This window comes from Chromobacterium sp. LK1, from assembly GCF_001043555.1.
In the GTDB taxonomy this organism is placed as follows: Bacteria; Pseudomonadota; Gammaproteobacteria; order Burkholderiales; family Chromobacteriaceae; genus Chromobacterium; species Chromobacterium aquaticum.
The window spans coordinates 1-40558 of record NZ_LDUI01000058.1; the positions used below are offsets into that span (position 1 = coordinate 1).

Genomic DNA, 40558 nt, shown 5'->3' on the forward strand with positions numbered 1-40558 from the left:
AGTCCCGTCCACTCCGCCAACGCATTAAAGCAGTAGCCTAATCGGTAACACGGTTTTTGGGCGGTTAGTCTCAGTTGGTAGAGCACTGCCTTCACACGGCAGGGGTCGCTGGTTCGAGTCCAGTACCGCCCACCAATTGCTGGAGTGGTAGTTCAGTTGGTTAGAATACCGGCCTGTCACGCCGGGGGTCGCGGGTTCGAGTCCCGTCCACTCCGCCAAGCATTGCAAAAAAGCAGCCTTTCGGCTGCTTTTTTGCATTATCGACTCAAGATTTTAATTCAACATACATACAACACTGCGTTTAGGACAAATAACTACTGTTTGAGACGATATCAGCTTGCAAAGCGCAAAGCCTAAAGTGATACTGCGGTTGACTTTCTGATATCTTTATAAAGAGATTCAACTATGCGCAACTTAATCCTGGTGGCTGGCTGTTGCGCCAGCACGCTGGCCCTGGCAGGCGCGCCTGCCGACAAGGCCATCTGGGAGTACACGGTCAAGGACGGCGACAATCTGTGGGCGCTGGCGGCCGAGCACCTATCGTCCCCCGCTTACGTGCCCAAGCTGCAAGTCCGCAACCGCATCGCCAATCCCTACCGACTGGTGCCAGGCAGCATTCTGCGCGTGCCCTATCCCTGGATCAAACAAACGCCGTCCGACGCCACGCTGGAGGAAGTGTCCGGCGACGCCCGCGCCGTCAATGGCGCCGGCAAGCCGCTAAATCTGGCCGTGGGTCAGAAGTACCCCAAGGGCACCCATTTCAAGACCGGCAATGACGCCATGATCAAGCTGCGCTTCGTCGACGGTTCCTCACTGCTGATCAACGCCAACTCCGATCTGACGCTGCAAACCCAGGTCTATTATCCCAGCACCGGCGCGATCAAGTCGCAGATCAAACTGGACAACGGCAGCACCGGCAACTCGGTGATACCCAATATCCTGATGCCCAGCCGCTACGAAATCCGCACCCCATCGGCGGTCACCACCGTGCGCGGCACCGAGTTCCGCGTCAACGCATCCGAACAGGAAGACACCTCGGCCGAAGTGCTCAAGGGCGTGGTGGAAGTCAAAGGCAAGCACAGCAAGGTCGATGTGCCCGCCGGCTTCGGCACCCTGTCCAGCCTCAAGGACGGGCCGAGCGCGCCGGAGGAATTGCCGCCGCCACCGGATCTGTCCTCCCTGGCGGACCTAAACCAATTCAACCCGCCGCCGCTGGAATGGGCCAGCAATGAACACGCCGCCTCCTATCGCGTCACCCTCAACGGCAAGAAGCGCCTGGCCGAGCGCCAGCTGCAAGCGCCTCGCTACTATCCCAGCCTGCCGGGCAACGGCGATTATGTGCTGCAAGTTCGCGCCAAGAGCCGTTCCGGACTGGAAGGCTATGACAGCAGCCGCAGCTTCAAGCTGCAAGCCTATCCGCTGCCGCCGCTTCTGTTCACCCAGGCCGGCGGCGCGCAATTGCGCGGCCAGACCTTGCCGTTGCGGGTCAACGCCACGCCGGAGCAACCGCTGCGCCTGCAGCTCGCGCGCCAGCCGGACTTCGCCCAGCCGCTGCTGGAACAGACCCTGACCGGAGCCGAGTTCAAGGCCAATCTGCCGGAGCCCGGCACTTGGTATTGGCGACTGGCGCGGCTGGATGCGCAAGGCCGCCCCGGTCCCTACTCCACCCCTCAGAAAGTCGAAACCAAGGGCTGGCTCAGCCGCTTGCAGCAGTCCACCCCGGTACTGGCTGGCCGCCCTTATCCCATCACCCGCGCGCGCTACACGCTGACCCTGACCCCGATGCCGACGCAGGGCGCAAAACGCCAGCCCTTCAGCCTCAGCAGCGAGCAGCCGCAATGGGAACTGAAAGCGCTGCAAGCCTTGCCGGCCGGTCAATACCGGGCCGAGGTCAAGGTCGAGGGAGAGCACGGCTACCTGGCGAAGGAAGAGCAAGAAATGCTCACTCTTCCCTAAAAACTTCCCTAGAATGGCAGCATGCTAACTTTTTATCGCGACAAGATTCTGCGCTTGTTGCCGTTTCTGCTGGCCCTGCTGGCAGCCCTGCTAACCCTGTCCGGCCTGCTGCTGCGGCTGGATTTCTGGCTGTATGACGGGCTGATCCGGCTCAAGACCAACCATGAGCAAAACAGCGACATCGTCGTCGTCGCGGTCGACGAGCGCAGCCTGTCCGAACTCGGCCGCTGGCCCTGGCCGCGCGAATACCATGCCCAACTGGTGGACAAGCTGTCCCAGGCCCGCGCGGTGGGCCTGGACATCGTGCTGGCCGAAGCCTCGCACAACACGCCGGAATCGGACCAGGCGCTGGCCGACGCCATCCGCCGCAATGGCAAGGTGATCAGCCCGGTATTTCCCGAGATGCAAGGCAACCGGCTGACCGAAACCCGGCCGCTGCCCAATATCGCCGCCGCCAGCGCCGGCCTCGGCCACACCGATTACGAACTGGACAATGACGGCGTGATCCGCCGCGTTTACCTGAAGGCCGGCCTGGGCTCGCCCCACCACCCCAACTTCGCCCAGGCGGTGCTGGATCTGGCCAATGGCCAGCGCCAGTCCGAGCAGCAGAAAATGGCGATGCCGCCCGGCGAACCGGACAGCTGGCTGCGCGAAGACCCGGTGATGGTGCCCTATCTGTCCGGCCCGCCGCCGTTCCAGCAAGTGTCCTATATAGACGCGCTCAATGAGCTGCCGGCCTCTTTCTTCGCCGGCAAGATCGTGCTGGTGGGCGCCACCGCCACCGGCCTGGGCGACATCCACTCCACCCCGCTGTCGGCCAATAACCGCGGCATGCCCGGCGTGGAAATCAACGCCTTCCTGCTGCACGGACTGCAGACCGACAACACCCCGATGCCGCTGCCGCTGGGCTGGAAAGCCGCCATCAACGCGCTGGCCATCCTGCTGCTGGATCTGCTGCTCAGCCGTTACAAGCACCGCCAGGGCATTCTGCCGGCCTATCTCTTGGCCTCCTGTGGCGTGCTGGTGCTCAGCGTGCTGCTGCTGACACTGGCCTCGGTGTTCTGGAGCGGCGTCACCACCGCCATCCTGCTGTGGCTGGCCGGCAGCATCCGCTTCGTGTCGCGGCAATCCAAGCTGCTGCTGCAGGCCAATACCGATGGGTTGACCAGTTTGTACAATCGCCGCCACTTCGACGAGGTGCTGGCGCCGGTGCTGGACAAGCACCGCGCCGCCGGCAAGGCGCTGGCACTGCTGATTCTCGACGTCGACAACTTCAAAGGCTACAACGACCACTACGGCCATTATGCCGGCGACCTGATCCTGCAACGGCTGGCGCAGGAGCTGCAAGCCAGCTTCTCCACCCGGCGCCATGTGGTGGCGCGGCTGGGCGGCGAGGAATTCGGCGTGCTGCTGGAAGAATGCGGGCTGGATCAGGCGGTGGCCGCGGCGGAAGACTTCCGCCTGCGGCTGGCCGCGCTGGAACTGCCCCACCTGAAGAGTCCGCTGCGCAAGGTCACTTGCAGCATAGGTGTCGCCGCGCGCGTGCCGGACCCGGACGACAGCGGCCGCACCTTCTACGAAGACGCCGACAGCGCGCTCTACATCGCCAAGCGCTCCGGGCGCAATACGGTCAGCCCCACGCCCGCGGGACGCGCGCTGCAGCATCAGCGCTGAAGCGCAGCATCACCAACAGGTTCTCAGAAGGCGTAGCTGGCGGACAGATACAGCATCCTCCCCCATAAATCGGTGGCCGCGCCGGAATAGCCGGCGACGCCGCTGCCGAACCCCTCCCCGGTGGCATAGGACGGACGCCGGTCGCCCAGATTGCGGATGCCGCCATTGACCTTGAAGCCCTTGAACGGCGCCAGGCCGAAATTCAGGTCCAGCGCGGTGTAGGACGCCACCCTCTGCTTCAACTTGCCGCCATGGCCGTACAGCTGTGAATACTGGTTCTTGTAGGAGGCGTAGCTGCGCGCCGCCAAACCCAGCGAATACGCCGCCTTGCTGTACGTCACTTCGAACACATTCTTCCAGCGCGGCTGCGCGCCATAATCGGCGTACTCCAGCAGCGGATCGGTTTCGGTCTGCGACTCCTGATAGCTGAAAATGCGGTTCTGCGCATTGCGGAATTTCAGCTTGCCGTAAACCCCCAGCGACCAATCGTATTGCACATCGATGTCGACGCCGCGGGTGCGGGTCTTGCCGATATTCATATACGGCGCCGAAATATATTCGATGTCCCCGCGCACGCCGGGCATATCGGACGGCTTGCGCACCACGAAACCGGGAAAGCGGCCCGGGTTGTCCAGCACATATTGCGGGTCCAGCGACTGCACGGTATTGGTCACCTCGATCTGATACCAGTCCACGGTGGCGGACAGCGCCTTGCTGGGCTGCAGCACCAGGCCCAATGCATAGTTCCTGGAATCCTCCGGCTTCAGTTGGGCATTGCCGCCGCTGCGCAGCTGATTGCTGCCCAGGCCGCAGCGCTCGCGGGGAATGCCGCGATCGGCGCATTGCGCGTAGTCGTACACCGAGGCATAAGCCTGGCGCGACGCGTACAACTGCGGCAGCGTCGGCGCCTTGAAGCCGGTGGTGGCCGAACCGCGCAGCATCGCCGGTTCCCAGGGCCGGAAGGCGAAGGCCAGCTTGGGATTGAAGGTGTCGCCGAAGTCGTTGTAGCGATCGGCGCGCAGCGCCAGCTGCAGCTCCAGGTTTTTCGACACCGGCAGATTGACTTCGCCGAAGGCGGACAACACCGAACGGCTGGCGCGCAGGCTTTGCTGGACGGCGAAGTTCATGATCTTGCCGCTTTGCAACAGCGGGTCCGGCCGCGCATCCACCGATTCATGCGACCACTGCAATCCCGCGGCGACACCGACGGCGCCCGCCGGCAGCTTGAACCACTCGTCCTGGCTGGCCTTGAACTCGAACCCAGACAAGCGCGACGACGAAGTATTGGCAATGGTGGCCAGATAAGGCCGCAACGCGGCGGCGGCATTGTTCTGCGAAAACGGATCGTACAGCGGCTGGCCATTGGCGCCGTTCTTCAGCATCGCGAGGAAGGCGTCGTTCAGCACCACATTGCTCTGGCGCGCATCCACCTTGTTCAAGCCCAGGTTCAGCGAGCCTTCCATGTCCCAGCCGCGCCGCAAGGCGCGACCGCCCAGCACCGCGCGATAGGTGTCGCTGCGGATCTCATTGAGCCGCCGGCCGTTCTCCGACAGATTACGGGTGATCTGCAGATTGTCGGTGGGCTTGAAGTCCGGATAAATCGCCCCCAGCCCGCCATCCCGCGGATAAATCGCCCAGCTGGGCGTGACAATGGTCTGCACGAAGGAATAGCCGCCATCCAGCGGCGTCTCGCTGCGGTTCACCCCCAGCTCGGCGAAGAATTCGGCATCGCCGTCCACGCGCCGGATGTAATTGGCCAACAAGCCATAGCGGCTGGTGCGCGGCGCTAGCTGGGTGCCCAGTTCGTCGACATCGGACACGCACAGCACCGAGCCGCTGGGACGGGTGGTCAGCCGCGACGGCGGACAGCCAGGCAAGGGCTTGGCCAGCGCATTGGTCTTGCCCGGATTTGGCGTGCGGTCGTTCCAATAGCCCCACTGCGCGCCGCTGCGCACATCCAGCCCGCCCAGGAAGCGGTAATCATTGCTGCGGGTGGCGGCGTGATTGCGGCTGAACACCGGTTCGCGATGATAGACGTCGAAGGACAGCAAGAGATTCTGGCCGTCCTGGTCCAGGTCGCCGAAACCGCCGCTGAGGTTCAGCGACTGCTCATTGCCGTCGCCATCCAGGTTCTGTCCCAGCCGCGTGCTGGCGCTCGCCCCCCGATAGTTGCGCTTGGTCTTGAAGTTGATCACCCCGGCCACCGCGTCCGAGCCGTAGATCGCCGACGCGCCATCGCGCAGGATCTCCACCGACTCGATCACCGACAGCGGCAAGGTGTTCAGATCGACGAAGGCATCGCTGCCGCTGATGAACATCGCGTAATTCGGCAGCCGCCGGCCATTCAACAATACCAGCACGTATTTGGAGCTCATGCCGCGCAGCCCGGCGGTGGCCGCGCCGGCGGCGAAACTGCCGGAGTTGGTTCCGGCCAGCAAGCTGCCCACCGCCGGCAACCGGTCCAGCAACTGGATCACGGTGGACGCGCCGGTCTTGTCGATGTCCTCCTTCTTGATCACCTCCACCGCCAGCGCCTTTTCCTTGCCGATGCGCTTGATATTGGACCCGGTCACCGTGACCCGCTCCAGCACCTCCGCCTCCTCGGCGCGCGCCTGCGCGCCCAGCGCCATGCCCATTGCCGCGGCAGCGCAAGCCAGATTGTTCAGTTTCATATGCCGACACCCTTGTAGTCTCCAACACGGTCGTCAGAACCGCGCCGCAGCCGGCTGGCCGCGGCCCTACCCTGCGCCAAGCCACGCCACAAGAAAGCCGCCATCATCCCGCCAAGCCCATCGTCGGCGGCAACAGCAAACAATCATTCAAAATCAATGCATTAACATCAAATCAATATGTTGCGCCAAAATGACAAACGCTAAGCGGCAAGCGGGTTGACGCATGAGCGGCCATGGTTTTTCATCGATTCATTTATGCACAAAGCTCATGCGTGAACGCCTCGCGTCGCCACCATGAAAAAAGCCGCCCATCCAGGGCGGCTATTGTGATCCTCGCAATGACATCAGGCCGGCTTGCGCACCATCAGCCAGCCGGCGAAGGCGATCACGCCGGCAAAGAACACCGCCACCCAGAACGGCATGGCCATGCCCAGGAAGGTCCAATCGACAGTCGCGCACTCGCCGCTGCCCTTGAGCACCTTGGAGATCACTTCCATCAACGGCGAGGACTCCATCAGGAATTCCAGACCAGGGCCGCAGGCCGGCACTTGATCCGCCGGCAACTGCTGCAGCCACAGCTGGCGCAGCGACACCGAAATGCCGGCCAGCGCCGCCAACAGGGTCAGCCCGCCCCAGACCTTGGCGCCGCCGCGTCCTGGATTGAGCAGCGCCGCCAGCAAGGCGATCACGCCGGCGGCGATCACGCCGATGCGTTGAAAAATGCACAGCGGGCACGGCTCCAGGCCCAGCTGATACTGCGCGAACAATGCGAAGCCCATCGCGCCGGCGCAGGCGGCGGCGATCAGCAGAAAACCTTGTCGGTTGCTCAGAGCCATATCATCCTCAATGTTTGGCGGTAAAACGTCATGGCGCATGATTGTGCCATACAACATGGAGAATTCAGAACCGCGCCGCCGGCTAAAGTTCCAGAAAACGGCGGATGGCGTCCTTTTGCTGCAGCGCGTCCTTATAGCCCAGCGCGATCAGCTCGCGGGTATAACCCGGCTCGAACAGCAGATACGTGGCCAAGGCGGTGCCGCGGTGACGGGTGGCGCCGGTGCCCTTCATCAGGAAGCGCAGCAGCGGCGGAAACAGCCGGGTGTGCTTGTAGGCGATGCCCTCCAGCGATTTGCTGGGATTGAGCATGAAGATGTCCACCTTGCGCAGCTGGGTCTGATTCGCCAGGTCCTCATGGCGTTGCAACAGCGACACCGTATGATTGACCCGGGTCAGCCGCTCCATGTCCACCGACATGCTGTCGATGAACACGCTGTTGAGCAGATGCCCGAAAATCTGCGCCGGCGACGGATAGAAACCGCTGTGGCGGCGTTCTATGGTATCCGGCCGCTTGCTGGCCAGGCCGACGACGAACAGCTTCTCCGCGCCCAGATGCAGCGCCGGCGACAGCGGCGACAACTGCCGCACCGCGCCGTCGCAATAGAATTTCTCGCCCAGGCACACCGAGGGGAAAATCAGCGGAATCGCCGAGGTGGCCATCATGTGATCGATGCCGATGCGCTCGCGCAGCCCCAGCCGCTGATAGCGCTCCCACTCCTCCAGGCTGTCCGCGCCCTGGAAAAAGGTGACCGACATCCCGGTGGTGTAGCAGGAGGCGGTCAACGCCAAGGCCTTGAGCGCGCCGTGGCGCACCGAGTGATCTATGCCCTCGAACGCCATCACCTTGGTCAGCAGTTCGCGCAGCGGAGCGTTGTCGAGAAAGCTCTTGGGATTGCGCCACAGCCGGCCGCCGGACAGGATGGACAGGCCGAAATGCAAGAAGGTCTTCAGAAAGTAGCCGGAACTGGCATCGTAGACATCCTGGATATGCAGCTGTTTCCACATCTGCGCCAGCGTGGCCACCGCCAGATTGAAATTGCTGGCGCCGGAGGCCAGCGCCACCGCGTTGATCGCGCCGGCCGAGGTGCCGCAGATGATGGGAAAGGGATTGGCGCGCGCATCCGGCAGCAGCCGGGAAATGCCCAGCAGCACGCCCACCTGGTAAGCCGCGCGCGCGCCGCCGCCCGACAACACCAGCCCGATATCGGCTTGCCTCCCCATCCCGCACCTCGCGTGGCTATATTGACGGCCCGGCCCGCCGGACGCCGCACGGCTTCTTGTTCTATTTAGGCATAGTCAAACACGCGGCCAGCGCCAAGCTCGCGCGGCGGAAATCGCTTGGGCGGGCTCAATAAGCGGCCGCGGTCTGCATCGCCCACAGATGCGCGCCCACCAACGCGCGCCATGGCGCGAAGCCTTGCAGCCATTGCTCGGTCTCGCGCGGCGACACCGCCTCCTCCCGCTCCAGCAAGCGCTGCAGGCCACGCCGCACCGCCACGTCGCCGTGCAGCGAGCCATCCAGCCAGCCATAGCCGCGCAGCAGCGCGTAGCTGACCGTCCACGGGCCAATGCCGGGCAAGGCCAGCAAGCGCGCGGCGATCTCCTCCGGCGCGCCACCGTCCAGCCAGCCCTGCAACGGCAGATCGCCGTCCGCGGTCCGACGGCTCAATTCCAGCAAGGTCCGGGTCTTGGCGCGGGAGAAGCCGGCCTGGCCCAGTTGCTCCGGCTCCAGCGCCGCCAATTGCTCCGGCGACGGATGGCACAGCAGGCCGCCGCCATGGCGCTTGCCGACCAACTGCATCAGCCGACGCCGCAGCGAAATGGCGGCATGCACGCTGATCTGCTGGCCGGTAACCGCCCAGACCAGCGCCTCGAACGGCGTCGAAGTCTGCGGCACGCGCAAGCCGGGACGCGCGGCGATCAGGCCGCCCAGCTGCGGATGACCGTGATGCGCGCGCTCGAACTCCGCCACCGGCTGGGTCAAGCCCAGCATGCGACGCGCCATGGCGGCCAAGGCCGCCGCATCGCCGGCCTGAGGCGGGACATCCGCGTCCAGCCCCACCCGCACCGCGTCCGCGACGAAGTCCATGCTCAGGCAGGCCGGCGCGCCGCGCCACAGCAGGCCCTTGCTCAGGCTCAGTTCCGTCACCCGCTCGGACAACTCCTGAGCGTCGCGACGGTGTAAGGCCATGAAGTCGTCGCGGCGGAAATCCGCGGGCAAGCTCAGAGACAAAGACAAGGAAGAAGTGGAATCGGCCGGTTCAGCCATGGATCAGCGCGCCTTGCGAAAAGTCAGATTGATGCGGCGCCGCCCCAGCAAAGGGTGCTCGCCCTCCGCCACCGGCAACACCCCGTGGAAACGCATGCGGTCCGGCCCGCCCCACACCAGCACATCGCCATGGCGCAACTCGATGCGGCCGGGGCGTTCGGCGCGGCTGAAGCCGCCAAACAGGAATACCGCGGGCAGGCCCAGCGACACCGACACGATGGGCGCGCTGAAATCGCGCTCGTCCTTGTCCTGGTGCAAGGACATCTTGGCGCCGGGCGCATAGCAATTGATCAGGCAGGCATCCGGCGCGAAGCCGGGGAAGCCGGCCTCGGCGGCGGCGGCCTCGGCCAAGGCGCGGAACGACGCCGGCATCGCCGGCCAAGGCAGGCCGCTGAGCGGGTCGCGCTCGGCATAGCGGTAGCCGCGCGCATCGGACACCCAGCCGTAGCCGCCGCAACTGGAAGTGATCACCGACATCGCCCGTCCGCCCGGCGTCTGCATGCCGCGCGGCGGCGCCTGCCGCAGCAGCGCCTCCACTTCCGCCAGCAGAAGCGCATCGATGTCGCTGGCGCGACGATGCAATAAGACAGCGCCGGGCGACAGGCGCTCCAGCCAGCCGCCCTCTTCCGGCGCGAACAGATCCGCCATCGCCGGCCTCAGAGCCTGTTCAAAGTCTCGCGAGCAAGAGCGAGACAAGGCGAAAACCGCCGAGAAAGCGGAATGTACATACGGTACATGAGCATTTCGAAACGGCACTCACCGTGCCAAGTTTCACGAAGCGCAGCAGACATTGAACAGGTTCTCAGGCCTCGCCGGCCACCATCATGCTGCGCAACAGCACCGAGCCCATCTGCCGGCCACCGCGCTCCAGCACGTCGTTGCCCACCGCGTCTATCTGCATGAACATCTCGCGCAGATTGCCGGCGATGGTGATTTCCTCCACCGGATGCACGATCACGCCGCGCTCCACCCAGAAACCGGCCGCGCCGCGCGAGTAATCGCCGGTGACGGTGTTGACGCCCTGGCCCAGCAGCTCGGTCACCAGCAAGCCGGTGCCCATCGCCTTCAGCAATTCTTCCAGGCTCTCGCCGGTGGAATGCACGATCAGATTATGCGCGCCGCCGGCGTTGCCGGTGGTCTGCATGCCCAGCTTGCGCGCCGAATAGCTGCCCAGCATATAGCCCTGCAGCACGCCCTTGTCCAATAGCCGGCGCGCCACCGTGGCCACGCCCTCGTTGTCGAAAGCGCCGCTGGCCATGCCGCGCAGCAGGAAGGGGTCTTCGTCTATGGTGACATTGGCCGACATCACCGGCTTGCCCAGCGAATCCAGCAAGAAGGACGATTTGCGGTACAGACTGCCGCCGCTGATGGCAGCCACCAAATGGCCGAGCAAGGACGACGCCACCGGCGCCTCGAACACCACCGGGTACTGCCCGGTCTTCACCTTGCGCGCGCCCAGGCGCCGCGCCGCGCGCTGGCCGGCCTTGGCGCCTATGGCCTCCGGCGCGTCCAGGTCCTCGCGCCGCCGCGCCGACGAATACCAGTAATCGCGCTGCATCGCGCCCTCGTCCTCGGCCACCACCGCCGCGGAAATGCTGTGACGGCTGCTGGCGTAGCCGGCGATGAAGCCATGGCTATTGGCGTAGGCGAAGTGGCTGGATTGCGAGGACGCGGTGCCGCCCTCGGAATTGCGGATGCGCGGATCGGCCGCCAGCGCCGCTGCCTCGCAGGACTTGGCCAGCTCGATGGCTTCTTCCACCGGCAGCGCCCACGGGTGGTACAGGCTGAGGTCGGGAAACTCGCTGGCCATCAATTGGGAATCGGCCAGACCGGCGCACGGGTCCTCGGCGGTGTAGCGCGCGATGTCCAGCGCCGCGCGCACGGTGTCGGCCAAGGCCTCTTCGGAAAAATCGGAAGTGCTGGCATGGCCCTTCTTCTGCCCCAGGTAGACGGTCACCCCCACGCCCTTGTCCTGGTTATACTCAATGGTTTCCACCTCGGACAGGCGCACGCTCACGGTCTGGCCCAGGCCCTCGGAAACATCGGCCTCGGCGGCGCTGGCGCCCTCGGCCTTGGCAAGCTCGATCACGCGGGAGGCGATGCCTTCCAGCTCGGCTTGGCTGAAACTGAATGTCTTGTCTGCCATAGTGTCTTTCGCAATGGTCGAAACGGCCGGAGGCCTTTTCCGGTATCATACCAGCCTTGAGAAAACCGATTGAGAATTGCCAACGATGACCCATTACCAGAACGACAGCCCGGACGACGGCTACGTCAGCAAATCCCAGCGCAAGCGCGACATGGATGCGCTGCAGGACCTGGGCCGCGAACTGGTGGAGCTGTCCAAGGACACGCTGAAGAAAATGCAGCTGCCGGAAGACTTGCTCACCGCTATTCTGGACTATAAACGCTTTACCGCGCACGGCGCGCTGCGCCGCCAGCTGCAATACATCGGCAAGCTGATGCGCGACGTGGACCCGGAACCGATCCAGCAATACCTGCTGATTCTCAAGGGCGAATCGTCCGAGCACATCGCCTGGCAGCATCTGCTGGAACGCTGGCGCGAACGGCTGATGGAGGACGACAAGATGCTGGCCAGCTTCGTCAGCGACTTCCCCGCCGCCGATCCGCAGCAACTGCGCACGCTGATCCGCAACGCGCGCAAGGAAAAGCAGGACAACAAGCCTCCCAAGTCCTTCCGCCTGCTCTACCAGGCCATCAAGGACGTAATCCCGGAACCGGGCAAGCCGCGCCTGCAACAGCAGGACCAAGAGGACGACGAGTGATGTTGAAGGTAGGCCTGGTTTCCATCTCCGACCGCGCCAGCAGCGGCGTTTACGAAGACAAGGGCATCCCGGCGCTGCAAGACTGGCTGGCCGCCGCGCTGGCCAGCCCCTTCGCCGTCGTCGCCCGCCTGATCCCGGACGAACAGCCTCAGATCGAAGCCACGCTCAAGGCGCTGGTGGACGAGGAAGGCTGCCAACTGGTGCTGACCACCGGCGGCACCGGCCCGGCGGCGCGCGACGTGACCCCGGAAGCCACGCTGGCAGTGGCGGACCGCGAAATGCCCGGCTTTGGCGAGCAGATGCGCCAGATCAGCCTGCGCTTCGTGCCCACCGCCATCCTGTCGCGCCAAGTGGGCGTGATCCGCAAGCAGGCGCTGATCCTCAACCTGCCCGGCCAGCCCAAGGCGATCAAGGAAACGCTGGAGGGCCTGCGCGGCGCCGACGGCCAAGTGGAGGTGCCCGGCATCTTCGCCGCCGTGCCTTATTGCATCGACCTGCTGGACGGCCCCTATATCGAAACCCATGAGGCGATGGTCAAGGCCTTCCGCCCCAAGTCGGCGCAGAAAAAACCGGCCTGAGCCATGGCTTACCAATCTCCCGCCTGGCTGCGCGGCGGCCACGCCCAAACCATCTGGCCGGCGCTGGCGATCAAGACGAGCCGACCCGACTACCGCCGCGAGCTGTGGGACACGCCGGATGGCGCCCGCATCGCGCTGGACTTCGTCGCCGGGCGTCCCGGCGCGCCGCTGGTGGTGCTGTTCCACGGCTTGGAAGGCAGCAGCGACAGCCACTACGCGCGCGCGCTGATGCTAGCCGTGCAGCGGCGCGGCTGGAACGGCGTGGTGCCGCATTTCCGCGGCTGCGGCGGCGTGGACAATCCCTTGCCGCGCGCCTACCACGCCGGCGACGGCGCCGAGGTGGGCTGGATTCTGAGCCGGCTGGCGCAGCGCTTCCCGGTGCTGGCCGCCGCCGCGGTGTCGCTGGGCGGCAGCATGCTGCTCAACTACCTGGCGGACGAAGGCGCGCAGGCGCTGCCGCGCGCGGCGGCGGCGGTGTCCGCGCCCTTGGATCTGGTGGCGGCCAGCACCCGGCTGGACCGCGGCCTGGGCAAGCTGCTGTACACCCGCATGTTCATGGACACGCTCAAGCCCAAGGCGCTGGAATCGCTGCAGCGCCACCCCGGCCTGTTCGACGGCGGCAAGCTCAGCCGCGCGCGCACCTTCATCGAGTTCGACGATTTGGTCACCGCGCCCATCCATGGCTTCGGCACCGCACTCAACTACTGGCAAAGCGCCAGCGCCAAGCCGCGGCTGGGTCAGATCGCCCGCCCCACCCTGGTGCTGAACGCGCGCAACGACCCCTTTCTACCGGAACAGGCGCTGCCGCGCCAGGACGAGGCCGCGGCCTGCGTCACGCTGGAGTTTCCGCGCCACGGCGGCCACGTCGGCTTCGCCTCCGGCGCCTTCCCCGGCACGCTGGACTGGCTGCCGTCCCGCTTGCTGGAATTCTTCGAACCGCATCTGGATTGACTGCGCGGCGCTTTCTGCGCATCTTGACGGCATCCCACCCTCAAGCGAAAACGCCGCATGGCTTCCGACACCGTCAAGACTTCCGTCCTGCGCAAGACCTATCTGCGCATTCTCCTGCCGCTGTTCATCGCCTCGGTGCTGGCCTTTCTTGACCGGGTCAACGTCAGTTACGCGGCCCTGACCATGAACGCCGACCTCGGCTTCGACGCCAAGGTCTACGGCCTGGCCGCCGGCATTTTCTTCGCCGGCTACGTCTTGTTCGAAGTGCCCGGCGCGATTCTGGCCGAGCGCTGGAGCCCCAGCCGCTGGATCGCCCGCATCCTGTTCTCCTGGGGCGCGGTCAGCATGCTGCTGGGCCTGGTGCAGAACGAGTGGCAGTTCTATGTCCTGCGCTTCTTGCTGGGCGTGTGCGAGGCCAGCTTCTACCCGGTGATCTACGCCTCGGTGATCCCGCGCTGGTTCGTCGCGGAAACCCGCGCCCGCGCCATTTCCATCACCTTGAGCTCGCTGCTGGTTTCCGCCATCGTCGGCGCGCCGCTGGCCGGCTGGATGGTGGGCCTGCAACCCTTAGGTCTCAAGGGCTGGCAAAGCCTGTTCCTGTTTGAGGGCGGCGTCACCGTGCTCTACGGCTGCGCTATCCTGCTGTGGCTGCAAGACGACCCGGCCAAGGCCCGCTGGCTGAGCACGGAGGAAAAGCGCTATCTGCTTGACACACTGCGAGCGGAGCAAGCCGCCACGCGTCTACAACAACCGGCCAGCTTGCGCCAGGCGCTGGCGCAGCCGGCGGTGCTGCGGCTGTGCCTGATCTATTTCCTGTGGATCACCGGCTTCTGGGGTTTCAGCTTCTGGATGCCCACGGTGATCAAGAACGCCTCCGGCTGGTCGCCGCTCGCCATCGGCCTCGCCTCCGGCGTGCCGATGCTGGCGGCGCTGGCCGCCATGCTGTGGCTGGGGCATTCTTCCTCGCGGCGCGCGGAAAAGCGCTGGCATGTGGCGCTGCCGCTCCTGCTCGCCGCCGCCGGTTTCCTGCTTGGCGCGCTGAGCGACCATATCGTCGTTGCGCTGCTCTCCGTCACCATCGTCGCCATTGGCGTCTACAGCCCGATGGGCGTGTGGTGGTCCATCCCCACCACCTTTCTCACCGGCACGCTGGCCGCCGGCGCCATCGGTCTGATCAACTCGGCGGGCAATATCGGCGGCTTCATCGGCCCTTACGCGCTAGGCCTGATCGAGGCCGCCACCGGCAGCCATACCCTGGCCTATTTCTGGCTCAGCGGCTCGCTGCTGCTCAGCGCGCTCCTGGTGCTGGGCTTGAAACCGCCAGCGCGAACAGCGGACAATCCAACTCAAACCGCCGCTTCCGGCGGCCGATAGGACGCACCATGCTGAAACAAACCCTCGCCATCGCCCTCTGCGCGCTATTGCTCACCGGCTGCGCCAGCATGGCCGACCGCCTGCGCGGCTCGCTGGAACCGCCGGCGGAACGTGGCTACGCCATCCTGTCGCTGACCGGCAAATCCGCCAACCCGGACAGCGCGATGCTGGGCCTGAACATCGCCAACGCCTCCGGCCGCATCGTGGCCGCCGACAGCGCCAGCCTGCTGACCGACACCGTGTTCGGCGAACAAGGCAAGTCCATGGCCGAGGGCAAATTGCTGCTGTTCACGCTGGAGCCTGGCCAGTACCGGGTGGAACAAGTGTGGGCCAATTGGCTGGAAGACGGCGCCTGGGGCGTCAGCCGCAAGATGCGCAGCTTCCGCCTGGCCACGCCGTTCGAGGTGAAGCGCGGCGAGGCGGTCTACTTGGGCAATGTGAATGTGGAAATGAGCTTTTTGCCGGAAGCGCAACTGCGCAATGAAACCGAGCGCGATCTCGCGCATATCCGCCGCATCTGGAAGATCAAGGATGTCTCCGGCATCCAGCTGCGGCCGCTGGGGCAAACACGGCCCTGAGCTTCCGTTCAAACCCTCGAAGCCAGCTCAAGACCCGGCATGACCCCCGACAAAGCGAAAGGCTCATACCGGGTATGAGCCTTTCGAAACCACTACGCCTCTCTACCCGCAGCAGACCACGAACCGGAGCTGAACCCGCTCACTTCTGCCACAGCTTGGCCAGATAGGCCGGCTTCACCGTCGCGGCCGCTAGCGGCACGGCTTCCAGCACCCGGTAGGCGTTCTGCCGGGTGTCGCGCAATAGCGCGTCGGCGTAGGGCGCGCCATCCAGCTTGCGCAAGGCCGCCACCCGCGGCGCATTGGCCCGGTCGCTGCGATGGGTGACCACGCCGATCTCATTGCTGGCCAGCTTGACGAAGCTACCCGGCGGATACACGCCCAGTTCCTTGATCAACAAGGCCGCGTGCTGAGGATCGAAATCGCCCAGCTCGCCACGGTACAAGCTACCTATCACCAGCGCCGGCAGCGCCGGTTGCGGCTGGTGTATGCAGGAACACAACACATCCACCATGTGCAGCAAGGCGGCGTCCGGATGAATCTCCTCGTCGCGCAGGCCCTGCGGGTAGCCATCGCCGCCGCGCTGCTCCTGATGGGTTTGCACCAATAGATGCCAATGCTCGTCCACCACCCCGGCCTCGCGCAGAATGGCGGAACCGACGATGGGATGGGCGTAGAGATCGTCGCGCTGCGCCGCGTCCGGCGGCGTTTGCTGCCGCGATAGCTGATTCAACAGGCCGGTGATCGCCAGATTCATGCTCAAGGCCGCGCCCACCACCGCCTGCAAGCGCGCCTCCTCCATGCCCAGCCGCCGCCCCAGCACCGCCATGATGGCGGCCACGTGCACGCTGTGGGCGCTGCCGATATCGCGGTAGGGCGTCAGCAGCACGCTGGCCAGCACCCCGTCCGGCTGCTTGCTTGCCAGGCGGATCAGGGACGCGGCCATGTCCGCCAGCCGGCCGGCCAGCCCCGGCACCGCCAGGCCGTGCAATAACAGGCCCTCGGCGCGCCGGGTCTGGAAGCCCAACTCCATGATGGGATTGGGCTGCACCTGGGCCGCGGCTTCTTTCTCGCGCTGCGCCGCGCGCTCCAGTTGCTCGCGCTCCAGCCGCGCGGCCACTTCCTCGCTATCGCCGTGGGCAATCGATACCAGCCGCTCGCGCTGCTCCGGCGTCAGCACGTAATGCCCCTTCTTCAACAGCAGCAGGCCGTTCTTGGCGTAAACATCCACCGGCAGTTGCCCGCCGATGCGCAGGAAGCTGGTAGGCAGCTTCACCTTGGTGGAGTCCGGCATAATCTATATAAGTTTCGTTAAGTCATGCTTCAACAGCTGTGAATAATGCCGCATTCCCTCCGCGGCTGGAAGCCCCGGCGACCTTCCCCGTACGCCAGCTTGCCTCCGCATACCAACGGCATTAATCTGTGCATTCCTATTCCTCCCCGTACACCAAGCCGGAGAATTCGCTTATGACCAGCAATCGACCCATCGACGCCTCGCGCAGGGACTTTCTGAACAGCGCGGTGGGCGTGGGCTTCGCATTGGCGGTGCAACCCATTGCCGCCAGCGCCATCATCACCGACGGCGCCGGCCTCAGCGCCGGCGCGGTGGAAATCCCGACCGGACCGGCCATCATGCCCGGCTACGCCGCCAAACCGGCCGCCGCCAGCGGGCCGCTGCCGGTGGTGCTGGTGGTGCAGGAAATCTTCGGCGTGCATGAACACATCCGCGATCTGTGCCGCCGCCTGGCCAAGGCCGGCTACCTGGCGGTGGCGCCGGAACTGTATTTCCGTCAGGGCGATCCCAGCAAGGTCGCCAGCATCAGCGAGCTGGTCAGCGGCCTGGTCAGCAAAGTGCCGGACAGCCAGGTACTGGCCGATCTCGACGCCACGCTGGCCTGGGCCGGCGGCAACGGCGGCGACGCCAAGCGCGCTGCCATCACCGGCTTTTGCTGGGGCGGCCGCCAAGTGTGGCTGTACGCCGCGCACAATCCCAGGATCAAGGCCGGCGTCGCCTGGTACGGCCGGCTGCAAGGCGAGGCCAGCGCCAACACCCCGCGTCAGCCGCTGGACATCGTCGCCCAGCTGCACGCGCCGGTGCTCGGTCTCTACGGCGGCCTGGACAAGGGCATCCCGCTGGAATCGGTGGACAAGATGAAGGCCGCCTTGCGCGCCGCCGGCAAACCGTCCGAAATCGTGGTTTACCCGGAGGCGGACCACGGCTTCAACGCCGACTACCGCCCCTCTTACAACGCCGCCGCCGCCAACGACGGCTGGCAGCGCATGTTGCAGTGGTTCAAGCAACACGGCGCCTGACACCGGCTCACCCTCCCGCCGGCCGCCTGGCGCACGCCGCCAGCCGCAGACGGATCACCTGATTGAAACGCGCCAGCCACAGCGGGTCGAACTGCCGCTCGGAGGCGTTGATCTCGGCGATGGCGCGCATCATCGAATGGCGCAAACCACGGTGGGCGTGCTTCAAGGTCACCGCCTCGAACGCGTCCACCAGCGCCAGGATGCGCGCGCCGTCGCAGATTTCGGCGCCGCGCAGGCCCAGCGGATAGCCGCGGCCGTCCGGCATTTCATGATGCTGGGCCACCATGCGCGCCGCGCCGGCCCAGGCCGGCATCCGCTCCAGCAGCCCGGCCGCCCAGCCGGGATGCTCCGCCATCTGGCGGCGCTCCAGCTCGCTCATCCGCCCGTTCTTGAGCCAGAACGACTCCGGCAGCAGCATCATGCCGATGTCGTGCATATAAACGGCGGCTTCCAATTGGTCATCGTCCACCACCCCCGGCGCCTGGCGGCTGGCCTCCAGCGCCAGCGCCAGATTGCGTTCGGTACGGCCCAGGAACTGCGGCAAGCGCTGTTCGAACTGCACCGCCAGCAGCCGGAAAAAGGCCAAATCGCCGCGGCTGGCCAGCAAGGCGGCGTCCACCGGCGCTTCCGGCGCCATCGCGTGCAAGGGTATGCCGGTGATCTGCTCCACCAGTTGGCGGCAATGCTGCAACAATTCGCCAACCGGGGACTCGACCGTGCCGTTCAGCGCCTGCAATAGCAAGGGCAGTTGCAGATCATCCAGCAACTCGTGGTTTTCCAACGCCTCCAGCGCCAGGCCCAGCCGGTCCATCACCAGCAGCATCACATCGCCTATCGAATCTTCATAAGCCACCTCGCCGCTGCGCAAGCGCTCCAGCAAGCTCTCCAGCGCATGCACGAAAGGCACCACGAAGCGCACCTGGCACATGCTGGCATCGCCCTTGATGCTGTGCAGCAACCGGAACAGCTGATCGATCTGAGCGGCATCGGTATCGCCGAAGCCCAGCTGGCACACCAGGTGCTCGACCTGCGGCGCGTAATCGCTCATCACTTCCATAAAGTCATGGAACGCTTCCGGTTCCACGATTTCCAACGACAGCTCCTGCTTGCCCATGCCTCCCCCCGTTTTCAACCGCCGTCATTCCCAGTATATGCAGCATGCGGCAAAGCGTGCGACGACACCCTTCTCAAAGCGCCGTCCGCCGCGCATAATTTGCGCCCCGGCGCCTCGCCAAGCCTCTCTTTCCCCATCCCCATGCCAAACTCAATGGACACGCTGCAGCAGCATATCGCCTTCATCATCGAAGTGGACAAGCTCAAGACCGTGCTGCGCAAAACCAAGACCGCCCACGCCGACCGCTACGAAAACTCCGCGGAGCACAGCTGGCAGATCGCCTTGTTCGCGCTCAATCTGCGCGACTTCGCCGCCGAGCCGGTGGACATCGACAAGGTGGTGCGCATGTTGTTAATTCATGACCTGGGGGAAATCGACACCGGCGACACCCTGGTCTATGCCGCAGGCGGCGCCGCCGAGCGCGAAGCCGAGGAGCTGGCGGCGATGCGCCGCATCCTGGGCCTGCTGCCCCAGCCCATGTCCGGGCAACTGCTGGCGCTGTGGCAGGAGTTCGAAGCGCGCAAGAGTCCGGAAGCGCGTTTCGCCCGCGCGATAGACCGGCTGATGCCCATCCTGCTGAACCTGCGATCCGGCGGCCAAAGCTGGCGCGAGAACGGCGTCAGCAAAGAAAAGGTGCTGGCGATGGCGGTTGGAAAAGTGGAGGACGGCTGTCCGCTGGCCGCGAACTGGCTGCGCGCGGAATTGGAGCGCGCGGAGCAGGCCGGTTATTTCGGCGCCTGAGCGTCTTGCCGCAAAAACCGGCACAAAGGCCAGGGCTTCTGAAAAAACAGCAGAAAAACCCTGACAGCCATGCAGAAAACGCTTGCCATGTCCCGGAACTATAGGCACTATTCCTGCCGCAGGATGCTCAAGTTGTGGATGTGTTGTTGTCGTAGTGGCATTAAGTCCGTACCTCAGTCGCCATTTCCCTTGAACTTCGTGCCTTTTATTTCAACTGCTCGTTTTGAGGAATAAACAAAATGGCAACCGGTACCGTTAAGTGGTTCAACGACTCCAAAGGTTTTGGCTTTATCACCCCGGATGAAGGCGGCGACGACGTGTTCGCTCACTTCTCCCAGATCAATGCCAAAGGCTTCCGCACCCTGGCCGAAAACCAGCGCGTTAGCTTTGACGTCGTAGACGGCCCGAAAGGCAAACAAGCCTCCAACATCCAGCCCATCTAATCCTCGCGATTAGTACAGCTTGATGAAAACCCGGCCTCGCGCCGGGTTTTTTGCATTCACGCCCCAACGCAAGGACTCCCCATGCCCGCCCTCGACGACCACGAAGCCATCATCGCCACCACCAAGGAATGGCTGGAAAAAGCGGTGATCGGACTGAATCTGTGTCCATTCGCCAAAAGCGTCTACGTGAAGCAGCAAGTGCGCTACGTGGTCAGCGACGCCAGCCGGCCGGACCAACTGGCGCAAGAACTGGCCACCGAGCTGCAATTGCTGGCCGACACCGATCCGAGCGAAATCGACACCACCTTGCTGATCCACCCGCGCGCGCTGCAGCGCTTCCTGGATTTCAACGACTTCCTCGATATCGCCGACGCCATCGTCGAGGACATGGGACTGGACGGCGAACTGCAAGTGGCCAGCTTCCACCCCAAGTTCCAGTTCGAGGGCAGCGGCGTCAACGATATCGAGAACTACACCAACCGCGCGCCCTACCCCACGCTGCACCTGCTGCGCGAAGCCAGCATCGGCCGCGCGGTGGAGGCCTTCCCGCAGGCGGAAGCGATTTACGAAAAGAATATCGAGACTCTGCAACAGCTGGGCCTGGACGGCTGGAAAGCGCTGTTCGCCAACAAGACGCCGTAAACCGCGCATTGCCAAGCGCGCCGCGCGCATGGTACACCAACGGGCATCCAACCCTTGGAGTTCAGCCGCCCATGTCGCTCAGGCCCCTGCTGCCGCTCGCCGCGCTATTGTTGAGCGCCTGCGCTTACACCCCGGTGCAGAAACCCGTCGCCGGCGATGATTTCCGCGGCAACGAACTGGGACAAAGCAGCGCCAACCGCATGGCCAACCTGGCCATGCGCGACAATCTGGCCAGCCTGCAAACCCTGCTGGAAAAACTGTACAAGCGCAATCCCAAGGAATGGCGCAAGGCCGGCGCCGCCGACTACCCGTCGGCGCTGCGCCAGGTCATGGCCGCCATCCGCAACAACACGCCGCTGCCGGCGCTGCGCGGACAGCGCTCCATCGCCGCGATGAGCACCGCCTTCGATCCCGGCTTCGGCGGCGACCGCGCCGGCGCGCTGATCTACGGCATAGGCTCGATGCTGGTGGACGCCTACGGCGGCCGCACCGAGCTGTTCCTGGTGCATGGGCTGGACGCGCAGCAACTGGCCAACGCCTCGCACAATCTGGAAGTGGCAGCCTGGATGCTGAACAACCGCCAAATCAGCGGCGCCCCGGTGCTGCTGTCCAATGAAATCGGCAGCGTGCGCAATCTGTCCTTCGAGCGCGAGTTCGGCAAGATGATGGCCAGACTGGACCTGCTGGCGGAACTGAGCGACGAGAAACTGCGCCGCAGCGCCATCGATTTCGGCCAATCGCTGATCGCCGGGCCCTTCCTGCAATTCCTGCCGGTCAGCGCCGCCGCCCAGGCGGCGGCGCCGTGAAGCGCCGGACTCAGCCTCGGCGCGGGTGCTTGCCTATCTTGTCGCTGTAGAACGCGCGGATGCGCGGCATATCGGCGTCGATATCGCCGCTGGGCTGGAACATCGGGCCAAAGCCCGCCTCCTTGCGACTGTAATCCAGATAGGCCAGCGCCACCGGCACGCCGGCGCCGCAGGCAATGTGATAAAAGCCGGTTTTCCACTCGTCCACCGCCTTGCGGGTGCCCTCGGGCGGAATCGCCACCACCAGGCGGCTGGAACGCTGGTACACCTCCACCATCTGCTGCACCAGGGAGTTGTTCTGATGCCGCTTGACCGGAATGCCGCCCAGCCAGCGCATCAGCGGGCCCATCGGGCCGGCGAACAGCGTGTGCTTGCCCATCCAGTAAATCTTGGCCCGCGAAGCGAAGCACAAGGCCAGCGTCAGCGGGAAATCCCAGTTGCTGGTATGCGGCGCGCCGATCAGCACGTATTTGTCCAGCTTGGGGAATTCCCCCCGTAGCTTCCAGCCGCTCAATTTGAGCAGCACGATGGATAGCCAGCGGAACAAGGGCCGGATCACAGGCGTGTCGAAAATGGTGAAGTGCATGAGGGTCCTGAGCAAGGGCCTTGCCGCAGGACGGGAGAGCAGCAGTATAGACATGGCGCCGCCCAGCGTCGGGCAAGCGCCAACCACGTGGAAAAACGCCGGAATGTACCTGATAAAACCATCCGGGTAAATCTGTATTGCGAAATACAATCAGGCCACGCAAGCCCATGAATTCAAACGGCAAGCGCGCCGGCTCAGTCCGGCAATGGCACGATGCGGTACACGCAGCGCCGCCCGCCGTCGGCCAGCGCATGCTCGACGCGCTCCACCGCCGCCGCCGGCCCCAGCACACGCTCAAACAGCGCCAGCTCCGAGCGGCACAAACCCTGGCACTGCCGCGCCGCCGCGCAGATCGGACAATGATTCTCCAATAGCAGCCAGCCGGCGCCGTCCGGCTGCAATTCCGCCATATAGCCTTCCTGGCTGCGTATCCGCGCCAGCGCGTCCAGCCGCTGCGGCAGACCCTCCGCACCGGACATCGCCTGGCGGTAATCCGCTTCCGACTGCTCCTCGCGGCGCTGGATCAGACGCTCCAGCCCGGCCTCGCCGAACACCGCCCGCACCTGCTCCAGCAATTGCAGCGTCAAGTCCGAGTGACGGTCGGGAAAACGGCCATGACCGCGCTCGCTCAAACGCCAGAGCTGAACCGGCCTGCCCACGCCCTGAGCCTGGGTTTCCGTCTCCGCCAGCCCCTTCTCCTCCAAGGCCTGCAACTGCTTGCGCGCGCCCATGCTGGTCAGCCCCAGTTCCGCCGCCAGCGCCTGCGCCGTCAGCGCTCCGCGCGTTTTCAGCAGATACAGCGCCCGATCCGCGCTATTCATGCCCGCTCCCGTCACGCTTGCGCCGCATCGCGGATCACTCCCTGCAAACTGACGGCGGCCACCGCGCAAGTCAGCGCGCCCAGGACCAGCACCAGGCGGGTATCCAGAATGGTCAGCACGCTGCCCAGCAAGGCCACCAGCACATTGGCCACGCAGAAAATCGTGGTCAGCAAACCCATCACGCTGCCCTGCCCCAGGCTGGCGAAACGCTCGGAGCACCAGCTGGGCAGGATGGCGTTGTAAATCGCCAGCGGCACGCCCAGCGCCACGATCAGGCCGACGCCGGTCCACGGCAGCTCCGCCAGCAGGCTCAGCGCCAACAAGCCCAGCGCCACCCAGCCGGCATTGAGCCGCGCCAGCTCCAATGGCGCCCGCTGATGCCCAAGCTTGCCCAGCAAGGCGCTGGCCGAGGTCATCAGCACGCACATCGCCGCGGTCACCAGCGCGATGCCGCGACTGTCCAGCCGCGCGTACTCCACCAGCCACAAGGGATAGAACTCGTAAAACGCGTTGACCCCGATGGCGAACGCCAGCTGCATCCAGAACAAGCGCGCCAGCAGCGGATCCGCCGCCAAGAGCCGGAAGGAGTGCTGGCCGCGCATCACCTGCAGCAAGGACTGGTCCTGATGCATGCGCTCGCCGGTTTCCGGCAGGAAGGCCAGCAACACCAGCAGGCACAGCAACATCGCGCCGGCCGCCAGCAGGAAGGGCACCGCCTCGCCCAGCGGCAAAGTCAGTCCGCCGATCAGCGGCCCCACCAGCCAGCCGGTGTACAGCACCGCATTGAGGATGGCGAAGGAGCGCGCGCGATCAAGCTGCGGATGCAGATCCGCGACAATGGCCCGCGCCACCGCCACATTGCCCTCGGTCAGGCCGGTGACGAAGCGCGCCATCACGAACAGCAAATACCAACGGCTCCACAGCGCATACGCCGTCAGCAGATAGCCGGCGAAGGTCAGCAGCAAGGTGCCGGTCAGCACCCGCCACCGTCCCAGCCGGTCCGACAAGGCGCCGATCAAGGTGCTGCCCAACAAGATGCCCAGCGGGTTGGCCGCCAATGCCAGGCCCAGCAGCAACTTGGGCGGCAGGCCCAGGAAATGGTTGAAACCGTCCGGCGCGGAATCCACGAAGATGGGCGCTAGAATGGGATAAGGCATGGCCACGCCGGCCGTGCTCATCAGCGCCACCAGACAGACTGTCAGCAGAATCAGTTTTGGATGGGAAACATTCATGACGCATACCAATTGCACGATGGCCCATGCTAAACCGGCCCCGGCAATAAGTAAACAAAATAGTTTACTTAAACTTTCTTTCCCCGCGGAAAAATATCAATACAGCATATGGAATGCTGTACGTATGGTTACGAAATGTCGCGCAAAAAAAGGAACCAGATGGCATTCCCGGCGTCTCAAACAGCACAAGACCTACTTTATGTTTTTGGAGACTCTCATGACATCGATTACCAGCAAGCCCGCCTTTAAAGCGATTGCCGCCAGCCTGCTCGCCGTCAGCCTATTGTCCGGCTGCGCCAATATGTCCAAGCGTCAGCAAAACACCGCCATCGGCGCGGCCGCCGGCGCCGTGCTCGGCTCCGTGCTCACCGGCGGCGACGCCATCGGCACCGTGGGCGGCGCGGCGGTGGGCGGCGTGATCGGCCACCAGACCGGCAAACGCTGAAACCCAGCCTGATTTCACCGAGCCAGCCTTGCGCTGGCTCTTTTGTTTTGTGCGCCGCGCCCATATCATCAAAGCACTAGCATCACGGGCCACGCCATGACTTCCACCGCACGCATGAATTGGGAACGACTCCTCTCCACCAAACGCTTCAAGGTCATCCAGGGCCAAGTCAAGGAGACCCGCACCCCGGCCACCGAGGAAGGCAGCCCCGGACTGCGCACCGATTTCCACATCGACCACGACCGCGTGGTGTTCTCCAGCGCCTTCCGCCGGCTGGGACGCAAGACCCAGGTCCACCCGCTGGCGCGCCACGATCACACCCACAACCGCCTGACCCACAGCGTGGAAGTGGCCAGCGTGGGCCGCAGCCTGGGCAACCGCGTCGGCATGATGATGCAGCACGCCCGCCTGCTGCCGGACAACTACACCCCGCACGACATCGGCGCCGTGGTGCAAGTGGCCTGCCTGGCTCACGACATCGGCAATCCGCCCTTCGGCCACACCGGCGAATACGCGCTGCGCGACTGGTTCCGCGCCGAGCGCAACGCGCACTGGCTGCACGGCCTGGCGCCGGAGGAAATCCGCGACGTGCAGACCTACGAAGGCAACGCCCACGGCCTGCGCATGCTGGCCACGCTGGAGATGTACACCGGCGAAGGCGGCATGCGCCTCACCGCCGCCGCGCTGGGCGCGCTGATCAAATACCCGTGGACATCGGACGCCGAAGCCGCCCAGGCGCGCGACAAATTCAATATCTACCGCACCGAGCTGCCCTATTTCCAACGCGTGGCCGCGGAGCTGGGCCTGCTGCCCAAGGGCGTGATGCAATGGAGCCGCCACCCGCTGTCCTACCTGATGGAAGCCGCCGACGACATCTGCTACGCCATCCTGGATCTGGAGGACGCGGTGGAGATCGGCATCCTGGACTTCAAGGAATTCGAAACCCTGTTCTCCGGCTTCACCGAATACGAACGCATCTGGGACATGCAGGATGTGAGGCAGAAATGCGGCACCCTGCGCGGCATCGCCATCGGCCGCTGCGTCAGCGAAGTGGCGGAGAAATTCATGCTGCACCACGACAGCCTGCTGCGCGGCGAATTTCCGGCCAAGGACTTGATCAATCTATGCGGCTCGCAAGTGCAGGACGCGCTGATCCACGCCAAGGAACTGGCCAGCACCCGCGTCTACCGCCACCGCACCAAGCTGGTGACCGAACTCGCCTCCTACCCGTGCATGGCCGGCATCCTGGACGCGCTGATCCCCGCCGCCCACGCTTACATCAACAAGGGCGCCGAGCGCCTGAGCCCGCGCGAACACCTGGCCATGGGCTTGCTGGAACAGCATATCCGCGGTGACGACAGCCTGTATCAGGCCTATATGAAAGTATTGGACTTCGTCGGCGGCATGACCGACAACTACGCCGCCAACCTGGCGCGCGACATTTCCGGCGTGGGCATTCTGTAACTCCGCCCCGCCGTATTTTCGGCAGTTAAAAGACAGAAAGACAGGAATGCAGCACACCACCCGTTTTTGCATCGTCCGCCATGGCGAAACCGACTGGAACCGCGAATATCGATTGCAAGGCCACACCGACATCCCCCTCAACCCCACCGGCCAGGAACAGGCGGCCAGCCTGGGCCGCGCGCTATGGCCGGGGCGTTACGCCTTCGACGCGCTCTACGTCAGCGACCTGACCCGCACCCGCCAAACCGCCGCGCCGCTGCAAGCCGGCCTGGGCCTGGCGCCCACCTACAGCGCCGCATTGCGCGAGCGCCACATGGGCGTGTTCCAGGGCCTGACCTATGCCGAGGCGGAACACCGCATCCGCGACGACTATCTGCAACTCAAATCCCGCGATCCGGATTACGACCTCAAGGGCGGGGAAAGCCTCAACGTCTTCATGCGCCGCATCGGCGACGGCTTCACCGACATCGCTCGCCGCCACCTGGGCCAGACCCTGCTGGTGGTCACCCACGGCGGCGTGCTGGAAATGATGTATCGGCTGGCCACCGGCAAACCGATGTCCGAAGCCCGCGACTTCCCCATCCCCAACGCGGCCTTGAACTGGCTGAGCTATTGCGATGGACACTGGCGCGTGGACCAATGGGCCGACGAATCCCACCTGGCCGCCGCGCTGGACGAAATCCAGTAAACACGGCAGCCGCTGTAAGCCGCGGCTGCGCCTGGCGACTCACTGCCAAGCGCCCATCACGGAGAACCTCATGAGCACCCGCAAAACCGATCAAGAATGGCAAGGGCAGCTGACGCCGGAACAATATCGCGTCACCCGCCAGGCCGGCACCGAACGCCCGTTCAGCGGCGAACACTATACCCGCACCGAGAACGGCGACTATCACTGCGTCTGCTGCGGCACCCTGCTGTTCCACAGCGACAGCAAGTACGACCCCGGCTGCGGCTGGCCCAGCTTCTGGGCCGAAGCCGCCGGCGCGCGCATCGCCCGCATCGTCGACCACTCCCACGGCATGACTCGGGTCGAAGTGCGCTGCTCGGAATGCGACGCCCACCTGGGCCACGTCTTCCCGGACGGCCCCGAACCCAGCGGCGAGCGCTACTGCATCAACTCGGTGGCGCTGACGTTCACGCCCAAGACTCGATAGTGGGTTTTCAGAGTTATTGAAAACTCTGTGCACATAGTTGAAATCGCAGCAGCATGGGGCATAACCTTCACTGGTTATGCCCTTGCTTATTCCCCGCTAAAATCCTTTCGGTCCCCCTCCTTGCCTCCGCTATTCAAGAGCCTCATCCGGCTTTCCCGGCTCCAGCGGACATCCCTTCAAAACAAAGCTGCAGCATGTGCTTGATGATGTCTTCATCCTGGTATTTCCCATACACGCGCAGGTACTCCACCGCTGGGTCACAGGTTCGAGAGTAGTAGCTGAAAAGGATGACATCCGTTGGCATCTCCGCCTTCAATTCACCTTGTTTCTTGGCCTGCTCGACAATGCCTTGCAAGGTCTTGTGCAATTTAATGACCCGGCCAACGTAAGTCATGCTGCGCGTCAACATGCCGCGCACTTGCGGGCTGGCAGACGGCAAGAAGGGCAATCCGCCAGCCAGCCGCACCCTTAGCGCCCAGTCCAAGAGGTCTCGCAGGCGGGCCAGTGGGCTCAACCTTGAGTCTTGTCGGGCCAAATAGCGCAGGGCATCGTCCAGCAAACGGATCATCACCTCGGTGGCCAGCTCATCCTTGGATTTGAAATGCTTGTACAGGCTGGGTTTGGAAATACCCGCTTCGTTCGCCACATCGTCCATGGTCATGAGATCGAAGCCCTTGCTCGCCAGCATGCGCGTCGTCGCGTCCAACACTGCCTGTTCACGCAGCTTGAAAGCCTGATCTTTGAAGCTGAGCCTGCCTAAAATACCCATTGGTAACACCTTTTACTGATTGGTAGCATTTTTTCCAAACCGGTTATATCCTGAATATAAAGCACCGCCCAGCGGCTGCCAAGTTAACCCGCTCAACCCATACGCCCATAGGACGCATCGGTGAATACTCAGCAGCGACAACACATCGCCGTCATTGGCGCCGGCATCTCCGGTCTGGCCTGCGCGCACTTTTTGGCCCGCGGTCACAACATTACCCTATTCGAAGATGCCGATTACCTGGGCGGCCACGCCCATACCGTCGACATCGCGATGGATGGCGTCCGCTTTGCCGTCGACACGGGCTTTCTGGTGTACAACGATCGCACCTACCCTAACCTGATCGCGCTATTTGCCGAGCTGGGCATCGTCAGCCACCCCAGCGACATGTCATTCAGCGTTTCACTGGACCAGGGCCAGCTGGAATGGGCGGGCAGCAGTCTGGACACCGTGTTCGCCCAACGCCGCAATCTGTTGTCGCCGGGATTTTGGGGCATGCTGACCGACATTATCCGTTTCAACCGCGCCGCGCCGCGCAACCTGAAACGGGCCGTCGAATCGCCGCTCACGCTGGGCCAGTTGCTTGAAGCGGACCGCTATGGCGCACGCTTCCGCGATCACTATCTGCTGCCGATGGCCGCGGCCATCTGGTCCAGCCCCTGCCGCGACATCCTGTCTTTCCCCGCGGAAACCTTTCTGCGTTTCAGCCTCAACCATGGCCTCTTGCAGTTGAGCAACCGGCCGCAGTGGCGGACGGTGCGGGATGGCGCGCGCCAGTATGTGCAAAAAATCGCGGTCGGCTTGAATGATGTTCGGCTGTCCACCCCGGTACTGCGCGTCTGTCGGGAAGCTGGCCGAGTGCGCGTGCACACCGCGCATGGCGAGGAATGTTTCGACAGCGTGGTATTCGCTACCCACGCCCCTCAAACGCTGGCGCTGCTGGCCGATGCCGACGAGCGCGAACGGTCGCTGCTATCCGCGGTGCGCTACCAAGCCAATGAGGCCGTGCTGCATACCGATGTCTCCTTGCTGCCGCGCAGCCCTCGCGCCTGGGCGGCCTGGAACTTCTTGGCCGAAGGGAAAGACGATGGACGCGCCGTGGGCGTGAGCTATCTATTGAACCGATTACAGCCGCTGCCGGTGGAAACCCCGGTGATGGTCACGCTTAATCCGACGCAAGAGCCGGATCCGGCCAAGGTGCTGGGCCGCTACCATTACGAACACCCGCTGTTGGACAACGCCGCCATCGCCGCGCAAAAAGCGCTATCCAAAATCCAGGGGCGACGCGGCTGCTGGTTCACTGGCGCCTGGACTGGCTACGGCTTCCATGAGGATGGCCTGAAATCGGCCTTGCGCGTGGCACAGGATTTTGGCCTGGCACCCACCTGGGCGAGGCTGTAAACATGAGCACGGCCTATCTGCTGACCGGACACGTGATGCACCATCGCTTACGCCCGGCCGCCAATCGCTTCGTCTACCCGGTGTTTTGCTTGCGGCTCAAGCTATCCGCGCTGGAAAACATGCGCGGGCCATGGTTTGGCGTGGACTGCCGCCGGCCGCTGTCGCTGCGCACGCGCGACTACGGCCCGCGCGACGGCTCGCCGCTATTGCCCTGGATTCGTGCGCGCCTGGACGAAGCCGGCCTTCCCTGCGATGGCGAGGTCTGGCTGCAAACCTTCCCGCGCGTGTTCGGCTACGCCTTCAATCCGGTCAGTTTCTGGCACTGCCACGACGCCGCTGGCCAGTTGATCGCCGTGCTGGCCGAGGTGAACAACACCTTTGGCGAAAGACATGGCTATCTACTCAGCCAAACCGACGGAGGGCCGATTAGCGCCTCCAGCCAGTTGGTCTGCCGCAAACTGCTGCATGTCTCCCCGTTTTGCCAAGTGGAAGGCCATTATCGATTCCGCTTCGTGGAACAAGCGGGCCGCGCGCTGACACGGATCGATTATCACGACGCCAACGGCGCTCTGCTTCACACCTCGATATCCGGCCGCTTGCGCGCCTTGAGCTCGGCCACAGCGGCGGCCGCCTTGCTGCGCCAGCCTCTGCTCACCCTGGGCGTCATCGCCCGCATTCACTGGCAGGCGCTGAAGCTTTGGCTAAAACGCGTACCCTTTTCCCGCAAACCCCATCCCCCCGCCACCGCCCTCAGCCGTGGCCAGGAGCTGAAACCATGAGCGCGAGCCAACCCCTCTCCTTGTCCCACCCCAAGTTTCCCGCGGCGGGGCGCGCGCTGCTCGCGATACTGGCTCAATTGCGCCACGGCAGCCTTAAGGTGGTCACGCCAGATGGCGAGACCTTATGGTTTGGCGTGGCCCAAACGCAAGTCAGCGCGGAGTTGACGCTACGGGACTGGCGCGCCTGCGCCCGCATCCTGTCCGGCGGCGACATCGGCTTTGCCGAGGCCTATCGTGACGGCTGGTTGGACTGCCCGGACCTGACAGGGCTGCTGCAACTGATGCTGCGCAATGAAGACGCCTTGCAATTGGGGGCGCTGGGCCGTTGGGCCGCGCGTTTGTGGCACAGGCTGCGCCATCTCCTGCGCGTCAACAGCCGCCGCGGCAGCCGCCGCAACATCCATGCCCATTACGATATCGGCAACGATTTTTACAAACTGTGGCTGGACCCAAGCTGGACTTACTCCAGCGCATGGTTCGACGGCGACTACAGCCAGCCCTTGGCCCAAGCGCAGGCGCGCAAGTACCAACGCATTTGCGAGCAGTTGAAGCTACGCCCCGGCATGCGGGTGCTGGAAATCGGCTGCGGCTGGGGAGGGTTCGCCGAACACGCAGCCGGTCTCGGCGTCTCCGTGCACGGCATCACCATTTCGGATGCGCAACTGAGCTTCGCACGCCGCCGCCTTGCCAAGGAGCCGCTAGTCACACTGGAACACCGCGACTACCGCGATCTGAGCGGCCAATACGACGCCATCGTGTCGATCGAAATGTTCGAGGCGGTGGGCGAGCGTTACTGGCGCGGCTATTTCGACACCCTGCGCCGCTGCCTGAAGCCGGGCGGCCAAGCGCTGGCGCAAAGCATCACCATCGATGAATCGCGTTTCGAGGCCTACCGCGCCAGCACCGATTTCATCCAGGCCTTCATCTTCCCCGGCGGCATGCTTCCCAGCCGCGAGCGTTTTGAGCGCGCGGCGCATCAAAGCGGGCTGGCCAGCCGCAAGCGCCTGGATTTCGGCGCGGACTACGCGGAAACGCTGCGCCGCTGGCGCCAGGCCTTCGAGACCCATCTGGACGCCATTCGCGGCCAGGGTTTCGACGAGGCCTTCATTCGGCTGTGGCGGCTTTACCTGTGCTACTGCGAAGCGGGTTTCGATGCGGGACGCATCGGCGTGTCGCAGTTTCTGCTGCAAAGGACGTAACCATGCGCGCCCCCGCCTGGCTCGCCGCGCTGCTCCTGCTGGCAGGCTGCGCCGCTCCAACGGTTGGAGATTACGCCGCCAACCGCCCGCTGCTAGATCCCGGCCGGTTTTTCCTTGGCCAAACCAAGGCCTGGGGCATGTATCAGGACCGGCAAGGCCGCCTGCTCAAGCGCTTCACCGTCGACATGGACGGCGAACGCCACGGCGAGGAGTTGGTGTTGACCGAGCGCTTTCTTTACAGCGACGGCAGCCGACAACAACGCGTGTGGCGGCTCAAGCCCATCGGCCAGGGCCGCTGGCGAGGCCTGGCCGACGACGTGGAGGGGGAAGCCATGGGCGAGACGGCCGGCAACGCGCTGCGCTGGCGCTACACGCTGAAGTTGCCGGTGGAGGGCGAGGAATACCTGGTCCAGTTCGATGACTGGATGTTCCTGCAAGACGAGCGCAGCCTGCTCAACCGCGCGGTCATGAGCAAGTTTGGTTTCCGCTTGGGCGAGGTCACGCTGTTTTTCCACAAACCGGAGTCAGGGTCATGACACTGCGCCTTAATCCTCGCATCGCCGATTGGCGCGCGCGCCGGGTATGGGTGATAGGCGCGTCCAGCGGCATCGGCGCGGCATTGGCCGACGAGCTGCTATCGGCCGGCGCCCAAGTCATCCTCTCCGCCCGACGCGCCGAACCGATGCGCATGCTGGCGGCAGAGCGCCCGGGCGCGCAAGTGGAAACGCTGGACGTGACCGATCCGGCCGCCTGGCGGGCCGCTTGGTCGCGCCTGGAAGCCGCCAGCGCGCTGCCCGACCTCGTGGTGTTCTGCGCGGCGGACTACCGTCCGCAAACCTGCCTGGATCTGCACGCCGATGAAACCCGCGGCCTGCTCGACACCAATCTGCTCGGCGTCTACCACGGGCTGGAAGTGGTGTTGCCGGCGCTGGCGCGGCAAGGCCGCGGCGGCGTGGCGCTGATCGCCAGCGTGGCGGGTTATGTCGGCCTGCCCGGCGCCGCAGTGTACGGCCCCGGCAAGGCGGCGCTGATCAATCTGGCGGAAATCCTCTACGCGGAACTCAAGCCGCATGGCGTGGCGGTTTATCTGATCAATCCCGGCTTCGTGGCCACACCGCTGACCGCCAAGAACGATTTTTCCATGCCGGCGCTGCTCACGCCGCGCCGGGCGGCTCGCGACATCATGCGCGGGCTGGCCCGCGGCGCGTTTGAAATTCACTTTCCGCTGCGCTTCACCGTATGGCTCAAACTACTGCGGCTGCTGCCTTACCGGCTGCGGCTACCCTTGCTCGCGAGGTTGGCACGACCATGAAACGCATCCCCACTCAAGCCGATTGGCAAGCTTTGCTCGACTGGTATCAAACGCTGACACCGCAAACCTTGCCGGACATTGGTCTTTTCTACGCGGAAGACGCCCGCTTCAAGGACCCCTTCAACGACGTGCGCGGCGTGATCAGAATCCAGGCGGTGTTTCACCACATGTTCAAGACGCTGGAACAGCCCCGCTTCACGGTCATCCACGCGCTACGGGATGGCGACCAGGCCTTCATCACCTGGGATTTCGATTTTGCCTATGCCGGTCGCAAGGTCAATATTCACGGCGGCAGCCATTTGCAGTTCGATGCCGACGGCAAAATCACGCTGCACCGCGACTACTGGGACGCCGCCGAAGAATTGTTCGAGAAAATCCCCCTGCTTGGGCTGCCGGTGGCCTGGCTGCGCAAAAAACTGAAGGTAGCGTGATGGCGCGGATATTCAAGGGCAATAAGGCGGCATTGCCATCCAAGCGCTGCGCTGCCTGCGGCCTTCCGATGAGCTGGCGCAAAAAATGGCGCAATAATTGGGATGCCGTCCAATACTGCTCCGAACGCTGCCGCCGTCAGAAGGACATGGCCCAATGACTCTCTTGCGGCTGATTCTGGGCGACCAGCTCAACCCCAACCATAGTTGGTTCACCGCCCCCGACCCCGAGGTGGTGCATGTGATGATGGAAATCCGCCAGGAAACGGATTACGTACGCCACCACGCGCAGAAAATCCTGGCCATCTTCGCCGCGATGCGTGATTTTGCAAGCCAACTGAAGGCCTTGGGGCATCGAGTGCGCTACATCGCCATCGACGACGGAAGCAACCGCCAATCGTTAATCGGCAATTTGGATGCGCTGATCCGCCACTACGGCGCGACGAGGGTGGAATACCTGGCTCCGGACGAATGGCGGCTGGATCATCAACTCGCCAGTTGGGGCGCGGATTTATCCATTCCATGCCACATGGCGGACAGCGAGCACTTCTACACCGCTCGCGGCGACGCCGCCGCGTTCTTCGGCGCGCGGCGGCAATGGCGGCAGGAGACCCTATATCGTCACCTGCGGCGCCAGCACGGCATTTTGGTGGACGAGAACGGCGAACCCGCCGACGGGCGCTGGAATTTCGATGCCGACAACCGTCAGCGCTGGTCCGGCAGCCCGCCGGAACCCAATGACCCTCGCCCTGAGCATGACCACCGCGGGCTGTGGCAATCCATAAGCGACGCCGGTGTGGACAGTTTCGGTCAGCCTCAGGCCAAAGCGCTGCGCTGGCCGCTCAAGCGCGCCGAGGCGCAGGCCCTACTGCGCGACTTTATCGAGCGGACGCTGCCGCACTTTGGCGCTTATCAGGACGCGATGAGCCGGCATGCGCGGCGCTTGTTTCATTCCCAGCTTTCCTTCGCCCTCAATGTGAAAATGCTCAATCCGCGCGAGGTGGTGGACGCCGCCATCGCCGCCTGGCGCTCGGGCCGCGCGCCACTGGCCGCGGTGGAGGGCTTTGTGCGGCAGATACTGGGCTGGCGCGAATACGTGCGAGGCGTCTATTGGGCCAAGATGCCCGGCTACCGCGACAATAACGCCCTGTCGCACAGTCTGCCGCTGCCGCGCTGGTTCTGGGATGGCGCAACGGGCATGCGGTGTCTTGCTCACGCCATCGGCCAATCGCTGGAAGACGCCTACGCCCACCACATCCAGCGGCTGATGGTGATCGGAAATTTCGGACTGATCGCCGGCCTGTCGCCGCAGGCGCTGCATGAATGGTATTTGGGCGTCTACATCGATGCCTTCGAATGGGTGGAGTTGCCCAACACTCTGGGCATGAGCCAGTTCGCCGACGGCGGGCTGCTCGGCAGCAAGCCCTACGCCGGCAGCGCCGCTTATATCGGCCGCATGAGCGATTACTGCGCCGGCTGCCGCTACCGGCCCAAACTGCGCACCGGCCCGGACGCCTGTCCCTTTAATGCCCTGTACTGGAATTTTTTCCAGCGCCACCGCGCGCGGCTGGCGGCCAATCCGCGACTCAGCCTGGTCTATCGCCAGCTGGACAAGCTGCCGGATGCCGAACAAGCCGCTATCGCCGCTCACGCGGCGGCGCTGCAAGCCGATCTCGACACACTGTGAGCCCGATATGTTGAAAAAAACCCTCGCTCTACTGGCGATTGCCCTATTGCCGCTTACCGGCTGCAACACCCTGCCGCCGCCGGACGTCACCCCTGTGCAAGGCTTCCAACTGGAACGCTATCAGGGGCGCTGGTATGAAATCGCCCGTCTGGACCACCGTTTCGAACGGGGCCTGCAAGCGGTGAGCGCCGATTACAGTCGCAATAGCGACGGCAGCATCCGCGTGGTCAACTGCGGCTTTGACACCGCCGCCGCCAGTTGGCGCGAAGCCGTGGGCAAGGCCTGGTTCAACGGCCGCGCCGACGTCGCCTCGCTGAAAGTGTCGTTCTTTGGCCCGTTCTACGGCGGCTACCACGTGGCGGCGCTGGACCCCGGCTATCGCTGGGCGGTGGTAGTGGGACCGGACAAGGACTACTTGTGGCTGCTGTCGCGCGACAAGCAGCCCGTCCCCGAGGCCAAGTCCGCTCTGCTGGCGGTGGCGGCCAAATTGGACGTAGCCACCGAGAAGTTGATTTGGGTGAGTCAGGATCGTGACGACAACTAGGCGGCTCAACCCGGAAAAATTGCTGCTGAGCAAGTGGACCGCCGCCGCGCCGCGCGACAAGGAAAAACACTTCCTGGTGGTGGCGCTGGGACGGCCCGCGCCCGACTGCCCGGTAGAAACGGTAACGCTGGAGGCGGTGTACACCCGGCACCAGCAAACCATGCCGTGGCAGGCTCTGCGCGACGACGAGCAATGGCGGCAAGGCTGGAAATAAACGCCCAGCCAAATTCACCAGGCTGACGCTTGCCTGGCACCGATAATCTTTTTATCGTTAATACATGTCTTCGCGTCCATTGTCATGGAGTGTTGCCGTGGAGTTGTTCGATACCTTGTCCGCTCAAATCCGCCATATGCGTCTGCCGCTATTCGCGGTCAGTCTCAGCGCGGTGCCCTTTCCCGATACGCCCTTGCTGTTGATGCTGCATTGGCATGGTTTCCGCCGCCCAGGACCCGGCCACGGCCAAGATGGCGAGCCCTTGCTTCGGCAAGTGCCGGCATCGGCCTTGCAACTGACGCGCAGATGGGGCGCTCTATCGCTGATAGAAGAAGACATTCTGGACGCGGCCTGGCAACTGGGCGCCTGGAACCTGCTGCGCGACGAGCGGCGCGGCTGCAACACCATGGGCGCGGCCGCAGGGGAAGAGCTGGCCTGCCGCCAGGCTTTCGGCGATCTGCCGCCTATCTCAGGGCAGGAAAGTGTCTTGGCGGAAGCGCCCGACGGCCCGGAGCTGATGCGGCTGGCCTCCCGCCGGGGCTATGTTTCCTGGCAGTTCCGTCCGGTACACGGCGGGATATGGCGCGATCTGGCCGAAGACGACACCCTGAGCGAGGAAGGCCTGCGCAAACCTCCCTGCCCCCTCAGGCCGCGCCTCTGCCATGGAGGCAAGGCGACCAGAACGGAGTACCGTTTTGGCCGCGTCGAACGCATCATTTTGTAGTCTCGTTTTTTCTGCAAAAAACCCCTTGAAAAGTTTTTGGCCCGCCCTTACTTCGTCTTTCGTCAACCATTCCGGCTGACTTTGACCGGTAACAGCGGGCCTTTTCGCGCCTGCCGCTCGGTCTTACATCCCGTTTCCAATGATCTGAATCGCACAGGAGATTGATATGCAAATCCGTCCTCTGCACGACCGGATTATCGTCAAGCGGATCGAGAAGGTCCGCCAGACTGCTTCCGGCATCGTCATCCCCGATAGCGCCGCTGAAAAACCGGAACAGGGCGAAGTTCTCGCCGTTGGCCCTGGCAAGCGCTTGCAAGACGGCACATTGTTGCCGATGCAGCTGCAGGTGGGCGATCTGGTCTTGTTCGGCAAATACGGCGGCCAGACCGTCAAGCTAAACGACCAGGAATACTTGGTGCTACGCGAAGAAGACGTCTTCGGGGTCGTTGAAGACGCTTCCCAATCCGGCCGCAAGGCTGCCTGATTTCCCACATTCATCACAGGAGTTAAACCATGGCTGCGAAAGAAGTCCGCTTCCACGACAACGCCCGTGAGCGCATCGTCAACGGCGTCAATGTGCTGGCTAATGCCGTCAAAGTCACCCTGGGTCCGAAAGGCCGCAACGTACTGTTGGCGCGCAGTTTCGGCGCGCCGCACATCACCAAGGATGGCGTGTCGGTCGCCAAGGAAATCGAACTGAAGGACCCATTCGAGAACATGGGCGCGCAGATGGTGAAAGAAGTGGCGTCCAAGACCGCCGACGTGGCGGGCGATGGCACCACCACCGCTACCGTGCTGGCACAGGCCATCGTGCAGGAAGGCATGAAGTATGTCGCTTCCGGCATGAATCCGATGGACCTGAAGCGCGGCATCGATAAAGCCGCCCATGCCGTGGTGAAAGAGCTGCAAACCTTGTCCAAGCCGGTGACCAACAGCAAGGAAACCGCCCAAGTCGCCGCGCTGTCCGCCAACTCCGACGAGTCCATCGGCAAGATCATCGCCGACGCCATGGAGAAGGTGGGCAAGGAAGGCGTGATCACCGTCGAGGACGGCAAATCCTTGGACAACGAATTGGCCGTCGTCGAGGGCATGCAGTTCGACCGCGGCTATCTGTCGCCCTACTTCATCACCGACCCGGAAAAACAGACCGCCGTGCTGGAAGACCCGCTGGTGCTGCTCTACGACAAGAAGATCAGCAATATCCGCGATCTGCTGCCGGTGCTGGAGCAAGTGGCCAAGGCCGGCAAGCCGCTGCTGATCGTCGCCGAAGACGTGGAAGGCGAAGCGCTGGCCACCCTGGTGGTGAACAGCATGCGCGGCATCCTGAAGGTAGCCGCCGTCAAGGCGCCGGGCTTTGGCGACCGCCGCAAGGCCATGCTGGAAGACATCGCCATCCTTACCGGCGGCACTGTCATTTCCGAGGAAACCGGTCTCACGCTGGAGAAGGCCGGCCTGGCGGAGTTGGGCAGCGCCAAGCGCGTGGAAATCGGCAAGGAGAATACCACCATCATCGACGGCGCGGGAGACAAGGCCAAGATCGATGCTCGCGTTCAGACCATACGCGCCCAGATCGACGCGGCCACTAGCGACTATGACCGCGAGAAACTGCAGGAGCGCGTGGCCAAGCTAGCTGGCGGCGTGGCGGTGATCCGCATAGGCGCGGCCACCGAAGTGGAAATGAAAGAGAAGAAAGACCGCGTGGACGACGCACTGCACGCCACCCGCGCCGCGGTGGAAGAAGGCATCGTTGCCGGCGGTGGCGTCGCCCTATTGCGCGCCCGTACCCACATCGGTGAACTCAAGGGCGACAACGCCGACCAGGATGCAGGCATCCAGATCGTGCTGCGCGCGCTGGAGGCGCCGCTGCGCGCCATCGCCGCCAATGCCGGCGACGAGCCGTCGGTGATCGTCAACAAGGTTCTGGAGGGCAAGGGCAGCCATGGCTACAACGCCGCCAGCGGCCAGTTTGGCGACTTGGTGGAAGTGGGTGTGATCGATCCGACCAAGGTGACGCGCACCGCGCTACAAAACGCCGCTTCCATCGCCAGCCTGATCCTGACCACTGACGCCACCGTGGCCGAAGCGGCGCAGGACAGCAAGGCCAGGGCTTCCGCGGAGCTGGATTACTGATCCGCAGCTTTCCCCCTTCGTCATTGGCCCGTGCTTAAGCGCGGGCTTTTTTTTGCGCGAGTATCTCTATTCGACTTCTAAAACAAAATGCGTCGCTCATGCCACAGGATTTTTTATTAACATTGCTGAAAGTTCAGTATTTTTCACTAAGTATGCGCAGTGCCTCCCTTCATCGGTGCACTCAAAAGTGAGAAAAGCCTTACTTGGCAAGGATGGAAGTTTTCACTTACTTTGCTTCCCTACATGTTGTAGGCAATGCGAGCCGGATCGCCGTTGGTTCAACTGCGCCATGGCCCGCAATCAAAATCCGTTGCGGCTTCCTGCTTGGCGTTCCTCCGTGATTTCGCTTAATGCCAGGTGCTGTAAGAGCATGATCGTCTTGCCATCGACGATTTCGCCGCTTTTGACCAAACGCAAAGCGGTCCGCAGCGGCATTTCGAGCACCTCAAGATCCTCGCCCTCGTCTTCGATTCCGCCGCCATCGCTTACGCGCATGGACGCGTCATAGTCCCCCAGATAGAAATAGAGCTTCTCGGTCACTGACCCCGGACTCATGTAAGCCTCAAATACCTTGCGGATATTGCTCACGCGGTACCCAGTCTCCTCTTCCGCCTCTAGGCGTATGCGCTCTTCCGGCGTGGCGTTGTCGAGCAAGCCCGCGGCCGCCTCGATCAACATGCCGTCGTGTCCGTTGACGAACACGGGCATCCGAAACTGGCGCGTGAGCACTACATTTCCCGTGCGCCGGCAATGCAACAGGATGGTTGCGCCGTTGCCGCGATCGTATGTTTCCCTGCTTTGACGCTGCCACCTGCCATCTCGGCGCAGAAAATCGAACGTCACCTTCTTCAGCGTGTACCAATTGTCGGAGAGTACGGTGGACTCGACGATGCGAACCCGGTCTTTCGTTGCAGCCATGGCGCCTCCAGTCGACAGCTAATAGAGGTGATGGTATCGTGCACACTCGTGCAACATCAAGATATTTCGTGCAAACATATGCTAACGACACAACGTAAGAAAGCCATCCTGGACGCGCTTGCTCGCGATGGCCAAGTGCTCGCCGGCGAGTTGAGCGTGGAGTTCGGCGTATCGGAAGACACGATTCGCCGGGACTTGCGTGAACTCGCTTCGGAGGGGTTATTGCAACGCGTTCACGGCGGCGCGTTGCCCGTTTCTCCTGCGCTCGCACCGTTCGAGCTGCGCCGGGACATTGAGTCGGCCGCCAAGCAAAGGATTGCACGGCAAGCGGCCGCGATGATCGTCCCCGGGCAGACAGCGATCATTGATGGCGGCACCACGTCGGCATTGCTGGTCAAGGCACTGCCCGCTGATCTGCGGGCGACGATCGTCACGCATAGCCCAAGCGTCGCCACGGCGCTCGCCGAGCATCCTTCGGTCGAAGTCATTCTGATAGGTGGACGGCTGTACAAGCATTCGATCGTCGCCGTCGGCGCCGCCGCGATCGAGGGCATCTCGCGCATCCATGCGGATTGGTACTTCATGGGCGTGACCGGTGTTCACCCCACGGCGGGCCTGAGCACCGGAGATTTTGAGGAAGCCGCGATCAAGCGCGCGCTCGCTGCGCGCGCGGCGGAGACGATCGTGCTGGCGTCGTCGTCGAAACTCAATGCGGCGTCGCCTTTCGTCATCGGTGAGATCACGCTCGCACAAACCATCGTCGTCGAGAAGGACGCCGACCGGGAATTGATGAGACAGATCGAAACAGCGGGGGTGACGGTCGTGCGTGCGTAGTGCTGCGGCAAGAGCCTGTTTCTGATCCCGCAAGCTCGGACGAGGCCAGGCGAAAACCGCTGAGGAAGCGGAATGTACATTCGGTACATGAGCATTTCGAAGCTGTTTTCAACGCCGCATCACCGCCGCGCAGCAGACTTTGAACAGGTTCTAAGAACCTGTTCAAAGGCTCGCGAGCAAGGGCGAGACAAG

Annotated in this window: 43 protein-coding genes and 2 tRNA genes; 32 read left to right on the forward strand and 13 right to left on the reverse strand. The window is 63.8% G+C overall.

The genetic code is table 11. The features are described 5' to 3' along the window. The first annotated feature begins 58 nt into the window (after positions 1-58). The 4 genes from VI26_RS21325 (at position 59) to VI26_RS21340 (ending at position 3630) form a co-directional block, all read left to right on the forward strand. Positions 59-135 (forward strand) — tRNA-Val (locus tag VI26_RS21325). A 6-nt stretch (positions 136-141) separates the two neighbouring features. Further along, positions 142-218, forward strand: a tRNA-Asp gene (locus VI26_RS21330). Between the two features lie 187 nt (positions 219-405). After that, positions 406-1956, forward strand: coding sequence for a FecR domain-containing protein (locus VI26_RS21335; RefSeq protein ID WP_048411786.1), 1551 nt, complete (start codon positions 406-408; stop codon positions 1954-1956). Between the two features lie 21 nt (positions 1957-1977). Then, the gene (locus tag VI26_RS21340) at positions 1978-3630 is read left to right on the forward strand and encodes a CHASE2 domain-containing protein (protein WP_048411787.1); all 1653 of its coding nucleotides are present in this window, start codon (positions 1978-1980) and stop codon (positions 3628-3630) included. 23 nt (positions 3631-3653) lie between these two features. Here VI26_RS21340 and VI26_RS21345 read toward each other — a convergent pair whose 3' ends face one another. From VI26_RS21345 to pmbA, 6 genes are all read right to left on the reverse strand, one after another. Next, positions 3654-6302, reverse strand: a complete 2649-nt coding sequence (locus VI26_RS21345; RefSeq protein ID WP_053074574.1) for a TonB-dependent siderophore receptor — start codon at positions 6300-6302, stop codon at positions 3654-3656. A 344-nt stretch (positions 6303-6646) separates the two neighbouring features. After that, positions 6647-7138: a disulfide bond formation protein B gene (locus tag VI26_RS21350; RefSeq protein WP_048411788.1), complete on the reverse strand. Its 492-nt coding sequence runs from the start codon at positions 7136-7138 to the stop codon at positions 6647-6649. 82 nt (positions 7139-7220) lie between these two features. Continuing rightward, positions 7221-8360: a patatin-like phospholipase family protein gene (locus VI26_RS21355; protein ID WP_048411789.1), complete on the reverse strand. Its 1140-nt coding sequence runs from the start codon at positions 8358-8360 to the stop codon at positions 7221-7223. Positions 8361-8487: 127 nt separating this feature from the next. Continuing rightward, positions 8488-9408, reverse strand: coding sequence for a DNA-3-methyladenine glycosylase (locus tag VI26_RS21360; RefSeq protein WP_048411790.1), 921 nt, complete (start codon positions 9406-9408; stop codon positions 8488-8490). Between the two features lie 3 nt (positions 9409-9411). Then, positions 9412-10056, reverse strand: coding sequence for a DNA oxidative demethylase AlkB (gene alkB / locus VI26_RS21365; protein WP_048411791.1), 645 nt, complete (start codon positions 10054-10056; stop codon positions 9412-9414). A gap of 154 nt (positions 10057-10210) precedes the next feature. Continuing rightward, positions 10211-11554 carry a metalloprotease PmbA gene (gene pmbA, locus VI26_RS21370; protein WP_048411792.1) on the reverse strand — a complete coding sequence of 448 codons (1344 nt, stop codon included), beginning with the start codon at positions 11552-11554 and terminating at the stop codon, positions 10211-10213. 85 nt (positions 11555-11639) lie between these two features. Here pmbA and yjgA point away from each other — a divergent pair, with 85 nt between their 5' ends. The 5 genes from yjgA to VI26_RS21395 are packed head-to-tail and all read left to right on the forward strand — an operon-like array spanning position 11640 to position 15672. Continuing rightward, the gene (gene yjgA / locus VI26_RS21375) at positions 11640-12191 is read left to right on the forward strand and encodes a ribosome biogenesis factor YjgA (RefSeq protein ID WP_048411793.1); all 552 of its coding nucleotides are present in this window, start codon (positions 11640-11642) and stop codon (positions 12189-12191) included. Further along, positions 12191-12769 (forward strand): molybdopterin adenylyltransferase, encoded by a 579-nt coding sequence (mog, locus tag VI26_RS21380; RefSeq protein WP_048411794.1) that lies wholly within the window; start codon positions 12191-12193, stop codon positions 12767-12769. The genes yjgA and mog overlap by 1 nt, the downstream gene beginning before the upstream one ends. 3 nt (positions 12770-12772) lie before the next feature. Next, the gene (locus tag VI26_RS21385; RefSeq protein WP_048411795.1) at positions 12773-13720 is read left to right on the forward strand and encodes a YheT family hydrolase; all 948 of its coding nucleotides are present in this window, start codon (positions 12773-12775) and stop codon (positions 13718-13720) included. A 57-nt stretch (positions 13721-13777) separates the two neighbouring features. Next, entirely contained in the window at positions 13778-15094 is a 1317-nt protein-coding gene (locus VI26_RS21390; protein ID WP_048411796.1) for an MFS transporter, read from the forward strand. Between the two features lie 8 nt (positions 15095-15102). Continuing rightward, positions 15103-15672: a hypothetical protein gene (locus VI26_RS21395; protein ID WP_053074575.1), complete on the forward strand. Its 570-nt coding sequence runs from the start codon at positions 15103-15105 to the stop codon at positions 15670-15672. Between the two features lie 139 nt (positions 15673-15811). Here VI26_RS21395 and VI26_RS21400 read toward each other — a convergent pair whose 3' ends face one another. Then, positions 15812-16963 (reverse strand): HD-GYP domain-containing protein, encoded by a 1152-nt coding sequence (locus VI26_RS21400; RefSeq protein ID WP_048411797.1) that lies wholly within the window; start codon positions 16961-16963, stop codon positions 15812-15814. Between the two features lie 173 nt (positions 16964-17136). Between VI26_RS21400 and VI26_RS21405 the strand changes: the two genes are divergently transcribed. Beyond that, positions 17137-17982: a dienelactone hydrolase family protein gene (locus VI26_RS21405; protein ID WP_048411798.1), complete on the forward strand. Its 846-nt coding sequence runs from the start codon at positions 17137-17139 to the stop codon at positions 17980-17982. Between the two features lie 7 nt (positions 17983-17989). Here VI26_RS21405 and VI26_RS21410 read toward each other — a convergent pair whose 3' ends face one another. After that, complete coding sequence (locus VI26_RS21410; RefSeq protein ID WP_048411799.1) at positions 17990-19096, reverse strand: HD-GYP domain-containing protein; 1107 nt, start codon at positions 19094-19096, stop codon at positions 17990-17992. 153 nt (positions 19097-19249) lie between these two features. On the opposite strand from VI26_RS21410, the gene VI26_RS21415 reads away from it, so the two are divergent. From VI26_RS21415 to VI26_RS21430, 4 genes are all read left to right on the forward strand, one after another. Continuing rightward, entirely contained in the window at positions 19250-19837 is a 588-nt protein-coding gene (locus VI26_RS21415; protein ID WP_231581080.1) for an HD family hydrolase, read from the forward strand. A gap of 239 nt (positions 19838-20076) precedes the next feature. Beyond that, positions 20077-20280: a cold-shock protein gene (locus VI26_RS21420; protein WP_019101682.1), complete on the forward strand. Its 204-nt coding sequence runs from the start codon at positions 20077-20079 to the stop codon at positions 20278-20280. A gap of 81 nt (positions 20281-20361) precedes the next feature. Beyond that, complete coding sequence (locus VI26_RS21425) at positions 20362-20922, forward strand: DUF1415 domain-containing protein (RefSeq protein WP_048411801.1); 561 nt, start codon at positions 20362-20364, stop codon at positions 20920-20922. Between the two features lie 71 nt (positions 20923-20993). Then, the gene (locus VI26_RS21430) at positions 20994-21728 is read left to right on the forward strand and encodes a hypothetical protein (protein WP_048411802.1); all 735 of its coding nucleotides are present in this window, start codon (positions 20994-20996) and stop codon (positions 21726-21728) included. Positions 21729-21738: 10 nt separating this feature from the next. Here VI26_RS21430 and VI26_RS21435 read toward each other — a convergent pair whose 3' ends face one another. The 3 genes from VI26_RS21435 to VI26_RS21445 all read right to left on the reverse strand — a co-directional run bounded on the left by VI26_RS21435 (position 21739) and on the right by VI26_RS21445 (position 24367). Next, complete coding sequence (locus VI26_RS21435; protein WP_048411803.1) at positions 21739-22314, reverse strand: lysophospholipid acyltransferase family protein; 576 nt, start codon at positions 22312-22314, stop codon at positions 21739-21741. Positions 22315-22508: 194 nt separating this feature from the next. Beyond that, positions 22509-23135, reverse strand: a complete 627-nt coding sequence (locus tag VI26_RS21440; protein WP_048411804.1) for a metalloregulator ArsR/SmtB family transcription factor — start codon at positions 23133-23135, stop codon at positions 22509-22511. 11 nt (positions 23136-23146) lie between these two features. Continuing rightward, entirely contained in the window at positions 23147-24367 is a 1221-nt protein-coding gene (locus VI26_RS21445) for an MFS transporter (RefSeq protein ID WP_048411805.1), read from the reverse strand. A 217-nt stretch (positions 24368-24584) separates the two neighbouring features. Here VI26_RS21445 and VI26_RS21450 point away from each other — a divergent pair, with 217 nt between their 5' ends. The 4 genes from VI26_RS21450 to msrB all read left to right on the forward strand — a co-directional run bounded on the left by VI26_RS21450 (position 24585) and on the right by msrB (position 27430). Continuing rightward, positions 24585-24812: a glycine zipper 2TM domain-containing protein gene (locus tag VI26_RS21450; RefSeq protein WP_048411806.1), complete on the forward strand. Its 228-nt coding sequence runs from the start codon at positions 24585-24587 to the stop codon at positions 24810-24812. Positions 24813-24908: 96 nt separating this feature from the next. Beyond that, the gene (locus VI26_RS21455) at positions 24909-26276 is read left to right on the forward strand and encodes a deoxyguanosinetriphosphate triphosphohydrolase (RefSeq protein WP_231581081.1); all 1368 of its coding nucleotides are present in this window, start codon (positions 24909-24911) and stop codon (positions 26274-26276) included. 46 nt (positions 26277-26322) lie between these two features. Continuing rightward, positions 26323-26964: a histidine phosphatase family protein gene (locus VI26_RS21460; protein ID WP_048411807.1), complete on the forward strand. Its 642-nt coding sequence runs from the start codon at positions 26323-26325 to the stop codon at positions 26962-26964. A gap of 70 nt (positions 26965-27034) precedes the next feature. Beyond that, positions 27035-27430, forward strand: a complete 396-nt coding sequence (gene msrB / locus VI26_RS21465) for a peptide-methionine (R)-S-oxide reductase MsrB (RefSeq protein WP_156183988.1) — start codon at positions 27035-27037, stop codon at positions 27428-27430. A 142-nt stretch (positions 27431-27572) separates the two neighbouring features. On the opposite strand, the gene VI26_RS21470 is transcribed toward msrB, so the two are convergent. Further along, entirely contained in the window at positions 27573-28199 is a 627-nt protein-coding gene (locus VI26_RS21470; RefSeq protein ID WP_048411808.1) for a TetR/AcrR family transcriptional regulator, read from the reverse strand. 120 nt (positions 28200-28319) lie between these two features. Between VI26_RS21470 and VI26_RS21475 the strand changes: the two genes are divergently transcribed. The 13 genes from VI26_RS21475 (at position 28320) to groL (ending at position 38614) form a co-directional block, all read left to right on the forward strand. Beyond that, the gene (locus VI26_RS21475) at positions 28320-29597 is read left to right on the forward strand and encodes an NAD(P)/FAD-dependent oxidoreductase (RefSeq protein WP_048411809.1); all 1278 of its coding nucleotides are present in this window, start codon (positions 28320-28322) and stop codon (positions 29595-29597) included. Between the two features lie 2 nt (positions 29598-29599). Next, the gene (locus VI26_RS21480) at positions 29600-30376 is read left to right on the forward strand and encodes a DUF1365 domain-containing protein (protein ID WP_048411810.1); all 777 of its coding nucleotides are present in this window, start codon (positions 29600-29602) and stop codon (positions 30374-30376) included. Further along, positions 30373-31575 (forward strand): cyclopropane-fatty-acyl-phospholipid synthase family protein, encoded by a 1203-nt coding sequence (locus tag VI26_RS21485; protein ID WP_048411811.1) that lies wholly within the window; start codon positions 30373-30375, stop codon positions 31573-31575. The genes VI26_RS21480 and VI26_RS21485 overlap by 4 nt, the downstream gene beginning before the upstream one ends. 2 nt (positions 31576-31577) lie before the next feature. Beyond that, positions 31578-32111 carry a DUF3833 domain-containing protein gene (locus VI26_RS21490; RefSeq protein ID WP_048411812.1) on the forward strand — a complete coding sequence of 178 codons (534 nt, stop codon included), beginning with the start codon at positions 31578-31580 and terminating at the stop codon, positions 32109-32111. Further along, complete coding sequence (locus VI26_RS21495) at positions 32108-32887, forward strand: SDR family NAD(P)-dependent oxidoreductase (protein WP_048411813.1); 780 nt, start codon at positions 32108-32110, stop codon at positions 32885-32887. Before VI26_RS21490 ends, VI26_RS21495 begins: the two co-directional genes overlap by 4 nt. After that, positions 32884-33318: a nuclear transport factor 2 family protein gene (locus VI26_RS21500; protein WP_048411814.1), complete on the forward strand. Its 435-nt coding sequence runs from the start codon at positions 32884-32886 to the stop codon at positions 33316-33318. Before VI26_RS21495 ends, VI26_RS21500 begins: the two co-directional genes overlap by 4 nt. Before the next feature lie 68 nt (positions 33319-33386). Further along, entirely contained in the window at positions 33387-33476 is a 90-nt protein-coding gene (locus tag VI26_RS25115; protein ID WP_231138347.1) for a DUF2256 domain-containing protein, read from the forward strand. Beyond that, on the forward strand, positions 33473-35002 hold the full coding sequence (locus VI26_RS21505) for a cryptochrome/photolyase family protein (protein ID WP_048411815.1): 1530 nt from the start codon (positions 33473-33475) through the stop codon (positions 35000-35002). Before VI26_RS25115 ends, VI26_RS21505 begins: the two co-directional genes overlap by 4 nt. A gap of 7 nt (positions 35003-35009) precedes the next feature. After that, on the forward strand, positions 35010-35546 hold the full coding sequence (locus VI26_RS21510; RefSeq protein ID WP_197081560.1) for a lipocalin family protein: 537 nt from the start codon (positions 35010-35012) through the stop codon (positions 35544-35546). Beyond that, complete coding sequence (locus VI26_RS21515) at positions 35533-35760, forward strand: TIGR02450 family Trp-rich protein (protein ID WP_048411816.1); 228 nt, start codon at positions 35533-35535, stop codon at positions 35758-35760. The genes VI26_RS21510 and VI26_RS21515 overlap by 14 nt, the downstream gene beginning before the upstream one ends. A gap of 97 nt (positions 35761-35857) precedes the next feature. After that, positions 35858-36484, forward strand: coding sequence for a hypothetical protein (locus VI26_RS21520; RefSeq protein WP_048411817.1), 627 nt, complete (start codon positions 35858-35860; stop codon positions 36482-36484). 166 nt (positions 36485-36650) lie between these two features. Then, complete coding sequence (groES, locus tag VI26_RS21525) at positions 36651-36968, forward strand: co-chaperone GroES (RefSeq protein WP_048411818.1); 318 nt, start codon at positions 36651-36653, stop codon at positions 36966-36968. Between the two features lie 29 nt (positions 36969-36997). Beyond that, positions 36998-38614: a chaperonin GroEL gene (gene groL / locus VI26_RS21530; RefSeq protein WP_048411819.1), complete on the forward strand. Its 1617-nt coding sequence runs from the start codon at positions 36998-37000 to the stop codon at positions 38612-38614. A gap of 300 nt (positions 38615-38914) precedes the next feature. Here the strand turns inward: groL and VI26_RS21535 are convergent, their stop codons facing one another. Next, complete coding sequence (locus VI26_RS21535; protein ID WP_048411820.1) at positions 38915-39532, reverse strand: GDP-mannose pyrophosphatase; 618 nt, start codon at positions 39530-39532, stop codon at positions 38915-38917. 48 nt (positions 39533-39580) lie between these two features. Here VI26_RS21535 and VI26_RS21540 point away from each other — a divergent pair, with 48 nt between their 5' ends. Further along, positions 39581-40366 (forward strand): DeoR/GlpR family DNA-binding transcription regulator, encoded by a 786-nt coding sequence (locus VI26_RS21540; RefSeq protein WP_197081561.1) that lies wholly within the window; start codon positions 39581-39583, stop codon positions 40364-40366. Positions 40367-40558: the final 192 nt, after the last annotated feature.

Coding starts and splice junctions, on each gene's coding strand:
- VI26_RS21335 (WP_048411786.1), top strand. CDS start 406: ATGCGCAACTTAATCCTGGTGGCTGGCTGTTGCGCCAGCACGCTGGCC.
- VI26_RS21340 (WP_048411787.1), top strand. CDS start 1,978: ATGCTAACTTTTTATCGCGACAAGATTCTGCGCTTGTTGCCGTTTCTG.
- VI26_RS21345 (WP_053074574.1), bottom strand. CDS start 6,302: ATGAAACTGAACAATCTGGCTTGCGCTGCCGCGGCAATGGGCATGGCG.
- VI26_RS21350 (WP_048411788.1), bottom strand. CDS start 7,138: ATGGCTCTGAGCAACCGACAAGGTTTTCTGCTGATCGCCGCCGCCTGC.
- VI26_RS21355 (WP_048411789.1), bottom strand. CDS start 8,360: ATGGGGAGGCAAGCCGATATCGGGCTGGTGTTGTCGGGCGGCGGCGCG.
- VI26_RS21360 (WP_048411790.1), bottom strand. CDS start 9,408: ATGGCTGAACCGGCCGATTCCACTTCTTCCTTGTCTTTGTCTCTGAGC.
- alkB (WP_048411791.1), bottom strand. CDS start 10,056: ATGGCGGATCTGTTCGCGCCGGAAGAGGGCGGCTGGCTGGAGCGCCTG.
- pmbA (WP_048411792.1), bottom strand. CDS start 11,554: ATGGCAGACAAGACATTCAGTTTCAGCCAAGCCGAGCTGGAAGGCATC.
- yjgA (WP_048411793.1), top strand. CDS start 11,640: ATGACCCATTACCAGAACGACAGCCCGGACGACGGCTACGTCAGCAAA.
- mog (WP_048411794.1), top strand. CDS start 12,191: ATGTTGAAGGTAGGCCTGGTTTCCATCTCCGACCGCGCCAGCAGCGGC.
- VI26_RS21385 (WP_048411795.1), top strand. CDS start 12,773: ATGGCTTACCAATCTCCCGCCTGGCTGCGCGGCGGCCACGCCCAAACC.
- VI26_RS21390 (WP_048411796.1), top strand. CDS start 13,778: ATGGCTTCCGACACCGTCAAGACTTCCGTCCTGCGCAAGACCTATCTG.
- VI26_RS21395 (WP_053074575.1), top strand. CDS start 15,103: ATGCTGAAACAAACCCTCGCCATCGCCCTCTGCGCGCTATTGCTCACC.
- VI26_RS21400 (WP_048411797.1), bottom strand. CDS start 16,963: ATGCCGGACTCCACCAAGGTGAAGCTGCCTACCAGCTTCCTGCGCATC.
- VI26_RS21405 (WP_048411798.1), top strand. CDS start 17,137: ATGACCAGCAATCGACCCATCGACGCCTCGCGCAGGGACTTTCTGAAC.
- VI26_RS21410 (WP_048411799.1), bottom strand. CDS start 19,096: ATGGGCAAGCAGGAGCTGTCGTTGGAAATCGTGGAACCGGAAGCGTTC.
- VI26_RS21415 (WP_231581080.1), top strand. CDS start 19,250: ATGGACACGCTGCAGCAGCATATCGCCTTCATCATCGAAGTGGACAAG.
- VI26_RS21420 (WP_019101682.1), top strand. CDS start 20,077: ATGGCAACCGGTACCGTTAAGTGGTTCAACGACTCCAAAGGTTTTGGC.
- VI26_RS21425 (WP_048411801.1), top strand. CDS start 20,362: ATGCCCGCCCTCGACGACCACGAAGCCATCATCGCCACCACCAAGGAA.
- VI26_RS21430 (WP_048411802.1), top strand. CDS start 20,994: ATGTCGCTCAGGCCCCTGCTGCCGCTCGCCGCGCTATTGTTGAGCGCC.
- VI26_RS21435 (WP_048411803.1), bottom strand. CDS start 22,314: ATGCACTTCACCATTTTCGACACGCCTGTGATCCGGCCCTTGTTCCGC.
- VI26_RS21440 (WP_048411804.1), bottom strand. CDS start 23,135: ATGAATAGCGCGGATCGGGCGCTGTATCTGCTGAAAACGCGCGGAGCG.
- VI26_RS21445 (WP_048411805.1), bottom strand. CDS start 24,367: ATGAATGTTTCCCATCCAAAACTGATTCTGCTGACAGTCTGTCTGGTG.
- VI26_RS21450 (WP_048411806.1), top strand. CDS start 24,585: ATGACATCGATTACCAGCAAGCCCGCCTTTAAAGCGATTGCCGCCAGC.
- VI26_RS21455 (WP_231581081.1), top strand. CDS start 24,909: ATGACTTCCACCGCACGCATGAATTGGGAACGACTCCTCTCCACCAAA.
- VI26_RS21460 (WP_048411807.1), top strand. CDS start 26,323: ATGCAGCACACCACCCGTTTTTGCATCGTCCGCCATGGCGAAACCGAC.
- msrB (WP_156183988.1), top strand. CDS start 27,035: ATGAGCACCCGCAAAACCGATCAAGAATGGCAAGGGCAGCTGACGCCG.
- VI26_RS21470 (WP_048411808.1), bottom strand. CDS start 28,199: ATGGGTATTTTAGGCAGGCTCAGCTTCAAAGATCAGGCTTTCAAGCTG.
- VI26_RS21480 (WP_048411810.1), top strand. CDS start 29,600: ATGAGCACGGCCTATCTGCTGACCGGACACGTGATGCACCATCGCTTA.
- VI26_RS21485 (WP_048411811.1), top strand. CDS start 30,373: ATGAGCGCGAGCCAACCCCTCTCCTTGTCCCACCCCAAGTTTCCCGCG.
- VI26_RS21490 (WP_048411812.1), top strand. CDS start 31,578: ATGCGCGCCCCCGCCTGGCTCGCCGCGCTGCTCCTGCTGGCAGGCTGC.
- VI26_RS21495 (WP_048411813.1), top strand. CDS start 32,108: ATGACACTGCGCCTTAATCCTCGCATCGCCGATTGGCGCGCGCGCCGG.
- VI26_RS21500 (WP_048411814.1), top strand. CDS start 32,884: ATGAAACGCATCCCCACTCAAGCCGATTGGCAAGCTTTGCTCGACTGG.
- VI26_RS25115 (WP_231138347.1), top strand. CDS start 33,387: ATGAGCTGGCGCAAAAAATGGCGCAATAATTGGGATGCCGTCCAATAC.
- VI26_RS21505 (WP_048411815.1), top strand. CDS start 33,473: ATGACTCTCTTGCGGCTGATTCTGGGCGACCAGCTCAACCCCAACCAT.
- VI26_RS21510 (WP_197081560.1), top strand. CDS start 35,010: ATGTTGAAAAAAACCCTCGCTCTACTGGCGATTGCCCTATTGCCGCTT.
- groES (WP_048411818.1), top strand. CDS start 36,651: ATGCAAATCCGTCCTCTGCACGACCGGATTATCGTCAAGCGGATCGAG.
- groL (WP_048411819.1), top strand. CDS start 36,998: ATGGCTGCGAAAGAAGTCCGCTTCCACGACAACGCCCGTGAGCGCATC.
- VI26_RS21535 (WP_048411820.1), bottom strand. CDS start 39,532: ATGGCTGCAACGAAAGACCGGGTTCGCATCGTCGAGTCCACCGTACTC.